General features: G+C 32.9%; 39 protein-coding genes, 4 tRNA genes and 1 pseudogene (1 of these 44 running past the window's edge). 8 read left to right on the forward strand and 36 right to left on the reverse strand.

Annotated elements, in window-relative coordinates; genetic code table 11:
- Window positions 1-3,105 (reverse strand): annotated as a pseudogene (locus tag AABJ49_RS03770) (hypothetical protein); the annotation flags it as partial.
- 387 nt (window positions 3,106-3,492) lie between these two features.
- On the opposite strand from AABJ49_RS03770, the gene AABJ49_RS03775 reads away from it, so the two are divergent.
- Window positions 3,493-5,082: a peptide chain release factor 3 gene (locus tag AABJ49_RS03775; protein WP_338376188.1), complete on the forward strand. Its 1,590-nt coding sequence runs from the start codon at window positions 3,493-3,495 to the stop codon at window positions 5,080-5,082.
- A 68-nt stretch (window positions 5,083-5,150) separates the two neighbouring features.
- Window positions 5,151-5,360 carry a hypothetical protein gene (locus AABJ49_RS03780; protein ID WP_338376189.1) on the forward strand — a complete coding sequence of 70 codons (210 nt, stop codon included), beginning with the start codon at window positions 5,151-5,153 and terminating at the stop codon, window positions 5,358-5,360.
- Between the two features lie 136 nt (window positions 5,361-5,496).
- Here the strand turns inward: AABJ49_RS03780 and AABJ49_RS03785 are convergent, their stop codons facing one another.
- The 30 genes from AABJ49_RS03785 to AABJ49_RS03930 form a co-directional block, all read right to left on the reverse strand.
- A complete protein-coding gene (locus AABJ49_RS03785) occupies window positions 5,497-9,642 on the reverse strand; it encodes a hypothetical protein (protein ID WP_338376190.1) in 4,146 nt (1,381 codons plus the stop codon).
- A 251-nt stretch (window positions 9,643-9,893) separates the two neighbouring features.
- Window positions 9,894-10,205, reverse strand: coding sequence for a DUF3467 domain-containing protein (locus AABJ49_RS03790; RefSeq protein ID WP_338376191.1), 312 nt, complete (start codon window positions 10,203-10,205; stop codon window positions 9,894-9,896).
- 97 nt (window positions 10,206-10,302) lie between these two features.
- Window positions 10,303-14,613 (reverse strand): DNA-directed RNA polymerase subunit beta', encoded by a 4,311-nt coding sequence (gene rpoC / locus AABJ49_RS03795; RefSeq protein ID WP_338376192.1) that lies wholly within the window; start codon window positions 14,611-14,613, stop codon window positions 10,303-10,305.
- Window positions 14,614-14,694: 81 nt separating this feature from the next.
- On the reverse strand, window positions 14,695-18,507 hold the full coding sequence (rpoB, locus tag AABJ49_RS03800; RefSeq protein WP_338376193.1) for a DNA-directed RNA polymerase subunit beta: 3,813 nt from the start codon (window positions 18,505-18,507) through the stop codon (window positions 14,695-14,697).
- Between the two features lie 248 nt (window positions 18,508-18,755).
- A complete protein-coding gene (gene rplL, locus AABJ49_RS03805) occupies window positions 18,756-19,127 on the reverse strand; it encodes a 50S ribosomal protein L7/L12 (RefSeq protein ID WP_338376194.1) in 372 nt (123 codons plus the stop codon).
- 55 nt (window positions 19,128-19,182) lie between these two features.
- Window positions 19,183-19,677, reverse strand: a complete 495-nt coding sequence (gene rplJ, locus AABJ49_RS03810; protein WP_338376195.1) for a 50S ribosomal protein L10 — start codon at window positions 19,675-19,677, stop codon at window positions 19,183-19,185.
- A gap of 22 nt (window positions 19,678-19,699) precedes the next feature.
- On the reverse strand, window positions 19,700-20,389 hold the full coding sequence (rplA, locus tag AABJ49_RS03815; RefSeq protein WP_338376197.1) for a 50S ribosomal protein L1: 690 nt from the start codon (window positions 20,387-20,389) through the stop codon (window positions 19,700-19,702).
- Window positions 20,390-20,408: 19 nt separating this feature from the next.
- A complete protein-coding gene (rplK, locus tag AABJ49_RS03820; protein WP_026718438.1) occupies window positions 20,409-20,846 on the reverse strand; it encodes a 50S ribosomal protein L11 in 438 nt (145 codons plus the stop codon).
- Between the two features lie 65 nt (window positions 20,847-20,911).
- Window positions 20,912-21,463, reverse strand: a complete 552-nt coding sequence (nusG, locus tag AABJ49_RS03825) for a transcription termination/antitermination protein NusG (RefSeq protein ID WP_338376199.1) — start codon at window positions 21,461-21,463, stop codon at window positions 20,912-20,914.
- A gap of 9 nt (window positions 21,464-21,472) precedes the next feature.
- Window positions 21,473-21,670, reverse strand: a complete 198-nt coding sequence (secE, locus tag AABJ49_RS03830) for a preprotein translocase subunit SecE (protein ID WP_338376200.1) — start codon at window positions 21,668-21,670, stop codon at window positions 21,473-21,475.
- A gap of 15 nt (window positions 21,671-21,685) precedes the next feature.
- Window positions 21,686-21,759: transfer RNA gene (locus AABJ49_RS03835), tRNA-Trp, on the reverse strand.
- Between the two features lie 59 nt (window positions 21,760-21,818).
- Complete coding sequence (tuf, locus tag AABJ49_RS03840; protein WP_338376202.1) at window positions 21,819-23,006, reverse strand: elongation factor Tu; 1,188 nt, start codon at window positions 23,004-23,006, stop codon at window positions 21,819-21,821.
- A 59-nt stretch (window positions 23,007-23,065) separates the two neighbouring features.
- Window positions 23,066-23,137, reverse strand: a tRNA-Thr gene (locus AABJ49_RS03845).
- Between the two features lie 71 nt (window positions 23,138-23,208).
- A tRNA-Tyr gene (locus tag AABJ49_RS03850) sits at window positions 23,209-23,289 on the reverse strand.
- A 68-nt stretch (window positions 23,290-23,357) separates the two neighbouring features.
- Window positions 23,358-23,431: transfer RNA gene (locus AABJ49_RS03855), tRNA-Thr, on the reverse strand.
- Window positions 23,432-23,523: 92 nt separating this feature from the next.
- Window positions 23,524-23,826: a ribosome-associated translation inhibitor RaiA gene (gene raiA / locus AABJ49_RS03860; protein WP_338376204.1), complete on the reverse strand. Its 303-nt coding sequence runs from the start codon at window positions 23,824-23,826 to the stop codon at window positions 23,524-23,526.
- Between the two features lie 28 nt (window positions 23,827-23,854).
- The gene (locus AABJ49_RS03865) at window positions 23,855-24,748 is read right to left on the reverse strand and encodes a tyrosine-type recombinase/integrase (RefSeq protein ID WP_338376205.1); all 894 of its coding nucleotides are present in this window, start codon (window positions 24,746-24,748) and stop codon (window positions 23,855-23,857) included.
- A gap of 67 nt (window positions 24,749-24,815) precedes the next feature.
- Entirely contained in the window at window positions 24,816-25,010 is a 195-nt protein-coding gene (gene rpsU / locus AABJ49_RS03870; protein ID WP_338376448.1) for a 30S ribosomal protein S21, read from the reverse strand.
- Window positions 25,011-25,167: 157 nt separating this feature from the next.
- Entirely contained in the window at window positions 25,168-26,337 is a 1,170-nt protein-coding gene (locus AABJ49_RS03875) for an acyl-CoA dehydrogenase family protein (RefSeq protein WP_338376207.1), read from the reverse strand.
- 24 nt (window positions 26,338-26,361) lie between these two features.
- Window positions 26,362-27,249, reverse strand: coding sequence for a helix-hairpin-helix domain-containing protein (locus AABJ49_RS03880; protein WP_338376208.1), 888 nt, complete (start codon window positions 27,247-27,249; stop codon window positions 26,362-26,364).
- Window positions 27,250-27,260: 11 nt separating this feature from the next.
- The gene (locus AABJ49_RS03885) at window positions 27,261-27,419 is read right to left on the reverse strand and encodes a hypothetical protein (protein ID WP_338376209.1); all 159 of its coding nucleotides are present in this window, start codon (window positions 27,417-27,419) and stop codon (window positions 27,261-27,263) included.
- A 2-nt stretch (window positions 27,420-27,421) separates the two neighbouring features.
- Window positions 27,422-29,236: a sodium-dependent transporter gene (locus AABJ49_RS03890; RefSeq protein WP_338376210.1), complete on the reverse strand. Its 1,815-nt coding sequence runs from the start codon at window positions 29,234-29,236 to the stop codon at window positions 27,422-27,424.
- Window positions 29,237-29,309: 73 nt separating this feature from the next.
- Window positions 29,310-29,531, reverse strand: coding sequence for a PspC domain-containing protein (locus AABJ49_RS03895; protein WP_338376211.1), 222 nt, complete (start codon window positions 29,529-29,531; stop codon window positions 29,310-29,312).
- A 28-nt stretch (window positions 29,532-29,559) separates the two neighbouring features.
- The gene (locus AABJ49_RS03900; protein ID WP_338376212.1) at window positions 29,560-30,834 is read right to left on the reverse strand and encodes a DUF2851 family protein; all 1,275 of its coding nucleotides are present in this window, start codon (window positions 30,832-30,834) and stop codon (window positions 29,560-29,562) included.
- 106 nt (window positions 30,835-30,940) lie between these two features.
- The gene (locus tag AABJ49_RS03905; protein ID WP_338376213.1) at window positions 30,941-32,302 is read right to left on the reverse strand and encodes a pyridoxal-phosphate dependent enzyme; all 1,362 of its coding nucleotides are present in this window, start codon (window positions 32,300-32,302) and stop codon (window positions 30,941-30,943) included.
- A gap of 206 nt (window positions 32,303-32,508) precedes the next feature.
- A complete protein-coding gene (locus tag AABJ49_RS03910) occupies window positions 32,509-34,398 on the reverse strand; it encodes a putative porin (protein ID WP_338376215.1) in 1,890 nt (629 codons plus the stop codon).
- A 94-nt stretch (window positions 34,399-34,492) separates the two neighbouring features.
- Window positions 34,493-36,415, reverse strand: a complete 1,923-nt coding sequence (locus tag AABJ49_RS03915; RefSeq protein WP_338376216.1) for a S8 family serine peptidase — start codon at window positions 36,413-36,415, stop codon at window positions 34,493-34,495.
- A gap of 124 nt (window positions 36,416-36,539) precedes the next feature.
- Window positions 36,540-37,328 carry a hypothetical protein gene (locus AABJ49_RS03920; RefSeq protein ID WP_338376217.1) on the reverse strand — a complete coding sequence of 263 codons (789 nt, stop codon included), beginning with the start codon at window positions 37,326-37,328 and terminating at the stop codon, window positions 36,540-36,542.
- 11 nt (window positions 37,329-37,339) lie between these two features.
- A complete protein-coding gene (locus AABJ49_RS03925; protein WP_338376218.1) occupies window positions 37,340-38,812 on the reverse strand; it encodes a RagB/SusD family nutrient uptake outer membrane protein in 1,473 nt (490 codons plus the stop codon).
- A gap of 10 nt (window positions 38,813-38,822) precedes the next feature.
- Window positions 38,823-42,023 (reverse strand): TonB-dependent receptor, encoded by a 3,201-nt coding sequence (locus AABJ49_RS03930; protein ID WP_338376219.1) that lies wholly within the window; start codon window positions 42,021-42,023, stop codon window positions 38,823-38,825.
- Between the two features lie 200 nt (window positions 42,024-42,223).
- Here AABJ49_RS03930 and AABJ49_RS03935 point away from each other — a divergent pair, with 200 nt between their 5' ends.
- Window positions 42,224-42,823: a ribonuclease HII gene (locus tag AABJ49_RS03935; RefSeq protein WP_338376221.1), complete on the forward strand. Its 600-nt coding sequence runs from the start codon at window positions 42,224-42,226 to the stop codon at window positions 42,821-42,823.
- A gap of 2 nt (window positions 42,824-42,825) precedes the next feature.
- Here the strand turns inward: AABJ49_RS03935 and lipB are convergent, their stop codons facing one another.
- Complete coding sequence (gene lipB, locus AABJ49_RS03940; RefSeq protein WP_338376222.1) at window positions 42,826-43,530, reverse strand: lipoyl(octanoyl) transferase LipB; 705 nt, start codon at window positions 43,528-43,530, stop codon at window positions 42,826-42,828.
- Window positions 43,531-43,793: 263 nt separating this feature from the next.
- On the opposite strand from lipB, the gene lysS reads away from it, so the two are divergent.
- The 3 genes from lysS to AABJ49_RS03955 all read left to right on the forward strand — a co-directional run bounded on the left by lysS (window position 43,794) and on the right by AABJ49_RS03955 (window position 46,515).
- The gene (lysS, locus tag AABJ49_RS03945) at window positions 43,794-45,488 is read left to right on the forward strand and encodes a lysine--tRNA ligase (protein ID WP_338376224.1); all 1,695 of its coding nucleotides are present in this window, start codon (window positions 43,794-43,796) and stop codon (window positions 45,486-45,488) included.
- A 184-nt stretch (window positions 45,489-45,672) separates the two neighbouring features.
- Window positions 45,673-46,104, forward strand: a complete 432-nt coding sequence (locus tag AABJ49_RS03950; protein WP_338376225.1) for a DUF4890 domain-containing protein — start codon at window positions 45,673-45,675, stop codon at window positions 46,102-46,104.
- 84 nt (window positions 46,105-46,188) lie between these two features.
- A complete protein-coding gene (locus AABJ49_RS03955) occupies window positions 46,189-46,515 on the forward strand; it encodes a hypothetical protein (protein WP_338376226.1) in 327 nt (108 codons plus the stop codon).
- 35 nt (window positions 46,516-46,550) lie between these two features.
- On the opposite strand, the gene hemL is transcribed toward AABJ49_RS03955, so the two are convergent.
- The 4 genes from hemL to AABJ49_RS03975 all read right to left on the reverse strand — a co-directional run bounded on the left by hemL (window position 46,551) and on the right by AABJ49_RS03975 (window position 51,439).
- Window positions 46,551-47,837, reverse strand: coding sequence for a glutamate-1-semialdehyde 2,1-aminomutase (hemL, locus tag AABJ49_RS03960; RefSeq protein ID WP_338376228.1), 1,287 nt, complete (start codon window positions 47,835-47,837; stop codon window positions 46,551-46,553).
- A complete protein-coding gene (locus AABJ49_RS03965) occupies window positions 47,837-48,670 on the reverse strand; it encodes a glucosaminidase domain-containing protein (RefSeq protein WP_338376229.1) in 834 nt (277 codons plus the stop codon). Before AABJ49_RS03965 ends, hemL begins: the two co-directional genes overlap by 1 nt.
- On the reverse strand, window positions 48,660-49,565 hold the full coding sequence (locus AABJ49_RS03970) for a pyridoxal-phosphate dependent enzyme (RefSeq protein WP_338376230.1): 906 nt from the start codon (window positions 49,563-49,565) through the stop codon (window positions 48,660-48,662). The genes AABJ49_RS03965 and AABJ49_RS03970 overlap by 11 nt, the downstream gene beginning before the upstream one ends.
- Before the next feature lie 86 nt (window positions 49,566-49,651).
- Window positions 49,652-51,439, reverse strand: coding sequence for a T9SS type A sorting domain-containing protein (locus tag AABJ49_RS03975; protein WP_338376231.1), 1,788 nt, complete (start codon window positions 51,437-51,439; stop codon window positions 49,652-49,654).
- A gap of 295 nt (window positions 51,440-51,734) precedes the next feature.
- On the opposite strand from AABJ49_RS03975, the gene AABJ49_RS03980 reads away from it, so the two are divergent.
- A complete protein-coding gene (locus tag AABJ49_RS03980; RefSeq protein ID WP_338376232.1) occupies window positions 51,735-56,615 on the forward strand; it encodes a GEVED domain-containing protein in 4,881 nt (1,626 codons plus the stop codon).
- A gap of 333 nt (window positions 56,616-56,948) precedes the next feature.
- Window positions 56,949-57,671, forward strand: partial view of a glycine-rich domain-containing protein gene (locus AABJ49_RS03985; RefSeq protein ID WP_338376233.1) — the 5' portion only. It continues 2,046 nt past the right edge of the window; only the first 723 of its 2,769 coding nucleotides appear in the window; its start codon is at window positions 56,949-56,951; its stop codon lies off the right edge, out of view.

Below are 57,671 nucleotides of genomic sequence, written 5' to 3' on the forward strand. Positions count from 1 at the left end.
TGTTCCAACAACCGTATAAGTCATCGTAGCTGTTCCTGCTGAAACCCCTGTGATTACTCCTGTTGTGGCATTTATTGTAGCAATAGCTGTGTCTGATGATGACCATGTTCCTCCCGTTTGAGTCGAAGAGAATGTCGTGGTTAATCCAACACATACATTTTGTGTGCCTGATAAAGTTCCTGCTACTGGTGCTGCTGTAACTGTAATAGTACCTGTGGCACTTACTGTTCCACAACCTCCTGTTAAAGGAATACTATAATTAAATGTTCCACTGACTGTTGGTGTACCACTAATTGTAATTGTATTAGAACTGAAAGTTGCTGTAACTCCAGTTGGTAATCCTACTGCAGCTCCTATACCAGTAGCTCCTGTTGTTGTGTGTGTAATATTTGTTAACGTCGAACCAATACATAATGTTGGTGTTGAAGAACCAGCTGACACGGTATTATTTGGAGTGACGGTTACAGTAGATGAAAGTGACAAAGGAACACTACAGGTACCATTACTAACACTTGTTAGGTTTAAAGTAGTATTCGAGGTTACTGCAGACACAGTAACATTTACTGTCCCACCTGCTCCTATGGTCGCTGTTCCTGATGCAGCCCCCGTATAATTAACTGTGTTTCCAGGAGTTCCATTAATAGTAAAAATTGCATTTGATCCTGAACAAATCGGACTATTTGACGTCAGTGTTGGAGCATTGGGTGAAGCTGGCTGTGCATTAACTGTTCTTTCTGCTGAAGCAGTAGAAATACACGCTCCTAATACAGCTATAACAGTATAATTTCCAGCAGGTGCTGTAATGGTAGCTCCTGAAATAGTAACTCCCGTTGAAGGACTAACTGAATAGGTATAAGATGCATTGTAATTAGTAATAGTAAAGCTTCCCGTTGCCGTTGAGCAAGTAGGTTGTGTTACAGTACTTAATGTTGGTTGTGCAGGTGTAACTGGTTGCGCATTAACTGTTCTTGTAACTGATGCTGCAGACGTACATGAACCAAAAGTAGCTCTTACAGTATACGTGCCCGGAGGAGCAGTAATAGTATTGCCAGAAATAGTAACACCAGTAGATGGTGAGACTGTATATGTGAAAGCAGCATTATAATTTGTTATTGTAAAACTACCTGTCGAAGTCGTACATGTAGGCTGTGTTACTGTACTTAAAGTTGGAACAGAACCACAAGGAGTTGGAGTTACACTCGAAGTGTTATTATTAGCTTGAGGATCCGTTTGTCCACCATCAATTACTGCTGTATTTGTATAGTTTCCTGATGAGTTTACAGTAGCTGTAATAAATAAAGAAGTAGAAGCTCCATTATTCAAATTACCAACTGTCCAAACACCCGTACCACTATTATATTGACCAGAAGGAGTTGCAGACACAAAAGTATAACCAGAAGGCAACACATCCGTTACAGTAACTCCAGTAGCATTTGTAGGACCTCCATTTGAAGCAGTAATTGTAAATACTACATTACTTCCAACAGCTGGAGTAGAATTATTGACTGTTTTGACTACACTTAAATCAGTACAATTGGAAGAAACTGAAACAGTAGTTGTTGAAGTTGTAACTCCCCAACCATAAGTATTAATTGTTCTTACATTCCCATAATCATTACACTGTAAATTATCTGTATCATTACCTCCAACATTTGGTGCTGGAATAGTTTGTCCAAAGTTTCCATTACCACTCCATGCATGAGCAGGTGAAATTGTACCAACAGTAGTATTTGAAATTCCACCACCTGTAGTATTATTTGCTGCATTTGAAGTGTTACAAAACAATCCAACATTAAGCATTAAGAAATCATCCCAAAACATGGTTGCATTTGCAATGGCAACAGGAGCAACTATCTCAATTTTTAAACCGTTCTTATTTAATTCAGCATCATGAAGAGGTACATTAAACCTACCCTTCAAATAAGTAAGAGTTAAGTTAAAATTAATATTTGTGCCAATTGGATTTCCGTTTCCATCATTTCCATCCCAATTAACAGAATTATTACCAGCTGGTAGATCAAAAAATTCTAAAATTCTATCCGTTGTATTTGCTTGAAAACCTGGTGTACCGTTTAAATCAACTAAAATTTTAACATCCCCAGGTTCGGAAATATTAAAATGAATTTGATACGGATTACAACCTGTAATCGCTGGAGTTAAAAAAGTTGGGAGTCCAGGTATACTTCCTATTGGAAAAACAGCAGGATCAGGTACTTCAAGAAAAACTTTATACCCATCTATTAAACTTGGTGCTACTGCATCGTTTCGGGAACGTCTATCAATTAAATAAACTCCGGTATTAGAGACACCATAACTATTGACAGCTACATTAAAAGCAATTGGCTGAAAACCTGGTTGAAATGACAATTTAATTAAAACTTGATCATTTGTATAAGCAAGCAATGTTGGTTCAGCAGTTGCATTAGTAGCAATTGCAAAATTTGAAGCCGCTGCTGCAAAACTCCATTTTGTTGAATAAACCCTACCTGGCTTTTTAGTTTGAGTACCTGTTCTGTTAGCCACTGTTAAATCAAATAGCGCCCCAAACGCTCTTGAATTTGTTCCAGTATTATCTGGAGTAGCTCCACCATCATTACTTCTATAAAATTCTATCCAATGTTCTCCAACCGCATCTGGGTTAAAAACTAAAGGATTATATCCATTAGTAACACCTCCTATATTTGGTCCATTTATTGCTCTTGTGTAATTATCAATCGAACCTGCTGTGCCTAAAGTAGAGTTCCATATTCCAGAAGCAGCAATTGTTCCGTTGGGTCTAAAAATTCTATAATATAAATTATTTACTCTGGCTGGAGCATTATTGTTATCATACTCTCTAAAATCAAAACCAAAATATAGATTTTCTTGACCATGATTATTGATATGAAACTTAAGACGATTATCAACTGGTGCGTTATGATAGGGTCCAGAAGAAATATCTGGAGCAACTAATAATCCTGTAATATTTGTTGAGTTAGGAGAAACTGTAGGAGTTCCTTCCGCTAGTACTGTAGTAGAAATTAATAAAGTTATTATTACAAGTAATAACTTCACATAATTAATTCCATAAGTAAAAAACAAGTTTTGGGGCTCGTTGTTTTTCATAGATTTGGGATTTATGATGTTTCGCAAAACAGTATACGTAATTTTTATACTATTTAGATGTCTATTTTTATCAATTTTTATCAAAAAAAAGCAGTGTAGGCTACTACCTTAATTATTGTATATTTTAAATTTTACTAAAATACAGATTTACTGCATATTAATTATCGTACTTGCAAATATATAAAAATTGTTAACAAACTAACAGTGAATTGTTAAAAAACGATTTTTTACCGTTCAACGAGCCTTTTGTATCGACAAAATGCAATATAACTTAGTTAAAGTCAATATAATTAAGTTACTTTTATTACTACAAAGATTGATATAACTCTTACTTTTATGCATAAATGAACATAAAAATTAGTAAATTTGCTGCTTTTTAAACAATATATGATTTTGGAGAAAGAGATATTAAAAAGACGAACATTTGGCATCATTTCCCATCCTGATGCCGGAAAAACAACATTGACCGAAAAATTATTATTATTTGGAGGTGCTATTCAGGAAGCAGGTGCCGTAAAAAACAATAAAATAAAAAAAGGAGCTACTTCTGATTTTATGGAAATTGAGCGTCAAAGAGGAATATCTGTAGCAACTTCGGTTTTAGCTTTTATTTATAAAGATAAAAAAATTAATATATTAGACACACCAGGTCACAAAGACTTTGCAGAAGATACATTTAGAACTTTAACTGCGGTCGATAGTGTTATAGTTGTTATTGATGTTGCGAAAGGTGTTGAGGAGCAAACTGAAAAATTAGTTGAAGTTTGCAGAATGCGAAAAATCCCTATTATTGTTTTTATCAACAAACTTGATAGAGAAGGAAAAGACGCATTTGATTTATTAGACGAAGTAGAACAAAAATTAAAACTAACAGTAACGCCTTTAAGCTTTCCAATTGGAATGGGATATGACTTTAAAGGAATTTATAATATCTGGGAGAAAAACATCAATCTATTCTCAGGTGACAGCAGAAGAAATATTGAAGATACAATTGCTATTTCTGATTTAAGCAGTCCCGAATTAGACACCTTAATTGGTTCTAAACCTGCCGAAAAACTACGAGAAGAAATTGAACTTACCAGTGAAGTTTACCCTGAATTCAATAGAGAAGATTACCTAAAAGGAGATTTACAACCTGTATTTTTTGGATCAGCTTTAAACAATTTCGGAGTAAGAGAATTATTAGATTGCTTTATCGAAATTGCACCTTCTCCCCGACCAAAAGAATCAGATACCAGAATAGTTAACCCAAATGAAAAAAGCTTAAGCGGATTTGTGTTTAAAATTCATGCCAACATGGATCCAAAACATAGAGATAGATTAGCTTTTATTAAGATTGTTTCTGGAACTTTTGAAAGAAATAAGGCTTATCATCATATGAGACTAAAAAAGAACTTGAAATTCTCTAGTCCCAACGCTTTCTTTGCCGAAAAGAAAGAGATTGTTGATATCTCTTATGCCGGTGATATTGTTGGATTGCATGACACTGGAAACTTTAAAATTGGAGATACTTTAACTGAAGGTGAATTGATGAATTTTAAAGGAATTCCTAGCTTCTCTCCTGAACATTTTAGATACATAAACAATGCTGACCCATTAAAATCAAAACAACTGGAAAAAGGAATTGATCAATTAATGGATGAAGGTGTTGCCCAGTTATTTACCTTAGACATGAATGGTAGAAAAATAATTGGAACTGTTGGTGCCTTACAATATGAGGTTATTCAATACAGACTAGAACATGAATATGGTGCAAAATGTACCTATGAAAACTTCCCTGCTTATAAAGCTTGTTGGGTTAAACCAACAGACCCTAAAAACGAAGAATTTGCCGAATTCAAAAGAATAAAACAAAAATTCTTAGCCACTGATAAATATGGAAAAATGGTTTTCTTAGCTGATTCTGAGTTCTCTATACAAATGACAAAGCAGAAGTACCCAACGGTGCAACTATATTATACGTCAGAAATCGATTAACAATTATTTAAAATACTATTTTTTTTATTCTTAGTAATTTTTGCTTATATTAGCTTAAAATTACGATCATGAAACAAAAAATTACGAAAGGTTTTCTGTCAATATTTGCATTGATGGTAAGCATAGCAAGTACTGCTCAAATTACGGATCCTGCTGACCCACCTGGTGGTGATGATCCAGCAGCTGCTCCAATTAATAATTATTTAATTTTGTTAGCAATTGTAGGTATTTACTTTGCCTACAAAAGTTTAAGTAAAAACACAGTTAAAGCGAAATAAAGCAAACTACTAAATAGCAAAAGCATCCTTTTACAAAAGGATGCTTTTTTGTACCTAGTATAATTTTAAAAAAAAAGAAAACCCAATTAATTTGTCTATGAATTAATTGGGTTTTTCTTATATAATTACAATTCTATTATTTGATAACCTTTTTTGAAATTACTTCTTTAGTAATAGAAACAATCTTAAGGATTAACATTTCATTAGTTGCATTTATAGTATCCAATATTACAGCGTTAGCATTAATATTCGATTGAGTAAACAATAGTCTTCCTCTTACGTCAAATACTTTTACATTATCAATAATAGTATGACCTGCATTAATAGTAATTCCTGCCTCATCAGTATAAACTATTACTGAATCTTCAGTAAAAACAGCTAACTCACTCGATAAAGGTGTTGCATAAACAACTTCAAAACGTGCATCAAATTGACCAGCATCAGAAACAAATGTATAAGGTGAACCTTTAATATCATGCGTAATATTCAGTAAATTATCTTTTAAATAAATATCTTGAGAGGCAAACAGTCCGTCAAAGTTAGTCATTGAAATGGTATATGAACCAGCTGTTTGAGCAATTAACCCTAATGGTACAACATCTAATGCATTAAAAGGCAAACCTCTACCCTGAATGACGTATTTCTCGTTATTGATATTTGAGTATAAAACACTATTAGTTGGTCCAAATAATTTTGCATCAAAAGAATTATCTATAGCATTTGTAGCTCCTTGAACGTATCCAACTAAAGCAACATTATGATTACCTGTTGGGCTAGTTAAACCAAACCACATTCTATGCTTTTCAATGGTAGTAGACTGCTGAACAGTTCCACTTGTTTTAAAGAACTGCCCATTACTTGCTGACAAACGCATAGCATTATTCATTTCAGCTGAACCAGAAGCTGTTGCATTTACTAAGAACCCTTGACCAACTTGAATAATTCCATCTGGCACAACTTCCCCAACATTTGCGGGAGTACCTCCCACACTATTATAAGAAGCATAATTATTGGTGCCATACGTTGAACCAGTTGCTGGGTGTTTATGAGTCCAGAAATACAAAGTAGTAACTCCCAATCCATTATTGTTTGTATTACTAAGTAAATCAGCAGCACTAATAGGAGAAGAATAAGGATTTCCTAACAAATTAAACCCTGCAAGCACCGGAGCTGTAACAGTTCCGTTATTTGGTACCCCTACAAATTCTCCTGGATAAGCCGCTGGAGTTGTAGATGACCAAGTATTAGGTGTACGAATTAAAATCCCTTTTCCAGCAGAAAAATCAGTTGTACTTGGCACAATTGATACATAAGCATTTGAGGCAGCATCATAATCATAGAAACGATTTGGCAAAGTGGCAGGTGAAAACGCTAATGCATTTTGACCACTAACTGGAGAAGACCAAGCCGTATAATCTAAACGAAGAGCATCTGCACTGTTTCGTCTAACAGTAATTTGTCCAACATTTGTGGCATTGTTGATTTGTCTCAAAATACCATCGCTTTCAACAATTACATTTGCAGCTGCCATATTGTTTACCAACTCCTCTTGAATTTCAATAGTTGTATTAGAATTCACAGTCAAAGAACCTGAATTAACAGTAACCGATTTAGCATTAAAAGCTCCATTGGCTGAAGTGGAATAAACGCCTTCAATGATTGCATCCATACTAGAATCAGGACCAACTGTATTTGTCCAAGAGGTACCGTTCCAAGTTACTGAACTATAACCAGTAGTTACATCAATTACATTACTATTTCCTGATGTAGTTTGACCAACAGCTCTAACTCTATAATAGTAAGTAGTTCCTTGAGTTAAACCTGTTACATTAAATGAAGTAACATTACCAACATTTAAGTCTTCATATCCAAGAACAAAATTCGGAACAACAGTATTTGAATTTATTTGAAGATCATCAATATAAATTGTTGCTCCTGTTCGTTTAATTTGAACTAAAGTTGGAGAGTTTGTATTTATGTTAACAGATATTTGAACTTTTGATGTATTCAAACCTGTATAAGGAGAATTTGATGTTGGAATCCAATTCATTCCTCCGTCAATTGAATAATTAACTTGAATAGCTCCATTAGAAGTACTAGAAGTAACCCAAAAATTTATTGAAGAAATACCTTTATTAAATGATGGAGAAATTAATTGAGAACCCGTAGCACTTTGCAACTGAGCTGATTTACTCCCAGAATTAACACCTGTAGTTCCAGCTAAAACATTTTCCACCTGCCAATCTCCTGTAGATAATGATACGGTTGCAGTTTGATAACCACCCGATAATCCTGTTTCGAAACTTTCAACAACCGAAGTTATATTTGTATTTTCAAAATTAGGTGAATTACTAACATCTAAACGATAACTAGTAGCATCTGTAATAGCATCCCAATTTGCTGTAAATGAATTAGGAGTAATATCAGTAGCAGCAGTTGCATTTGGATTTCCTAAAACATTAACAGTTAATACACCACTGTTTCCAGTGCTCCATATACCTGTAGTTCCACCATAAACATAAGTTGAACTTCCTGTTTTTAGAAAACGCGAAGCATAATAATATGTTCCTGGAGCTAAATTAGATCCTATTGTAGCTTGATACTCATCATTATTGTTTGATTGAAGATTAAATGTGGCAGAAGTCCAAGTCCAAGTTGCATCTGGAGTTGAGTCTGTGCTTGAATATCCTATTTCTGCAGTAATTCCTGCTCCTTGACCAGCAGCTTCTGTAACTCCTGGTTCATACACTTGCGCATAAACAGTTACTATATTTCCTTCTGTAATTGTAGCTGTAGTTGGAAATTGAACATTGGCAAAATCAACAACATCTGCATTTATATTCAAAGTTACATTATCATTATTCCAAATTCCATTTGAACCTGCATAAACATAAGGACCAGTTCCTATTTGAAAACGAGCTGCGTAATAATAGGTACCAATTGGCAACCCAGTTAAAGTTGCTTGATATTCATCATCATTTCCATATTCAACATTAAATGTTGCAGGAACCCAAGTGAAAACCAGATTTGCAGGATCAACATCTGTTGAACTATAACCAATCCACGCAAACAAATTAGGTTGTTCTCCACTCAAGTCAGTCAAACCTGGTTCATATGCTCTTGCATAAACAGTTAGATTTGCACCTTCAAGAATAGATTGTGTTGTGTTTGGACTTTGAACAATTGCATAATCCACTAATTGTGCAGCTAAAGTCGTTCCATTAGCTGATGTTCCAAAACCAGTTTCAACATTTGAACCATTTCTAGCTTTTGCTTGAAAAGTATATGTTGTTGAAGTAGACAAACCTGCTACTGTTGTTGTTGCCCATGTAGCTGCTGTTTGCCAAACCGCAGATGCTCCTAAAGTCCCATTAGCTTGAACATATTGGCCTCCTATTTCTTGAATAGCATATTCTGTAATTGCTGGATTACTATTTTCTGTAGTAGCATTTAAAGTAACATCAAGAGTAGTTTGTAGAGGGTTACTCAACGTTAAAACACCTGGAGTGGCAGCCAAAGTATAAAATGTTATGTCTAAACCATTGGTTGGTGTACCACTAACTGTACCTACTGCTCTGTAATGGTATTGAGTATTTAAACTTAATGAATTAATTGATGCAGAAATATCAGTTGCAGTTATTCCTGTTACTGATGAAGGTGTAGCTGAAACTGTACTTCCGTATGAAGTGGTTGTACCGTATTCAAATGTTGCATCAGTATTTAATCCATTTGCATTGATTGAACCATTTAGAGTAGCGGATTCTGTACCAATTAAAGTAGATGCTGTAGAAATAACTGTAGGACCTGGTAGAGTATAAGTTACTTTTATGCCTGATAATCTTGCTTGGGTGTTTGTAGTATTTGCATTTCTAATTTTCAAACTAGTTGATACATTAAGACCACTTAATGAATATGTAGTCCCAGACAAAGACATAGCTGGATTACTTGCTGTTATACTAGCACTACCGATTGTATATCTTAAAGTTGGAGTATATGTTGAACTTATAGCATATATTTCAACAGAATTAATTATCACACCATTACTAGGTAATAAGGTAATTGAACATCCATTATATGGAGATGCACCACTATAATACAACCTTAATTCTGTACTAAAGAAAGGTGCATTTGATGATGTATTCTTTTCTGTTGTATAAGAAACATTTGAGTCAATTGTCCCTGAAGTACCAGCAAAAGTGTGCGTTATTTGTCCATTAGAGACACCAAAACAACCAAAAATTAACAGCAATATTAAAACTGTTTTAGGTAAAAGTAATTTCATATAAAAATATTTTATGTTTTCAACAAAAGGATAATTCACTGAAAATGAATACACTTTTGAGGATGCAATATTACAATTTAAAATGAGAAAACAAAATGTAAAAATGGTAAATTATAACTTTATTTGCTATAAATACTAAAAAAATAACATTGGTAATATTCTATTAACATTAAAATTATTGAATTTAAAATATACTTAACAAAAAACTCCTCATGCAAATTGAGGAGTTTTTTATAAAGTATTTTCGAGAATTATGCTTGTCCTGTTGGCCCAAAGTTCAATGGTATTTGTGGTGCATCACCTTCCTTAATTTCTCCGTGAACAGCTTCAAATCGATGAATGTTTTCGCCTAATGCTTTTAATAATCTTTTGGCATGTTGTGGTGTTAAGACAATTCTTGATTTTACCTTTGCTTTTGGAACTCCAGGCATCATTGTTACGAAATCTACTACAAATTCTGTATTCGAATGATTGATTATTGCCAAGTTTGAATAAATTCCTTCTGCGATTTTTTCATCTAATTCTATATTGATTTGATTTTGTTGTGGGTTATTGTCATTCATAATAGTATATATTTTAAATTATTTTAGTAAACAAAAAACCATGAGTTAATCAAATGATTCATACTCATGGTTTTTATAAATTATTTATAGCTATTTATTAATAGTTATACGCTTCTTTAGAAGCTACCATTTCATTGTATTCTTCATTAGAACCTACAATCATATCATCATAATCTCTCATACCTGTTCCTGCTGGAATTCTGTGTCCAACAATAACATTTTCTTTAAGACCTTCTAATGTATCAACTTTACCTGCAACTGCAGCTTCATTTAATACTTTAGTAGTCTCTTGGAAAGAGGCTGCAGAGATAAACGATTTAGTTTGTAACGAGGCTCTTGTAATACCTTGAAGTACTGGTGTAGCCGTTGCCGGAATTACATCTCTAGCTTCAACTAAGTTTTTATCATTACGTTTTAACATCGAATTTTCATCTCTTAATTGTCTAGCCGTAATAATTTGACCTGCTTTCAAGTTTTCAGAATCACCTGCATCTTCCACAAACTTCATTCCGTATAATTTATCATTTTCATAGATAAAATCACTGGTATGAACTAATTGATCTTCTAACATTAAGGTATCTCCTGGATCTTGAATTCTAACTTTACGCATCATTTGACGAATAACTACCTCAAAGTGCTTATCGTTAATTTTCACCCCTTGAAGACGGTATACTTCTTGAATTTCATTAACCAAATACTGTTGAACAGCTGCTGGTCCTTGAATTCTTAAAATATCTTCTGGAGTTATAGCTCCTTCAGAAAGAGAAGTTCCTGCCTTAACAAAGTCATTCTCTTGAACTAAGATTTGGTTAGAAAGTTTAACTAAATATTTCTTCACTTCACCAAATTTAGATTCAATAGCGATTTCTCTATTTCCTCTTTTGATTTTACCGAATGTAACTACACCGTCAATCTCAGAAACTACTGCCGGGTTTGAAGGATTACGAGCTTCTAACAACTCTGTAATTCTTGGTAAACCTCCTGTAATATCACTTGATTTAGAAGAACGACGAGGAATTTTTACAAGAATTTTTCCTGCTTTAATTTTCTCTCCGTTATCTACCATAAGGTGAGCTCCAACGGGTAAGTTATAAGAACGAACTAACTCTCCATCTTTACCATAAATTAATAAAGTTGGGATTAATTTTTTACTTCTTGAATCAGCAATTACTTTTTCTTGGAAACCAGTTTGCTCATCAACTTCAACCATGAACGAGTGTCCTTGCTCGATGTCTTCGTATTCAACTTTTCCAGTAAATTCTGAAATAATAACTCCATTATAGGGATCCCATTTACAAATCACAGCTCCTTTATCCACAACTTCTCCATCTTTAACATAGATAGTTGATCCGTAAGGAATGTTGTGTGTATTTAATAAGATTCCTGTTTTTGGTTCAATTAATTTAAGTTCTGTAGAACGAGAAATTACAATATCAATTGCATTTCCTTCTGCATCTTCCCCTTTAACAGTTTTTAAGTCATCAATTTCTAAACGACCTGCAAACTTAGTTGTGATACTTGATTCTTCAGAAAGACCTCCAGCAACTCCACCAACGTGGAACGTACGAAGTGTTAACTGTGTACCAGGCTCTCCAATTGATTGAGCAGCTACAACACCAACAGCCTCACCTTTTTGAGTCATGTTACCAGTTGCTAAGTTTCTTCCGTAACATTTAGCACAGATTCCTTTTTTAGCTTCACATGTTAATGGTGAACGAACTTCAACTTTTTCAATCGGTGATTCTTCAATTTTCTTCACATGAGAAGCAACAATTTCTTCACCTGCATGAACAATAACGTCAGTAGTTAAAGGATCAATCACATCTTGTAAGGCAACACGACCTAAAATTCTATCCCCTAAAGTTTCAACTATTTCTTCATTTTTCTTTAAGGCAGAAACTTCAATTCCTCTTAATGTTCCACAATCTACAGAATTCACAATAACATCCTGAGATACGTCATGTAATCTACGAGTCAAGTAACCTGCATCGGCAGTTTTAAGAGCGGTATCCGCAAGACCTTTACGAGCACCGTGAGTAGAAATAAAGTACTCAAGGATAGAAAGTCCTTCCTTAAAGTTAGAAAGAATCGGGTTTTCAATAATTTCACCACCACCAGCTGTAGATTTTTTAGGCTTAGCCATCAAACCACGCATACCAGTTAACTGACGAATTTGTTCTTTAGAACCCCTTGCTCCAGAATCAAGCATCATGTACACCGAGTTGAAACCTTGTTGGTCTTCTCTAATGTTTTTCATTGCCAATTCTGTTAATTGAGCATTTGCTGAAGTCCAGATATCAATAACTTGGTTGTAACGTTCGTTATTGGTAATAAGACCCATGTTATAGTTAGCAGAAATTCCATCAACTTGAACACGAGCATCTGCAATTAATTTTTCTTTTTGTTCTGGAATTCTAATATCTCCAAGTGAGAAAGATAAACCTCCTCTAAATGCAAACTTATATCCCATATTTTTGATATTATCCAAGAAGGCAGCAGTTGTAGGAACATCTGTAGCATTAAGAATTTTACCAATAATATCTCTCAACGATTTTTTTGTTAAAACCTCATTGATATAACCAGCTGCTTCTGGTACTACTTCATTAAATAATACTCTACCAGCAGTAGTTTGAATAATTTTATAAACTAATTCTCCTTCTTCATTGAAGTCTTTTGCTCTAATTTTAACTCTTGCATTCAACTCTAATTTTTCTTCGTTTAATGCAATGTTTACTTCTTCTGCAGAATAGAAAGTCAATCCTTCTCCTTTGATTTTTACCTCTGGAGTTGATAAACGCTCTTTTGTCATGTAATACAAACCAAGTACCATGTCTTGAGAAGGTACCGTAATAGGTGCACCATTCGCAGGATTCAAGATATTGTGAGAAGCCAACATTAATAATTGACATTCTAAAATAGCTTCTGGTCCAAGTGGTAAGTGAACAGCCATCTGGTCACCATCAAAATCGGCATTGAAAGCAGTACACACTAATGGGTGTAATTGAATTGCTTTTCCTTCAATTAATTTTGGTTGGAAGGCTTGAATACCTAGTCTGTGTAATGTAGGAGCACGATTCAGCATAACTGGGTGTCCTTTAATCACATTTTCTAAGATATCCCAAACAACTGGTTCTTTTTTATCTATAATTTTCTTTGCAGATTTTACTGTTTTTACAATTCCTCTTTCTATCAATTTACGGATAACAAATGGTTTGTATAATTCAGCTGCCATATCTTTTGGCAATCCACATTCGAATAATTTTAATTCTGGTCCAACAACAATTACCGAACGAGCAGAATAATCCACACGTTTTCCAAGTAAGTTTTGACGGAAACGACCTTGTTTACCTTTTAATGAATCAGATAAAGATTTTAAGGGTCTGTTTGATTCTGTTTTAACTGCAGAAGCTTTACGCGTGTTATCAAATAATGAATCTACTGATTCTTGTAACATACGCTTTTCGTTTCTTAAGATAACTTCTGGAGCTTTAATTTCCATAAGTCTTTTTAAACGATTGTTACGGATGATTACTCTTCTGTATAAATCATTTAAATCTGAAGTAGCAAAACGACCACCATCAAGAGGCACAAGAGGACGTAATTCTGGTGGAATAACCGGAATGGCTTTTAAAATCATCCATTCTGGGTGATTTTCTCTATTGTTATTTGATTCTCTAAATGCTTCAACGATTACAAGACGCTTTAATGCTTCTGTTTTACGTTGCTTAGACGTTTCAGTATTAGCAGCATGTCTTAATTCATAAGACAAAGTTTCTAAGTCAATACGTGCTAATAAGTCCATAATACATTCAGCACCCATTTTAGCGATGAATTTATTAGGATCACTATCATCAAGATATTGATTTTCCATTGGAAGTGTATCTAAAATATTTAAGTACTCTTCTTCTGTTAAGAAATCTAATCTTTTTAATTCATCACCATCAGGACCTTTAGCAATACCTGCTTGAATAACTACATATCTTTCGTAGTAGATAATCATATCTAATTTCTTAGATGGTAAACCTAAAATATATCCTATTTTATTTGGTAACGAACGGAAATACCAGATATGAGCAATTGGCACAACAAGATTGATGTGTCCTACTCTATCTCTACGTACTTTCTTTTCGGTAACTTCTACACCACAACGGTCACATACGATACCTTTGTAGCGAATTCTTTTATACTTTCCACAAGCACACTCATAATCTTTAACTGGACCGAAAATACGCTCACAGAAAAGACCATCTCTTTCTGGTTTGTGTGTACGATAGTTGATGGTTTCTGGTTTTAAAACCTCACCTCTTGATTCTGCCAAAATTGATTCTGGAGAAGCAAGTCCTATCGAGATTTTATTAAATCTCTTGATTGGATTATTTTTGTTGTCTCTATTTCTATTGTTCATCATAGTCGTAACATTTAAAAAGTGTTCAGTGTACAGTATACAGTGTTCAGATAATTCTAAACACTGTTACTGCCAACTATTTTTTTATTCTTCTAATCTAATGTCTAATCCAAGTCCTTTTAATTCATGCATTAATACATTGAATGACTCAGGTAATCCTGGTTCTGGCATAACTTCTCCTTTTACGATAGATTCGTAAGTTTTAGCTCTACCTATAACATCATCAGATTTAACCGTCAAGATTTCTCTTAGTGTACTTGAGGCACCATATGCTTCAAGTGCCCAAACCTCCATCTCTCCAAAACGCTGACCTCCAAATTGTGCTTTACCACCAAGAGGTTGTTGCGTAATAAGCGAGTATGGTCCAATAGAACGAGCGTGCATTTTATCGTCAACCATATGTCCAAGTTTCAACATGTAGATAACTCCAACTGTTGCTGCTTGATGGAAACGCTCTCCAGTACCACCATCATAAAGATAAGTGTGACCGAATTGAGGAATTCCTGCTTCGTCTGTTAATTCATTGATTTGGTCTAAAGTTGCTCCATCAAAAATTGGTGTAGCAAATTTTCTGTTTAATTTTTGACCAGCCCATCCAAGAACTGTTTCATAAATTTGACCAATATTCATACGAGAAGGTACTCCAAGAGGATTCAATACAATATCAACTGGTGTTCCGTCTTCAAGGAATGGCATATCTTCATGACGAACGATACGAGCCACAATACCTTTGTTTCCGTGACGACCTGCCATCTTATCACCTACTTTAAGTTTACGTTTCTTAGCAATGTAAACTTTAGCTAATTTTAAGATACCTGCTGGTAATTCATCTCCAACAGTGATTGTAAATTTCTCTCTTCTTAACCAACCTTGTAAATCATTTAATTTGATTTTATAGTTGTGAATTAAGTCATTTACTAACGAATTGGTAGTATCGTCTGTAGTCCATTGACCTTTTGTTAAGTGAGCAAAATCATCAACAGCGTAAAGCATTTTTTGAGTGAATTTTTTACCTTTTGGCAATACTTCTTCACCTAAATCGTTCATTACACCTTGAGAGGTTTTACCATTAACAATATTAAATAATTTATCGATAAGTTTTTCTTTTAACTCGTTTGATTTTACATCAAATTCTGTTTCAAGTTTATCAATATCTTCTTTATCTTTTGTACGTTTACGTTTATCTTTAACTGCTTTTGCAAACAATTTTTTATCTAAAACTACACCATGCAATGAAGGTGAAGCTTTTAATGAAGCATCTTTAACATCACCCGCTTTATCACCAAAGATTGCTCTAAGTAATTTTTCTTCAGGTGTTGGATCTGATTCTCCTTTTGGTGTGATTTTACCAATAAGAATGTCACCAGGTTTAACCTCGGCTCCAATTCTAATCATACCATTTTCATCCAAATCTCTTGTAGCTTCTTCAGAAACGTTAGGGATATCATTAGTCAACTCTTCGTTCCCTAATTTAGTATCTCTAACTTCTAAAGTATAGTCATCAATGTGAATAGATGTAAATATATCATCACGAACTACTTTTTCAGAAATTACAATTGCATCCTCAAAGTTATATCCTTTCCATGGCATAAATGCTACTTTAAGGTTTCTTCCAAGTGCTAATTCTCCGTTTTGAGTAGCATATCCTTCACAAAGTACTTGACCTTTTACAACTCTGTCTCCTTTTCTTACGATAGGCTTTAAGTTAATTGACGTACTTTGATTGGTTTTTCTAAATTTAATTAGATTGTATGTTTTCTCATCCGAATCAAAACTTACAAGTCTTTCTTCTTCAGTTCTATCATATTTAATAGTAATAGAGTTTGCATCAACATATTCAACAACTCCATTACCTTCAGCATTAATAAGTACACGTGAATCCGAAGCTACTTGTCTTTCTAATCCAGTTCCAACAATTGGAGCTTCTGGACGTAATAAAGGCACTGCTTGACGCATCATGTTTGAACCCATCAACGCACGGTTAGCATCATCATGCTCCAAGAAAGGAATTAAAGAAGCTGAAATAGATGCAATTTGATTAGGTGCAACGTCTGCATAATGAATAGCAGTTGGCTCCACAACTGGAAAATCTCCTTCTTCACGAGCAATTACTCTATCGGCTAATATCTTCCCTTTATCATCTACATCAATATTCGCTTGAGAAATCATCATTCCTTCTTCTTCCTCAGCACTTAAATAAATAGGTTCATCAGTTAAATTAACAACTCCATTTTCTACCTTACGATAAGGCGTTTCAATGAATCCCATTCCGTTTACTTTAGCATAAACACCAAGCGACGAAATAAGTCCAATATTTGGCCCCTCAGGAGTTTCAATTGGACATAAACGACCGTAATGTGTATAGTGAACGTCACGAACCTCAAATCCTGCTCTTTCTCTAGATAAACCTCCAGGTCCAAGGGCAGATAATCTACGCTTGTGCGTAATCTCAGCTAATGGATTCGTTTGATCCATAAATTGAGATAACTGGTTAGTTCCAAAGAATGAATTAATTACAGATGATAATGTTTTAGCATTAATCAAATCTATAGGTGTAAATACTTCATTATCTCTAACATTCATTCGCTCACGAATTGTTCTTGCCATACGAGCAAGTCCAACACCAAACTGTGAAGATAATTGTTCACCAACTGTTCTTACACGTCTGTTTGATAAGTGATCGATATCATCAATCTCCGCTTTAGAGTTGATTAATTCGATTAAGTATTTTACAATCGTAATGATATCTTCTTTAGTTAAAACTTGTTTATCTGTAGCGATATCCAAACCTAACTTTTTGTTCATTCTATAACGACCAACTTCACCTAAGTTATATCTTTGATCAGAGAAGAACAATTTATCGATAATTCCACGTGCAGTTTCCTCATCAGGTGGTTCAGCATTACGTAATTGTCTATATATATGTTCTACAGCTTCTTTTTCAGAGTTTGTAGGATCTTTTTGTAACGTATTATGAATAATTGCATAATCCGCTTGATTGCTATCTTCTTTATGTAATAAAATTGTTTTTACATCAGCAGTGATAATTTCTTCAACATTATCTTTGTCCAAGATGGTATCACGATCTAATATAATTTCATTACGCTCGATAGAAACTACTTCACCAGTATCTTCATCTACGAAATCTTCATGCCATGTATTTAATACACGAGCAGCTAATCTTCTACCGATATATTTTTTGACACCCGTTTTAGACACTTTAATTTCTTCAGCTAGATCAAAAATCTCAAGGATATCTTTATCTCTTTCAAATCCGATTGCTCTGAATAAAGTGGTTACAGGTAATTTTTTCTTTCTATCAATGTATGCATACATTACGTTGTTAATATCTGTAGCAAATTCAATCCAAGAACCCTTGAAAGGAATAACTCTAGCAGAATACAACTTCGTTCCATTTGCATGAAAAGACTGTCCAAAGAAAACACCAGGAGATCTATGTAATTGAGAAACTACAACTCTTTCCGCTCCATTGATAACAAATGTACCGCTTGGCGTCATATAAGGTATTGTTCCTAAATAAACATCTTGAACAATAGTTTCAAAATCTTCGTGTTCAGGGTCAGTACAATATAATTTAAGTCTAGCTTTTAAAGGCACACTATAAGTTAAACCTCTATCAATACACTCTTCAATTGTATAACGTGGTGGATCTACAAAATAATCAAGAAATTCTAAAACAAAGTTGTTTCTCGTATCTGTAATTGGAAAGTTTTCCATGAAGGTGTTATATAACCCTTCGTTGCCTCTCTCATCTGATTTAGTTTCTAATTGAAAAAAATCTTGGAATGACTTCACTTGAATATCCAGAAAATCTGGATAGTCAGGAATATTCTTGGTAGAAGCAAAATTTAATCTTTCAGTCTGATTAGCAATCATCAATGAATAAATTTATGATTTAAAAAAAGTAATTTTTTTGTGTTAAAAACACGGTATATTGTATACTTCCTTATTGAAAATAATCAAAACATCTTTAAAAATAAACCAGGAAAGGTAGTTTCTTTTCTTTCTTCGTTTTTGATTATTTTTTTACATATAAAAAACAACAATTTCTTTATATGCAAAATGGTTTAGACCTTTGGGAGTGTTCCCAAGGTCTAAACCTAGCTTAATTGTCTATGTTTTAATTAAACAAGCTCAACAACAGCTCCAGCTTCTTCTAAAGATTTTTTAAGACCTTCAGCCTCATCTTTAGCTACACCTTCTTTGATGTTTGAAGGAGCTCCATCCACTAAATCCTTAGCTTCTTTAAGTCCTAAACCTGTTAATTCTTTTACTGCTTTTACTACAGCTAATTTAGAAGCACCAGCTTCTTTAAGTACTACAGTGAATTCTGATTTTTCTTCAGCACCACCATCAGCACCAGCACCACCTGAAACAACAACTGCAGCTGCAGCTGGTTCGATACCATACTCATCTTTTAATATTGTAGCTAATTCATTAACTTCTTTAACTGTTAAGTTAACTAATTGCTCTGCGAATTGTTTTAAATCTGCCATTTTTTCTATCGTTTAAAATGTTTTGTAAAAATATAATTTATTAATGTGCGCTTGTTTATTCAGCAGCTTCTTCTTTATCTTGATTTTGAAGAGCAGCAATAACTCTTTGAGCAGGAGATTGAAGTAATCCAATGATTTCACCAATAACTTCTGTTCTAGATTTAATAGCAGCTAATCCGTCAAGATTTTCATCACCGATATAAATATCTTCAGTGATATAAGCTCCTTTTAATAATGGTTTGTTACCTTTTTTACGGAAATCTTTAATGATCTTTGCTGGAGCATTAGCCACATCAGCAATCATAATAGATGTATTCCCTTTTAAAACTGTTGGTAAGTCACCAAAATTTATCTCAGAAGATTCCATTGCTTTTGCAAGTAATGTATTCTTCACAACTTCTAATTTAATTCCAGCTTTAAAACAAGCTCTTCTTAAATTAGACGTACTGTCTGCATCAAGTCCCGAAATATCTGCTAAGTAAATAACATTAACTCCCGCTAACTGTGCAGTTAAATTTTCAATCTCGATTGATTTTTCTTCTCTAGTCATACTAAAAGTTTTTAACTACCAATTATACTGCCTTAGGATCTAAAGCAATAGCAGGACTCATTGTACTTGTTAAGTAAATAGACTTAATATAAGTACCTTTTGCCGCAGTTGGTTTCATTTTGATTAATGTTTGTACTATTTCGTGTGCATTGTCATAGATCTTGTCAGCATCAAAAGATACTTTACCTATTCCAGCATGAACGATACCTGTTTTATCAACTTTAAAGTCGATTTTACCAGCTTTAACTTCTTCTACAGCTTTAGCTACATCCATAGTAACCGTACCTGTTTTTGGGTTAGGCATCAAACCTCTTGGTCCTAAAACACGACCTAATGGACCTAATTTACCCATTACAGCTGGCATAGTGATGATTACATCAATATCAGTCCAACCATTTTTTATCTTTTCTAAATAATCATCTAAACCTACGTGGTCAGCACCAGCTGCTTTAGCTTCTGCTTCTTTATCCGGAGTTACAAGAGCTAATACTCTTACATCTTTTCCAGTACCATGAGGTAAAGTAACTACTCCTCTTACCATTTGATTCGCTTTTCTAGGATCTACTCCTAAACGAACAGCGATATCTACAGACTCATCAAATTTTGCCGAAGAAACTTCTTTAATTAATGCTGCTGCATCTCTTAATGTATATAGTTTGTTCTTGTCAATTTTTGAAGCTGCCTCTTTTTGTTTTTTTGTCAATTTTGCCATTGTCTAATTCTTTATCGGATTAAAAAGGAGCTGTTCCTGAAACTGTTATACCCATAGATCTAGCTGTACCTGCAATCATACTCATAGCAGATTCGATTGTAAACGCATTTAAATCTTGCATTTTATCCTCAGCGATAGATTTAATTTGATCCCAAGTAACACTTGCTACTTTTTTACGGTTAGGTTCTCCTGAACCAGACTTTAATTTTGCTGCTTCTAATAATTGAACTGCAGCTGGTGGCGTTTTAATAACGAAGTCGAAAGACTTGTCTTTGTACACGGTAATTTGTACCGGACATATTTTGCCAGCTTTATCTTGTGTTCTAGCATTAAATTGCTTACAGAACTCCATGATATTAACACCAGCAGCTCCCAGAGCAGGTCCAACCGGTGGCGATGGGTTCGCTGCACCTCCCTTAACTTGTAGTTTAACTACTTTACTAATCTCTTTAGCCATTGTTTTAAAATTTTAACATCTTTCTTGGAAGCGATTGATGTTGTTTATTATGAATGTAACAAATATTATACTTTTTCAACTTGCATAAAACTCAATTCTAATGGTGTCTTTCTTCCGAAAATCTTAACCATAACCTCAAGTTTACGCTTTTCTTCATTTACTTTTTCAATAGTTCCATTAAAACCATTGAAAGGTCCGTCAATTACTTTTACTGTTTCTCCAGTTGTAAACGGTATTGAAACATTGTCTGTATTAACAGCCAATTCATCAACCTTACCTAACATTCTGTTAACTTCCGACTGACGCAACGGAACAGCATCGCCTCCTTTTGTTTCACCTAAAAAACCAATTACACTTGTAACTGATTTAATAATGTGAGGAATCTCTCCTGTAAGATTTGCTTCTATCATTATATAACCCGGAAAATAAACTTTCTCTTTACTGATTTTTTTTCCATCTTTTACTTGAACTACTTTTTCTGTAGGAACAAGAACTTGAGAAACATAGTCAGATAATCCAAGTCTACTAATTTCAGTCTCAATATAGTTTTTAACTTTATTTTCCTGACCACTTACAGCTCTTACTACATACCATTTCTTTATGTTATTATCTGACATAGGGATATATTATGATTTTAAAAAACTGTAAATATTTTTAACAACTACCTCAAACATACTGTCAATTCCAAATGTCAAAAGAGCAAATAGAATAGAAAATAAAGCAACTATAATAGTAAGCTTTTGCAATTCCGCCCAACTTGTCCAAGTTACATTGTTTTTTAACTCAGCGAATGCTTCAGTAATATAATTAACAACTTTTGTCATTTTGTTTTATTTTATTGGCACGGGCGGAGGGATTCGAACCCCCATCAACGGTTTTGGAGACCGCTATTCTACCCTTGAACTACGCCCGTTTGTTTATAAAGCCAGTCAACATAAAATCAACTGGCTTATAAAATTTATTTGTTTATACTTAGTCTAAGATTTCAGTAACCTGACCAGCACCTACAGTTCTACCACCTTCACGAACCGCAAAACGTAAACCAACAGACAATGCAATTGGGTTTAATAACTGAACTTCAATTGTTAAGTTATCCCCAGGCATAACCATTTCTACACCAGCTGGTAAAGTAATAGTTCCTGTTACGTCAGTTGTACGAACGTAGAATTGTGGACGGTAGTTATTGTGGAATGGAGTATGACGTCCACCTTCTTCTTTTTTCAAGATATAAACCTCTGCTTTGAAATGAGCGTGTGGCTTAACAGATCCTGGCTTAACAATTACCATTCCTCTTTTGATATCTTCTTTCGCAATACCTCTTAATAAGATACCTGCATTATCTCCAGCCTCACCTCTATCAAGGATTTGACGGAACATTTCAATACCAGTAATAGTAGAAGTTAACTTATCAGCACCCATACCAATGATCTCAACAGCATCACCTGTATTAGCAATACCAGTTTCGATACGACCTGTAGCAACAGTTCCACGACCTGTAATTGTAAATACATCTTCAACCGGCATTAAGAATGGCTTTTCAACATCACGTGGTGGCATTTCAATCCAGTTATCAACAGCTTCCATCAACTCTAAGATAGTAGCTACCCATTTAGGATCTCCATTTAATCCACCTAATGCAGAACCTTGAATTACAGGCCCATTATCACCATCATACTGATAGAATGATAATAAATCTCTAATTTCCATTTCTACTAATTCTAATAATTCAGCATCGTCAACCATATCAACTTTGTTCATGAAAACAACGATACGAGGAATACCTACCTGACGTCCTAAAAGGATGTGCTCTCTAGTTTGTGGCATTGGACCATCCGTAGCAGCAACTACTAAGATAGCTCCGTCCATTTGAGCCGCTCCAGTAACCATGTTCTTTACGTAATCCGCGTGACCTGGACAGTCAACGTGAGCGTAGTGACGATTAGCTGTAGCATATTCAACGTGAGATGTATTAATAGTAATACCTCTTTCTTTTTCTTCTGGTGCGTTATCAATTTGATCAAACGATTTTGCTTCAGAGAATCCAGCATCAGACAATACTTTTGTAATTGCAGCTGTTAATGTAGTTTTACCGTGATCTACGTGTCCAATTGTACCAATGTTTAAGTGTGGTTTGGAACGATCAAAATTTCCTTTTGCCATGATTTAATAATTTAATCTTAGTTATTTATTTATAGTGTTCAAATTTATTCAACTGTTTGAGCCAATGTCGGGAATTGAACCCGAGACCTCTTCCTTACCAAGGAAGCACTCTACCCCTGAGCTACACCGGCTTTTGTGAGTTCAGAAGTTAAAATTAAAACGTAGAAAATTCTAGATTCTAAATTCTAAATTCTTAATGTTGTGGGGAGAGCAGGATTCGAACCTGCGAAGGTTTCCCAACGGATTTACAGTCCGTCCTCGTTGGCCGCTTGAGTATCTCCCCGACTTTTAAATATTTCAATAAACCTTAAAATGATTTTAAAAAAACCAAATTATTACCCTAAAACATAGAGCCAGTGGAGGGACTCGAACCCACGACCTGCTGATTACAAATCAGCTGCTCTAGCCAGCTGAGCTACACCGGCTTATTCAATAAAAAAAGTCCGCTATTTCTAACGGACTGCAAATGTATGGAATTATTTGTTTAATCAAAATAATTTTTGCAAATATTTTTAATTTATGCGTGAGCTCTTAATTTTTCCTTCCTTTTCACTAATACTCTTTCTAATGAACTTGTGCAAGAATCAACTGCTTCTTCAAAAGTTTTAGCCACTTTCTTAACCATTAAATCATCACCTGGCACGTTAATTTTTATCTCTACAATTTTATTTTCCTTATCACTTGTATTTTCTACTTTTAAAAAAACGTCAGAAGAAACAATTTTATCATAAAATTTTTCTAATTTATCTAATCTTTCCTGTGTGAAGTCGACAAGTTTTCTGTCAACATTAAAATTTACCGCTTGAACATTTACTTTCATAATTCAAAATTTTTAAGGTTTTACAATATTATTTGTTCCTAGGATGCGCATCTTTATAAACTTTTTGTAATTCAGACAAACTACTATGTGTGTAGATTTGTGTTGAAGACAAACTAGCATGACCCAATAATTCTTTAACCGAATTAAGATCAGCACCATTGTTTAATAAATGAGTTGCGAATGTGTGTCTAAGAACGTGGGGGCTTTTTTTTACCTTTTCAGATATAGTACTAAAGTAGTTATTAATCAATCGATACACAAATGTTTCAGAAAGTATTTTGCCTTTTTTAGACAAAATTAACACATCAGGATTTTGAATATTTCCCAACGCTGCTCTTTCCATATTATATCTATTTATTAAATCAATAGTACAATCTAATAAAGGTATAATTCTCTCTTTATTTCTTTTCCCTAAAACCTTCAACGTTTTATTATATTTATCTAGGTGATTAACTTTTAAATTAATTAGTTCTGCACGACGAATTCCTGTAGCATAGAATAATTCGATTATTAATTTATTTCTAATCGATTCAAAATCATTTTCGATAAATCCCATCTCTAAAACACTGTTTAATTCTTTTTCTGAAAAAGGTATTTGAACTTTTTTAGGAACTTTTAATGACTTATGTTTTGAAAGTGGATTAAATTCTATTTGCTTAATCTTTAGCAAAAATTTATAGAAAGATTTTAAGGAGGAAATTTTTCTGTTTATAGATTTGTTTGCAATTCCGTTTTCAACTAAAATTACAATCCAACTTCTTACTTGTGAATAACTAATTTCTTCTAAAGTATGCTTGTCATGATTGTCTAATAAGTAAGTTTGAAATGATTTTATATCATCTAAATAAGCACGCAAAGTTAAAGAAGAATAGTTTTTCTCTTTTTGAAGATAATCGTAATATGCTTGTAAATTAGTTGACATAAAAAAACCGTTAGTTACAAAGTTACACTTTATAAACTAACGGTTATTATCTAGACATTAAAAAATATTAATTTTCTAACGCGTCTTTCATGTGTTGGATGTAAGCAGCTTTTTGGATTTTAGCTCTGTTTACAACAGATGGCTTATTAAATTGCTGACGAGCTCTTAATTGACGAACTGTTCCAGTTTTATCAAATTTTCTCTTGTAGCGCTTTAAAGCTCTATCTATATTCTCTCCGTCTTTAATTGGTATAATTAACATAATATTGACACCTCCTCTCATTAAGGGTGCAAATATAATTATTAATTTTGGATTATGAATTATGAATTATGGATTATTTTTAATTTATATTTTTTACCACAGATTTCACGGATTATCACTGATCTTTAAATTTAATTTTATGGTTGAATTGAAAAACTTACTTTACTGCAGGTTTGTAATCTTTGTTGTCGATTATCATTTTTGACAGGATTTCTTTTAGGATTTCTGATGTTCCTCCACCGATTGGTCCTAAACGGCTATCTCTTGACATTCTTGCCAATGGATATTCTTCCATATAACCGTAACCACCTAGCATTTGTAGACAACTGTAGATTGTTTCGTCGGCAACTTTGGTTGATTTTAGTTTTGCCATTGTTGCTTCTTTTACAACATATTCTTTTTTATCTAATCGCGCGACAGCTGCGTAATTGAATAGTTTACAATGTTCAACATCTGTTGCGTGTTCTACGATTCTATGACGTAATGCTTGGAATTGATTGATTGTTTTTCCGAAAGCTTCACGTTGTGACATGTAGTCAATGGTGTACTCTAATGCGAATTCTGATCTTGCGTGTGCATTTACAGCCATGATTAATCTTTCGAAAGCAAAATGCTGCATTATGTAGGGAAATCCTTTTCCTTCATCACCCATTAGGTTTTCTAAAGGAATTTCTACATTATCAAAAGCAATTTCTGCAGTGTCTGAAGCTCTCCAGCCTAATTTATCTAATTTTGTTGCCGAAACTCCGGTTGTCTTAGTGTCTACTAAAAACATACTTATTCCTTTGTTTCCTAATTCTGGATTTGTTTTGGCAGCTACTACATAATAATCTGCGTAAACTCCGTTTGTTATAAAGGTTTTCGATCCGTTTAACATGTATTTATCTCCTTTTTTGACAGCAGTTGTTCGCATTCCAGCCACATCACTTCCTCCAAAAGGTTCGGTTACACATAATGCTCCGATTTTATCACCAGCTATACTTGCTGCTAAATAATCTTGTTTGATTCTTTCGTCACCTTCTGCATTTAAATGCGTCATTGCTAAATATGCGTGAGCCCACATTGCTGCAGCAAAACCTCCAGAATTAATTCTTTGAAGTTCTTCTAAAAAGATAACAGTGTAAAATAAATCCAAATTCATGCCACCATAAGCTTCAGGGTAATTTATTCCGAAAAAGCCCATTTCACCAAATTTCTTCCAAATAAAACGTTCTATCGTTCCTGTTTTTTCCCATTTTTCAATGTGCGGAACGACTTCTTTTTGTAAAAAATCGCGGAAACTTTGCCTAAATAATTGATGTTCTTCTGTAAAGTATATTGAATCCATATCTGTATATTTCTAAGATAATTTTTAGAATTCCAAATATAAGGCTATTATTTTTATTTTTTCGTTAGGCATTCCCTTAATTTTTGTTAAATCCTCAATATTCTTAATTTCATCATGAGCACTTCTATAGATAACGATTTGTCTCGCAAGATTATAATCAAAATAAGGAAATTTGGATAGTTCTTTTATAGAAAGGTTATTTATGTCAATTTTATTTATAGAAGGATTTTGTCCGACGAAGAATCTTTTTTTAATATCTTCATAAGCTTCTGGTGAAACTCCCCAAACATATTGTAATTGTTCAATGGATGCAAAAGCTCCGAATTTTTGTTTTTCTTGAAGAATGATTTCAGAAATTTTTTCACCAATTCCGTAAACTTCCATAATTTCTTCTTTTGAGGCTAGATTAATATCTTTTACAACAATAGCTTTTTTTTCTGGAAACTTTTTGAAGTTGGAATTGGAATAGTCTTTATACTTTGAATTACTTTTATTTGTGACCCAATCTGGAAACTTGAAATAAGGTGAAATTTTGTTTAGTAATTCATTTGACACTTTAGTGACTTCTTGAAACTCTTTCGCAGAATTCACATATTTATCTTGTTCTCTAAATTTATGCAATCTGTCAATTTCTTCAACAGACATTCCCAAGACTGAACCTTTATAATCAGTTATAAAATTTGGGTTAAAAGGTTTTATTTCATATTTCTTGTTGTTACTGATTTGTTTTAGACTATCAATTTCGTTTTGCATAGCTAACCATTGAATTTCTTTTTCAGATGGCTTTGATGCTTTTGGAGAAAAATCATAAAAATACCAAGCAACTTGAAATGCAATTATGATTAATAACAACAAAAAAATCCCACTCCTGTGTTCTCTTGAAAACATGAAGTAGGATTTTATATTTTTCATTTGACCTAAATTTAGTCTTTAGGTTGTCTAACTAATTCGTCGTCATTTTCAGAAAACGAATCTGGTTCTTGTTTAGGTGGAATAGTTAAAACTTTATAGAAAAAGTAAGCAGCGAATGATACTACTATTCCTTGTGCACAAACCATTGTTATTATTGCTGTTGTGTTCATAATTATTCTCTCCCTTCTTTAATACGTTTTTTATAAGCTAAATATACTACAAATGAAATAAACAAGAACAATGACAATAAAAGCATTCTTCCTAAAAATTTATGAAATGTATCATTTGTAAAATCTCCTGTTGCAATTTTATCATTAGGCGAAATTTGATCGCCAACTTTCACAGTTGTTATTTGGTTTTTAGAGGCATTAAATTTGTATTCTTTAAAATCTTGAAAATTAACAACTTTTACCTTCTCAGTTCCTTTGTCAAAAACTTTCTTTTCGTTTTCAAAAGAAAGCTTAATGTAATTTGGACTAACCTCTACAACTTCACCTTTTTTAGTTCCAGTAGCATCAAAATTCTCTGCATAGTAGGTATCCGTAAACCACTCTTTATTATTTGTATCAGCGTCTCTAACTTTATCAACCCAATCCGGAACACTCGTTACCAAAACGGTACCTAATAACATTGGTGTTACTATTAAAATAATGTATTTATAAATTCCCGGTATTTTTATATCTGCTCCATTATTAATTTCTGTCCAACCTTTTTTGATTCCAAAAATATAAGAAAATAAGACTGTCTCAAGAAAAGCAAAAACTACTAAACTTACTGTTCCTGCCCAATAATCATATTGATCAAATAAACCTTGTTTGTAAAATATTACAGTTGGCAATCCCATTAATAAAGCTAAAGCTCCAAATGACCAAGCCCCTTTATTTTTACTCCAATTAAATTCGTCTTGCATGAATCCCATCCATGGGGTTCCCATTGCTAAAGAAGAAGTAATTCCAGCAAAGAATAATAATCCAAACCAGAAAACTCCAGCAAAAATTGAAAGAACATCACCCCATTGTTGGAACAAATAAGGCATTGTTTGGAAAGCCATTCCGAAACCAGCATTTTGAAGTACCCAATCCAATCCTAAATAACCTGCCGCGATTGGAATTACAATTAAACTTCCTAATACTACTTCTACAAATTCATTCATAAAACCAGCTGAAACTGCATTAAGAGCGATATCATCTCTTTCTTTCAAGTAAGAAGCGTAACATTGAATTGTCCCCATTCCTACTGATAAGGTAAAGAATATTTGTCCTGCTGCTGCTAACCATACTTTTGGATTTGACAAGGAATCAAATTGTGGTGTCCATAAGAAATTTAAACCATCCCATGCATTGGCATCTGGAAAGATATCTGAAGCTCCTGTAGTTCCTAAAGTTAAGCCACGAACTGCTAAAACAACTCCAAACATGATTAATAATGGCATTCCTATTTTTGCTACTTTCTCAATTCCACCTAAACCTTTAGAAAGTATATAAGTGTTCAATAATAAACATACTATATAAAATATAACAGCTTCATAAGGAATTCCAGTTGTTGACTGAGCTACATCTACATAAGAGTTAAAGAAACCAGCTACATCTGCCTGACTCATTCCATTAAAAGTACCAATCAATGTATGATACACATAAGACATGGTCCAAGACTCAATGTAACAATAATAAGCGGCTACGGCTATGTTTGTAAATATCCCAAAAACACCTATGTATTTCCAAATTCTACCTTTTGCCATCGTATTAAGAATGTATGGTGTACTATGGTTTCCTCTAATTCCACCATATCTTCCTGTTGACCATTCTATAAAAAGTAACGGAATTCCCATTACTAGGAAACAAACTAAATAAGGAATTATAAAGGCTCCACCTCCATTTTGAACTGCTTGAACAGGAAATCTTAAGAAATTTCCAAGTCCAACTGCATTTCCAGCCATCGCTAATATAAGGCCGACACGCGAGCCCCAAGAATCTGCTTTTGTAGACATAAAATATTTTTGGTTAGTTATTAGTTGTTCAAAGATAATAAAACCAATGAAAAAACAAAGAGTTTATTGTTTTTTACAAGTCAAACACGGAAGATCGTTTGGTGTAAATCATATCTTTCAATTTTAACCAAAAAGCTAAAGTAAGGTACACACCAAACCATAAACCAGCTGTTATAAAAGATATATATATAAAAAACAAACGTACATTTGTTGCTTTCATCCCTAACCTATCGGCTAATCTTGAGGCAACGAAAAAACCGTTTTTTTCGAAAAAGTGTAATATATTTCTAATCATTTTGTATTTTCTCATATCAAAGATAAAATTATTTCTTTAATAATGTTAATCCGATGGCACATTGAAGGCATTTTTTTTGATAACAATATCCATTTTTTAATTGCAACAAAGATTGTGTTTCAAATGCGTTTTTAGATTTTATTTTAAATGAAGCAAACTTATCTATTATAACATTTTTTTCTGGTTGTAAGGTTTGAATTAATGCTATTAAATCTTCAATATTTTCTTTTCCGTTTGCTTTAGCGTAGAGAAATTTTAATGGAATTATTGTGTTTATGATGATTAAATCTATAAATGGCTTGCTTATTTTTTTTGATTTCTTTTTACTTTGTGAATCGAAATTATAATGACTTTCCCAATAAGTTGAAGTTGCGTTATTGAAAATTGCATAGATTTCCTCTTTTGTATCAGCTAAAATCAATTCAATAAACAAAGTTTGCTTTGTGTGATATAACATTGCCAGTTGTGCTAAACGAATAGTTGGAAAATTATCTGGTCGTAATTTAAAAAATTGAATTGGAGTTATATGAGAATCTTCTAATTGATATTTATGGGATAAAAATTTCCAACGTTTTTGTAAATCGATTAAATATGTATCTTGTTTGTCGTTATCTAGCATTTCTCCTTTTCCAAAAAATAAGGCTTCAAGATTTTCCACTTCAAACGATTCTTTTTTTATAATTGAAAACGGAATTGACTTCGCTAAATCAAAAAAGGATTGACCATTTACATTTAATCCAAAATTTTTGGCCAACATGCAAAACAGCGTTGCTTCCCAATCTGAATGATTTTCTTTTACTAATTTTTTAAAAGGAACTGCTTTATTTTCTAATCGTTCGAAAAACAACCTTTCTTGCCAATTGGCTAAAACTATTTCATTGACATTAGCGATTTCATTTTCGCAAAATATCCAAGATTTTAAAGTTGTTAAATCGTAATATTTTTCGATTTCGAATTTTGAAATATAATTTTTGAGCTCTAAAACAGGAATTTCAGAATTATCTTTTCGATAAATTTCTGTGTCGTGTTCCCAAACAACGTGAAGAATTACAGAGTCATAATTTGCATCATTTTCGTGACTGTGCAAATACCAGTCGGAAGATTTTACGTGAATTTCTACATTTCCAGCCCATTTTTGATTGTCAATTATTAGTTGAGCGTTAAAAAAGTCTGGCCCAGTTTGTTGTAAATAGTTTCCGAAATGGATTATTTCTATTTTTTCTCCTTTTGTAGTTTGGAGATGGGTTACATCTATTCTTTTATGCAACCAAATGTAGTGCAAGAAGTCTTCTTTTATTTTCATGGCTTGTAATAATGTATTGGCTTGTAACTAAATACAAATATATACAAAAAACAAAAACCTACAAGTCAATGACTTATAGGTTTTAAAAAAATATTTTTTTATAAAACTATTTTATGGAGCTAATAATATCGTGTTTAGTAATAATGTGATGTTTTCCATCTCCTAAATTTACGATTACAGCTTGATTATCTTTGTTGATTAATTTAGAAATTTCTTCAATTGGTGTGTTTCTTTCAACAATCGGATAAGGTTTCCCCATTACATCTTTGATAGGTTTGTCTGCGATGTCTTTATTTTCAATATAACTTCTGAATAAATCAGATTCGTCTACACTTCCTACAAAACCTGTTGTATCAATAACTGGAATTTGAGAAATGTTGTATTTTTTTAACCTTTCAATGGCGTGAGAAACTAATTCTTCTGTTCTAACAACAACTAAAGGTTTATTGATATGTTCTTTGATTACATCTTCAGCTTTTGTGATTTCTTCATCTAAGAAACCTCTTTCTCTCATCCAATCGTCGTTGAACATTTTACCAACATATCTACTTCCAGAATCGTGAAATAAAACGACAACTACATCTTCTGGTTTGAATTCTGATTTTAATTGAATTAAACCTTTGATTGCTGCACCAGCTGAATTTCCAACAAAGATTCCTTCTTCTAAAGCAATTTTTCTAGTATATACTGCTGCGTCTTTATCGGTTACTTTTGTAAAACCATCAATTAAAGAAAAATCTACGTTTTTTGGAAGAATATCTTCTCCAATTCCTTCTGTTATATAGGAATAGATTTCGTTTTCATCAAAAATTCCGGTTTCATGGTATTTTTTGAATACAGAACCGTAGGTATCAATTCCCCAAATTTTGATGTTTGGATTTTTTTCTTTTAAGTATTTTGCTACACCTGAAATAGTTCCACCAGTACCTACTCCAACAACAAAGTGTGTTATTTTACCTTCTGTTTGCTCCCAAATTTCCGGACCAGTTTGCTCGTAATGAGCAATAGCGTTACTTGGATTATCGTACTGATTTACATACCAAGAGTTTGGTGTTTCAGTTGCTAATCTTTTACTAACAGAATAATAAGATCTTGGATCAGTTGGATCAACATCTGTAGGACAAACTACAACCTTTGCTCCAACAGCACGAAGAATATCCATTTTTTCTTTAGACTGTTTGTCTGAAATTACACAAATCAACTTATAACCATGAACAATAGCTGCAAGTGCCAAACCCATTCCTGTGTTTCCTGAAGTTCCTTCTATGATTGTTCCTCCTGGCTTTAACCTGCCATCAGCTACTGCATCTTCAATCATTTTTACGGCCATTCTATCTTTTACAGAATTTCCTGGATTGAATGTTTCCACCTTTGCCAAAACTAAAGCATCTACTTCATCGGTGACTTTGTTTAATTTAACTAAAGGTGTATTTCCAATAGTTTCAAGTATGTTTTTTGCGTAATTCATATTGAATTTGACTTATTTTTTAATTATCGACTGCAAAGATATAGGTTTGACATAGGATTGCAAAATAAGTTGTTGTTTAGTTTTAAGACGTACAAAGAACCATTATAGAATAGTAATAGTCAATGGTGCTCTAACCCTGATTGCAGTGCTAACGGAAAGCAGGAATTACATATAATGACAAGCCTAGAGTGCTGTTTCAAATAAATCTATTGAAAGAAGTTCCAAACTAGTCCAAATCTTACAATAAAATCGCGATAAGGGTAATTGGGTGCTGAATAGAAATTATAGCCCGTAAAAGACGAATTAAAGTGTTCTGCTTTCAAGAAAATACGTGTTTGACGAACTTTTGCATTTATAAAGAAATCAATCATTGGAAAACCTCCTATTTTTGTTTGATTTTGCACATAAAATTCGCCTAACAATGGATTGTAATCGTTAGCATAATAGTCCGTAAAATAATTAAATATGATACCCGTTTGAATTTGCATGGCTTTTTTAAAAACTTTGTCTGTAAAATAAAGCGTATTTCTTGTTACAATTTGAGGAACATTTACAATATCACTGGATTGACCTACACTTTGGAATAAAACGGTATTATCTAAGGCAAACTTCCAAAATTTAATTTCTTTTTTTGCTTGAAATGATAAATAATTTATAGTATTTTCAAACTGTTTAGGTTTAACTTTTAAAGAAGTTATGTCGTTATTTTCATTTTCAAAATACAAATGATCGTTTAAGATTTTATAATTAAACGATAGGTCTAACCATTTTGTATTCGCTTCAATTTTAAATTGGTTTAATTTTTCATTTTTAAAATTATTAGACCAATTGTAATCCACATAATTACTTTGATATAAAGTATAATTTAAAGCAGGAAGGCTATTTAGTTTTTGATACTCAAAAGTAAAATTATAATCATCATTTAATTTATAAGTAGCTTTCGCTTCAATATTTGAAATTGACTGATCTGTAATTGCATTTGAAATCAAAAGTTTTGCTACTAAATTTTTAGCAAAATAAGTATAAGTTCCTCCTACATTATTGATTCTATCATTAATTGCATTTGGCACAGCTATATTACCAAGATTGTCATAAACTACACTATTGTAATAATAATTGTATTTATTATCATCTACAAAAAACTCTACATTTCCAAAATCTTGTGTTTTGTAGGCAACTCCAATTTTATTATACAAATGATTGTATCTTGTTTTATTGTAAATAGAATTAGAAAAAGAATTTCCAAATCTAGCATTTTCTGTAGTTTGAGTATATTCAAAAAACTTATATTCATGATTAAATTGGTGTGTAAAAACCAAACTATTAGGATTGTCTTTAGAAAGCTTAAACGAATGGTCAATAAAAAATCTATTCCCTTTTAAAAGTGTTTCTGCGTCATTAAAATATACTTCTAATTGTGCTCTTTCATCATAAGGTTCTTCACTGTTTTCAAAATCAGTAGTAGTAGTTATTCCACCGTTTTCTTGATTTAAAAGATCTTGACCTGTGAAATGTGCATTTAAAATATATCTTTTATCTGGTGTAAAATAACTTGATGTAAACCTAAAATTACCAGAACTTGATAATGAATTTATGTATTTACCTAATGATCTAATCCCTTTATAGGCAATTGAAAAGTTTAAATTTGGTTTTGTATTGACCGTCAAAAAAGCATCTAAAGATTGTCCTTGTTCCATTACGGTTTTAAAATACAAATCTGATAAAGGTGTAGGAACAGAATAATATTTTATATCATCGACTTCTAAATAATTAAAATGCTTTGCCCTAAATCCAAAATTCGGGAAAGTTGAATTAGTGTTTAAACCAAAATCTAAAGTGTTGTAAGTTTGTCCTTCGTTAGCAAAAGATAATAATCCAAAATTATCTTTACGAAGCATATTAAATTTATACTCTTTTTGAATGGTTAAAGTTGTATCTAAAAAAACTGTGTCTTTTTCTAGGGTATATATTTTGTATAAATCTATAGAGGGTTTCTCATTTTTTAATTTTTTTAATGACAAACCATCACCTTTTTTAATCTGTGAAAAAAGATTAAATGAAGAAACAAACAAAAACAAAAGCACTATTTTTTTCATCAAACAAATTAAATATCAAAATCCATATAATACATTACATAAATAAGAAGGACTACATAACTGCAGTCCTTCCATTATCTTTTTAAAATAAAAATTAATTTTTAATAAACTTCTTAGTTATTGATTTATTATCACCTTCAACTTTTAAATAATAGATTCCTGCTGATAAATCAGAAACATCTATACTTAAATATTTATCAAAATCAACTTTTGATTGTTTAACTATCCTTCCTTGAGCATCAATAATTGAATAGTTTTCCACAATTTCATTATCTGTACTTACATTCAAAACATTAGAAGCTGGTATCGGATAAATTGTCATTGACTTTTCATCAAATAATTGATTAGACAATGATACAATGTCAAAACCTGAAATAATTAAACTATACGCTTGTGGACCATTAGACAATGTCCCTTTATGCGTAACCTGAATGGTGTAGGTACCAGAAGCATTATCTACTTCAACTCTTTCAACATTATCAACTATATTATCTCCTTTTAATGATGGAAAACCAAAATTTGAAAAATTTATTTTCCAAGGCATATTAACCTCTGTACCTTTTATAATTCTTAAATCTAAATCGTTTACTAATGCCGGTGTTGTTGAATTTGATTGATTATCCATAGCAACACCAGCTGGATCAGTCCAACAAATAGTCGCTTGAAGTTTCTGAACATTATTTACGGTAACATCAACAGTATAAGTCTGATTTTGTGATAGTGTTAATTCTGAAACCACAGCAGTTGGTGTTAATCCTTCAGCATTCTGTAATAATAAAACGGCAGCTCTACTATCTAACAAGCCCCAACCAAACCTTGCATCTGGACCAGTTGTTCCACCATCAACAGCTGTGTGTGTAGCTAAAGCTTTAAGAGTTGCAGACCTCATAAAAACACTTTTTAATTGACTGTAATATTGTTGCAACAACAATAAAGAACCTGCAACATTAGGAGATGCCATTGACGTACCCGAATAGGTATCGTAAGCAGTTGTATTTGTATTTATTGGTGAATATAAATTTGTACCATCACCTGAAATATCTGGTTTAATTCTACCATCATCAGAGGGACCTTGACTACTTGAAGGATTTATAGCTAAAGTTAAAGCGTCTGTAGAACTATTCACAGAAGGGTTAGCATTAGCAACTACTAAATTATTTTTAGCATTCTTATCTGCTGTTAATTTATCAAAAGCACCTTGAGTTCCTCCAGTATAGGAATCTTGACCAGAATTTCCTGCAGAAGTTACTTGTAAATAGTAGGGTGCATTATATAAAATTTGATCCCATGCTCTAGCATCACTATTATAACAACCCATCAACCATGTGGGTGCATTTTGCGCTCCATTATCATCCAAAACAGGTATACCGTAAGAATGATTTGACAATAATAAACCATTAGTAGTAATTTCATTGACAACTTCTGCTTCATCATTAGTCCAATTATAAGAAACACCATTAGCTTTAGGAGCCATTCCTTTGGCAGCTGCCTGAACACCTTTTGCCAAAATAGTCCCTGTTACGTGTGTAGCATGAGCGTTACTAGTTGCTGCAGGAAAAGGAGTATCAGGAGTAGCAACTCTTGAAACAGAAGGAGTAGCATCATCCTGAAATTCTTGATGTTGAAAATGTGCCTTAGCACCATCCCATACACCTATAAGCATTCCAGCACCTTCCAAACTCAAACCTAAACTTCCACCTGGATGAAGGTTAACTGTTCGAGTAGATATCGCAGCTAAAGAATTATCATTTGTAGTATAGACAGGATTATTATCAACAATATCAACTATTTCATAAATTGAACCTTCTACTTCTTTCCTTCTCTCAATTTGAGGGTTGTCAAGCAAAAACTTTTCAATTCTTGCATCTGTTAAAGAGTCCTTTACTTTAAAATCCTTATATAAAGCCTTTAAAGCATCTACATTTGTATTAGCTAATATTTGTTTTTTCTGTTCACTATTTTGTGCAAAAACTACAGCACCTAAAAGCAAACTATAAATGGATAATAATCTTTTCATAACTTTTTCATTTTTTTTTAAACATAATGGCATCAAATATATTAATAAAAATCAACAACCAATAGATATTTAACAAAAAAAAAGGCTATCATTTGATAGCCTTTTATATAAAATATTTGTAAAATTAATTTATGGTAAAGTTACTAGTAACCGAACTTCCAGGGAAAGGAACATTAGATACTAAAACACTACCTCCAACTATTTCTACTACAAAAGGATTTGCACCAACAATACCATCTCCATAACTGTCAGTTACTGTTAAAGTGTAAGCACCTGATTCCAAACATAAAATTTGAGAAACAGCAACATTAACTGAACCCGCATATGAGTTAGCAGCTTTTGAAGCAATTACAACTCCACCTTTAGTCAAAGACCATCCTGTCTCTTCAGGATAGTCATCTAAATTAAAAGTCAATTTAACTTTAGTATCTAAACACTCAGGTGTATAATTAATAGTTGTTCTATCTTGACTAATATTAACAACGCCATCACCAGGTGCTGTAAAATTGAAACTTACTTTTTTAGTTGTTCCAATTGGCAACACAGCATTGTCAGTTGTTAAAACCACATTACCTTTACCAGATTTTGATCCAGCTGGAATAGTAATTGCAGTATCATAACTAATAACATCTGTTGGAGCTGATAAAGAAGTAAAAGGTTGTAAAGCTTCTGCAACACCAGCTGTCGGCTGAATCATAGTTACATTCACAACTCTATCTACATTTGAAGGTTCAGTAGCAAAAACAACTATTTCATATACTGGATTTGAAGCCGGTATATCGAAATTATCTGTAGCCATTTTAAATCCATAATTTAAAACAGTACTAGAGTTGTCTTCACCTTGACTAGCCTCATCACAACTTACAAAGAAAGCAAGCATGATAAAACTAAGTATTTTTAATGTATTTTTCATAATAATAATTTTTAAAATGGATTATTCTCTGTAATGTCAATATTATTGTTCATTTCAAGTTGAGGTATCTGGAAAGTAAATTTAACTGAACCAGCTGGGTAACTTACTTGTCCAAATGAAGCATGATTTGTCCCTAAATAAGTTCTGTCTAAAGATGTATTCCATCTTTTCATATCATAAAAAGCAAAACCTTCACCCCATAATTCAATACTTCTGTGCTTACGTATCTCAGATAACAAAGCTGCACCAGAATTAGTTGACAAAGTGTAAGCAGCATCTCTTGTTGACACTAAGTTAAATAAAGCCGTACGAGCACCTGCATCATCTCCAGCTAAAGCTTTAGCTTCTGCCTCAATTAAATACATTTCAGCAGCTCTCATAAATACATAATCTCCTTCAAATGTAGTGAAATCATAAAATTTAAGATTAGCATATTGAGGCACTCCATAAGGGTTACCTGCAGCTGCAAACCACTCTTTTCTTTTATCAGTAGCAGAAATTGACTCAACTAATCTCTTATCCCCACTTTTCCAAACATTTAAAAGACCTGCATATCCAGGATTCAAACTTCCAACTTGTGAAAAGAAAGATGCATAAATTGTTGAAGTTGCTGCTGTAATATCAGCACCCCAAATCCATTCAGTATTTGAAATTTGACTAAATCCATCAAAATTAGCATCTGTGATAACAAGAGTATTAGAACTCAAAGCAAAACCACTTCTTGCTTCAGCAGCATAAGTTGCAGCTAATTGGTATTCTGCTGGTGTAGTTGCATACTCTAAATAATATCTAGCTAAAAGACCTGCAGCTACATTTTTGTTAACTTCAACTTTCGATGGTCTTGCATAACCAGTTAAGTTATTATAAGCATAAGTCAAATCTTGTAAAACCTGTGCTTTAATTAAGGTAGTAGCAACTCTACCTGGTTGAGGAGTATCTTCATTATATAATGGAACTCCAACTTCTCCATTAGCATATAATCGTACTAAATTGAAGTATGAAAAACCTCTCAACATTGTTGCTCTTGCTCTAAGATATAATAAATCTGGATTTACCGAATCTTCAGGAATCAAGTCAATAGTTGAATTCATGTTGAAAATAACTTTGTAATAGAATTTCCAAACCATATCTGTTATTCTATTCTCAGTTTGTCTTCCAGTATATCTGTAATAATTTCCATGCCAGTGATTAATCACCTGAACAGCATCATTAGACATCAAATCTAAACCAAATTCAATTGATTTTTGCCCATAATCATCATGGATATTACCATTTCCAGCTGTATTAAAATCATTAAAAAAGAAATAATTTCCAGCCTCTAATCCTTCCGCAATAACCAATAAAGATTCTGGTGAAGAAGTAGCCAATTCTTGTATTTGTTGCTGTGAAACATTACTTCTCAAATCCTTGTCTGTGAAACTCTCAGAACATGATGAAAGTAAGCCCAAAGCAGCAATACCCGTTAAAATTTTAAAATTTTTCATAGTTTTTTTTTTATAGTTGTACATTAATACCAAATGAAACATTTCTTAATAAAGAATATTTACTATCTGTTCCACCTGTTAAACTTAAACGAGGATCATACCCTTGTCTTTTTGACCATAATGCTACATTATCAACTAATCCGTAAAAACGAAGACCTTCAACACCTAATTTACTAACTATTTTGTTATCAAAAGTATATCCGAATGAAATATTTTGAATACTTAAATAGTCAGATTTAATTAAACCTAAAGTAGAGGTTGCGTAATTTAAAGTTGGATCATCAACATCAACTCTTGGAAGTGTAGCACTTGTATTTGTAGGAGTCCAAGTATTTGCAAAATCTTTGTGGAAGTTCTCACCAATACCACCACTTAAAGATGTCATGTAAGCAGAGTCATAACCATAACCTCCAATTTGATAAGCTAAATTAACAGCAACATCAAACCCTTTGTAGTCAGCATTAATACCAAAACCACCGTAAAAATCAACTAAAGCAGATTTACCAATTTCTCTCTGATTTGCTTCAGCATAATTTTCAGTAATATAAGTTGAACCTTCTTCCACTAAACCAGTCACTGGGTTAATATTAGTTTTATATTGTGAGTTACCATTAACAGGATTAACACCCACAAATTCTCTCATATAATAATCATAAACTGAACCACCTTCTTGTCTAACATAAACACCAGCTACCTGACGGTTATTTTCTAAACCATTCTCTGGCAACTTAGTAATTTCATTATCGTAATGTGTAGCATTGAAATTTAAATTTAAATTAAAACCTCCTTGTTGCTTAGATCTAAACACATCACCACTTAATGTTATTTCATAACCTGTATTTTGCATATCTCCATTATTCTCAGGAATATTAACAAAACCTGATGAAGGAGGTAAAGGTCTTAAATATAACATATCTGTAATTTTTCTTTGAAAGTACTCAGCCTCAACATTCAATCTACTATCAAAGAAAGAAGCATCAAAACCAGCATTAAAGTTAGCATTTTTCTCCCACTCGATATCTCTGTTAGCATCAGTTGTACTACCAGTAAATGATATTGGTAAGCTTGAATCTGTATTAACATTTACAGTGTAAGAATATAAATATGGTAATTCAAAACCAATATTATCATTTCCTTGCTCACCGTAACTTGCTTTCAATCTTAAGTTATTCATCCAAGATGAAGTACCAGACATAAAGTCTTCTTTAGTAACAACCCATGCAGCACCTAAACCATAGAAGGTACCCCATCTATTTTCTGGAGCAAATCTTGATGAAGCATCTCTTCTTGCACTTGCATTAAGGAAATATTTCTCTTTATAGTCGTAATTAACTCTACCAAAGAAACCTTCTAAAGCATAAGTACTTCCTCCACCGAAATTTCCTTGTGGATAAATCGTACCCGCTTGATCAACATATGGACTTCCTGGCAATAATAATTTAGTTCTTTCAGCAGCAACATTATCATTTCTTCTATCTAATGTTTCGTGTCCTAACAATACATTAAATGAATGCTTATTAAAAGACTTATCATATTTCAATAATTGTTGTTGTGTAAAAGCCATTCTTCTATTGTTAAGAAAAGAAACTCTACCCCCAATATCACCAGCAGCATCACCATACAATGGCGTATCTAAACTTCTGTCTGATTGAGTAAATAAATCTGCAGTAGCTGAATAGGTAAAAGTCAAACCTTTTGCAATCTCAACATCCATAAATGCATTAGTAAACAAGTTATCAGTTTGATATGTCTTCACATCATAAATAGCAGTAGCATAAGGATGCTGTAAAGATCCATAAGGTCTAACTGGGAATCCAGCTGTACCACCTAAACCTGTACCATCATCATACATTTGATTACCATTAGCATCGTAAGCAGGATTACCGTTTACATCATACGCATAAACAGGATAAATTGGAGCAACAGCTCTTGTCCATGCAAATGGATTACTATAAGCCGAACCACCTGTATAACCATCATTATAATTTTGCGTTAAGTGCGTATAACTTGCACTACCTCCAACATTAAATCTATCAGAAACCTTAGTCTCTAAATTCATTCTTGAAGTTATTTTTTCAAAATCAGAATTAACAACATAACCCTCGTTTTTCTCATAACCTAAAGATAAAAAGTGCTTAGTCTTATCAGTAGCTCCAGAAACACTTAAGTTAGATTGAGTAAATAATCCGTCTCCGAATAAGAAATCAGCCCAATCTTCATCATATTTTTTGGTAGCATTTGGAAATCTTAACTTTCCAGTCGAAGGATCAATGATTTGATCATTAGCAACACCGTTGTAAATATTATACTGTAATGGATTTGAACCTCCAGTGATCAATGTATTTGCAGCTGTTACACTTGCATTAGCATCAGTCATGAAAGGTGCATTAAACATTAAAGTATTTTTACTTGCTTGGTAATAAGCTTCATAATAATCTCCCGCATCCGTTATTAAGTCATACTCTTTAACAGCTCTTGAAGCAAAACCTACTTTTGAATCAAAAACAATTTTTGATTTACCTTCTTTACCTTTTTTAGTAGTAACGATGATTACACCATTAGCACCTCTATTTCCATAAAGAGCAGCCGCAGATGCATCTTTTAAGAACGTCATAGACTCAATATCTTGAGAACTAATAGAAGCAATATCACCATTAAAAGGAACACCATCAACCACATAAAGTGGTGCAGCAGAACCATTTAAAGACCCAATACCTCTAAATCTAATTACAGGAGGATCTCCAGGCATACCATTATTATTAATAACCTGAACACCGGCAACCTTACCTGTTAAACCTTGTAAAACGTTACCTGAAGTAATTTTAGCAATTTCTTTAGCCTTTACTTCACCTACAGAACCTGTAATAGATTCTTTCTTTTGTGCACCGTATGCTGTCACAATGATTTCATCTCCAACAAAACCTTCTTGTAAAACAACATCATAAACATTTGATGCACCAACAGTAACTGTAGATTTTTTCTTCCCTGTAAAAGAGAATTCCAAAACCTCACCTACTTTTGCCGCAATAGAATAATCACCGTCAAAACCGGTTGTTACTCCACGCGTTGTTCCTTTTACAACAACAGTTGCTCCGGCTAACGTTCCTAATTCATCAGAAACTACACCAGTTACAGTTTTCTCTTGTGCAAACGAAAACTGCATTGTAAACGCTACTAAAAGCGTAAAAATCCATTTGAACTTCGATCTCATATTAAATTTATTTGAGTTAGTTATTCAGCAAACTTCTTAATAATTTCTTAAATAAACAAATTTTATTAACTAATAATTAGTTTTTAATAATGTTAAACTTTTTTACTTTAAAACTAACTTTGTGGTTGCAACACATTTAAAAGATACAGAATAATGCAAAAGGTTGCGTGAAAAATTATATTTTTATCAAAAAAAATAATATGTTAAATTTTAACTATTCAGGAATTGAACTTGAATGTGGAACCGATGAAGCCGGAAGAGGCTGTTTAGCTGGACCTGTGACTGCAGCAGCAATTCTTTTACCAAATGATTTTAAAAATGAATTACTAAATGATTCAAAGCAATTGTCAGAAAAAAATAGAGAAAATCTAAAACCAATACTAGAAAAAGAAGCTCTGTCTTTTGCAGTAACACATTTAGAGCCTAAAGTTATTGATGAAATAAATATCCTGAACGCTTCGATATTAGCAATGCAAAAAAGTATTTTAAAATTAAATCCTACTCCTTTATATATTATAGTAGATGGCAATAGATTTAAACCTTTAGACAACATTCCTTTTTCGACAATTATAAAAGGTGACAGCAAATTTACGAGTATTGCAGCCGCTTCCATTTTAGCTAAAACCTACAGAGATGAATATATGAATAAAATCCACGAAGAATTTCCAATGTACAACTGGAAGAAAAACAAGGGATACCCAACAAAAGAACACAGAGAGGCAATAAGAAAATATGGCCCATCAAAATACCACAGAATGTCTTTTAGATTATTACCAGAACAATTGAGTTTAGAATTCTAAATTTAATGAATCAAAAACTCTGCCTCAAAAAGATTTGAAAAGTGGTTTAGGATTTTTTTCTTCACTTCCTGCTCATCTACTTGATCAACTCCAAGCTCTACATTAAGTGAAGTTACTGCTTTACCCTTTATACCACAAGGAATAATATTGTCAAAATAACCTAAGTTAGCATTTACATTTAAAGCAAAACCATGCATGGTTACCCAACGGCTTGCCCGAACACCCATAGCACAAATTTTTCTAGCAAATGGTGTTCCAACACCAAGCCATACACCAGTTTCCCCTTCGCTTCTTGATGAAGAAATATTATATTCTTGTAAAGTTAAGATGATAGCTTCCTCAAGAAAACGTAAATATTTATGAATGTCTGTAAAAAAGTTTTCTAAGTCTAAAATAGGATAACCAACAATTTGACCTGGCCCATGGTAGGTTATATCTCCTCCTCTATTTATTTTATAAAAAGTCGCTCCTTTTTCAGCCAATTGTTTTTCTGATAAAAGTAAATTAGATAAATCACCACTCTTTCCTAAAGTGTAAACATGTGGATGCTCTACATAAAGAAAATAATTAGGGGTTTCATCATTTCGCGCTTCTCTTCTATTTTTGATTTTTAAATCAACAATTCCTTTGAAAAGCTCTTCTTGATAATCCCAAGTATCTTTATAGTCTTGGTGTCCCAAATCTTGTAATTGGATTTTTTTATTCATTATTAAAATTTACCACTACAAATATACAAATGATTTCTCAAATAGCCCTGACAGAAATGGCATCCTTTTTTTGTAAAAAAAAGATAGAATGGATGGCAGGAATTACATAGTTTAACAAGCCCAAGCCATTTGCTACAGAAAGATTAAAGAATGAAGATTAACGATTTTTGATTGCAGAAGTTGAAGCTCTGAAACTTTTTAAACGTGAAACTTGAAACAAAATAAACAAAAACTTATCTTTGCAGGCTTAAAATAAAAATATTATGCAACTTTCGGAACAAGAAATCATTAGAAGAGAGAAATTAAATTCGCTTCGAGCACTAGGCATCAACCCTTATCCTGCAGATTTATATCCTGTAGATTCGACTTCTAAGCAAGTTAAGGAAAACTTTGAAGAAGGTAAAAAGGTGGTTTTAGCTGGTCGTGTGATGAGTACTCGTATTCAAGGAAAAGCTTCGTTTGCGGAATTGCAAGATAGTGAGGGTAGAATTCAAATTTATGTAAATAGAGATGAAATTTGTCCGGATGAAGACAAAACTTTATACAATGAAGTTTTTAAAAAATTAATTGATTTAGGTGATTTTATTGGAATTGAAGGAACTTTGTTTACGACTCAAGTAGGAGAAAAATCAATTAGAGTTTCAAATTTGACTTTGTTGAGTAAAACACTTCGTCCATTACCATTACCAAAAACAGATACAGAAGGAAATACTTTTGATGCATTTGTGGATCCAGAATTGCGTTATAGAATGCGTTATGTGGATTTAGTAGTAAACCCAAAAGTAAAAGAGGTTTTTGTAAAAAGAACTAAACTTTTTACGGCAATGAGAAATTTCTTTAACCAAGCAGGTTATATGGAAGTTGAAACTCCAGTTTTACAAGCTATTCCTGGTGGTGCTGCTGCTCGTCCGTTTATCACACATCACAACAGTTTAGACATTCCTTTATACATGAGAATTGCTAATGAATTATATCTGAAAAGATTAATTGTTGGTGGTTTTGATGGTGTTTATGAGTTTTCGAAAAACTTTAGAAACGAAGGAATGGACAGAACGCATAATCCAGAATTTACGGCAATGGAAATTTATGTAGCTTATAAAGACTACAACTGGATGATGGAATTTACTGAAAACCTATTAGAATATTGTGCAACGCAAGTAAATGGAACAACTGATGCTACTTTTGGAGAACACAAAGTAAGTTTTAAAGCTCCTTATGCCAGAGTTACAATGACGGATGCCATCAAGCAATTCACAGGTTTTGACATTACCGGTAAATCTGAAAAAGAATTATTTGAGGCAGCTCAATCCATGGGAATTACAGTAGATGAAACTATGGGTAAAGGAAAATTAATTGATGAAATTTTTGGTGAAAAATGTGAAGGAAATTTTATTCAGCCAACATTTATTACGGATTATCCGAAAGAAATGTCTCCTTTATGTAAAGAACACAGAGACAATCCAGATTTAACAGAGCGTTTTGAATTGATGGTTTGCGGAAAAGAAATTGCAAATGCTTATTCAGAATTAAACGACCCAATTGACCAAAGAGGTCGTTTTGAAAACCAAATGGCTTTGGCAGCAAAAGGAGATGACGAAGCAAACGGAATTATAGATGAAGATTTCTTAAGAGCTTTAGAATATGGTATGCCTCCAACATCTGGATTAGGAATTGGAATGGACAGATTAATCATGTTTTTAACGAATAACCAATCGATTCAAGAAGTATTGTTTTTCCCTCAAATGCGACCAGAGAAAAAACAAGTTGAATTAACGGAAGAAGAAAAAATGATAATTGATCTTTTAACTAAAAATGAAAACGCAATGGATTTAGCTGAATTAAAAACTAAATCAGAATTAAGCGGAAAAAAATGGGATGCAGCCATGAAAGGCTTAGCTAAACATAATATGACTTCAGTTAGAGTTGATGGTGAAAGTAAAATTGTAGAGTTGAAATAAAATCTAATTAAACCAAATACACAGTTATTTATTAGCCACAGATTCACAGATTTATATAGAATAATCTGTGAATCTGTGGCTAACTTTTTTATGTAAAAACAAATGGTATAATATAAAATTTTATTAAAGATTAAACCTTTTTATTTTTTGATTGTCTTATCATCAAACTTTAAAAAATTATAAAATGAAAAAATTAGTTGTAGCAGCATTATTAGTTGTAGGATTAACAACATTTGCTCAAGAAAAAGGTAAAAAAGGAGATTTTAAAGAAATGACTCCAGAACAAAGAACAGAAGTACAAGTTAAGAAAATGACAAAAGATCTTGACTTAAATGAAACGCAGCAAAAACAAGTCAAAGAACTTTTAAATTCCCAAAAAGAAGACAGAGCTGAAATGCTCGATAAAAGAAAGGAAATGAAAGAAACTGCTGAGAAAGCCACCAAAGAGCAAAGAGCCGAAATGAAAGCTAAAATGGAGGAGAAAAAAGCAGCGATTGATGCAAAAATGAAGTCTATTCTTACGGATGAGCAATATAAAAAATGGGAAACTCAGAAAGAAGAAGGAAAAGAAAAAATGGGCGAAAGAAAAGCTCGCAAACAAAAGAAAAGCAAATAAGCATAGTAAAAAAGTGAGTGTATTTTTTTGAAATTAAAAAAAAATAGTTAGATTTGACTTTCAAAATCAAAACAACCAAACACTATGAAAAAAATAATCGCACTTTTTGTTTTACTATTTGCCTTTACTTTTAATGCAAATGCACAAGACAGAAGCAATGCAGCTGACCTTGCCAAACAAGACACTCAAGAAATTGCTCAATACCTTGGTTTACAAGGAGAAGTTTTAGTAGATTTACAAACTGTATTTAAAGAAAAACACGAAGTTCTTTTAACAGAAGGACTCTCTGAAGACAGAAAAGTAATTCTATCTAATTTTGTAGAAACAAAATTATCATCTTTATTAAGTCAAGGTGATCTTGACAAGTTAAAAGCTGATACAGCGCTCTATAAAAAGTTAACTAGAAATTAAAAAAAAATCCCGAAATTTAATTTCGGGATTTTTTTTTATAAATCAGAAGCTACTTTATTTACTGCGTTTATGGTAAAATCTAAATCCTGATAAGATAAAGCATCCGTTATGAACCAAGTTTCATACGCTGATGGAGCAATATAAACTCCTTCTTTAACTAAACCATGAAAGAATTTTCTAAACCTTTCATTATCTCCATTTTTAGCAGTTTCAAAATCATAAACTTCATTTTTATCGAAATGAATTGAAATCATTGAACCTACTCTATTGATTGTAAAATCAATCTTTTTATCAAATAATACTTTTTGAATTCCTTTGTGCAAGTAAGCTGTTTTTTCTTCTAATCTTTTATATATAGCTTCGTCAGAATTTAATTCTTTGAGCATTTCATATCCAGCAGCCATGGCCAAAGGATTTCCAGACAACGTTCCAGCTTGATAAACAGGTCCGATTGGTGCTAAATAATCCATAATTTCAGATTTCGCTGCAAAAGCTCCAACTGGCAATCCTCCTCCAATTACTTTCCCAAAACATACAATATCTGCTTTAATGCCAAATAATTCTTGAGCACCACCTTTGGCTAACCTGAATCCTGTCATAACTTCATCAAAGATCAACATAGTTCCATCTGCATCACATAAATTTCTTAAAGATTGTAAAAAACCTTCTTTTGGAGGAATACAACCCATATTTCCAGCAACTGGCTCGATGATTATGGCTGCAATTTCATTTTTATTGGCTTCAAATAAAGCTTTTACGTTTTCAATATCATTATAATTCGCTAAAAGAGTATCTTTAGCCGTTCCTTTAGTTACACCTGGACTATTGGGCAAACCAAAAGTTATCGCACCACTACCTGCTTGAATCAAAAATGAGTCCGAATGACCATGATAACAACCAGCAAATTTTATAATTTTATCTCTTTTCGTATAACCTCTTGCCAAACGAACAGCACTCATACAAGCTTCTGTACCCGAATTCACAAAACGAATTTTATCTATATTTGGCACCATCGAAACAGCTAATGCGGCAATTTTTGTTTCTAATTCTGTGGGCATTCCAAAAGACGTTCCTAATTTAGCTCTTTCCGTAATTGCATTTATCACCGGCTCATGAGCATGACCTAAAATCATTGGTCCCCAAGAATTGATATAATCTATTAATTTGTTACCATCTTCATCAAATAAATAAGGCCCTTTGGCACTTTTTACAAAAATTGGAGTTCCTCCAACCGATTTAAATGCTCTTACTGGTGAATTAACACCTCCTGGAATTACTTTATTTGCTTCAACGAATAATTCGCTGCTTCTTTTATATACCATTATTTAATCTTTAAAATCTGACCGATTGAAAGTGCATTGCCAGATATATTGTTTTTGTTTTTTAAATCTTCAACAGAAATATTATATTTTCTTGATATAGAATACAAGGTATCTCCTTTCACCACTTCATATTCTGAACTACTAACTGTTTTTTTAGGTGTTTCATAAGTTACCACTTCTTCTACAATTGTTGAATTACCTAAAGCTTCATTATCATATTGATACAACTTATAGCGTTCAATGATTTGAATAAGTTTTGCAGGGTATTTCGGATCTGTAGCATAACCAGCTTGTTTCAATCCGTTTGCCCAAGCTTTGTAATCATCTTGTTTTAAATCAAAAAGAAAATTATACCTACTCCTTGAAGTTAAAAACAACGAATGATCTCTATAAGATTCCGCTGGGTGATTGTATTTTCTAAAACATTCTTGTGATTCATCATCATCATGGTGTACACTTTCTCCTTCCCAACCCACATGGCATTTGATACCAAAGTGATTATTCGCTTTTTTACACAATTCACCTTTACCAGCACCCGATTCTAAAATCCCTTGAGCCAAAGTTATACTGGCCGGAATTTTATAATTAATCATATTACTGATAGCTGTATTTTTGAACCATGAAATATATTCTTCAACATTTTCAAAGGTGACAACAACAAAAGAAGTAGCTTCCAATTTTTCTTCTTCTTTTTTAATTATTTGTTTTTTACTAGTAACAACCGTTTTCTTTACCGGTTGTTTTTTAGAACTAGTTGTTCTTACTTTTTTCTGTGAACCACAACTTATTATTAATAGGGTACAAAAACAGATTAGAGCAATTTTAAATTTCATTGATATGTATTATTTCTTTGTTTTGTTTTTTCAACATTTCATTCATCCCTTGAATCCCTTGTAAACCTCCAGTATGAATGGCTAATATTTTACTTCCTTTAGGGAAATAATCTTTTTTAAGTAAATCATCAATACCAAACATCATTTTTCCTGTATAAATTGGGTCTAATGGAATGTCATGTTGAACATTAAAATCATTTATAAAACGAATTAATGAATCAGTTATTTTACCATATCCTCCAAAATGATATTCGGAAATGACGTTCCAATTTGATTTCACTACAAAGTTAGTAATCTCGTTTGAAATAAAATCTCCTTTTAAGGAAGGAAAACCAACAATTTGTTGACTATTTAAACTTGAATTGATAATTCCCGAAATCGTGCCACCAGTACCTATTGAGCAGCAAATGTGTGTAAAAACTTCATCCTCTTTTGTTAATATCTCTTCACAACCTTTGATTGCCAATTCATTTGTTCCTCCTTCTGGTAAAAGGTAAAAATCTCCAAATTCAGTTTTTAAATTATGAAGAAACGCTTTAGTTGTTTTATTTCTAAATTCTTCTCTAGACACAAATTTGAATTGCATACCCAATTCTTGTGCTTTCTTTAAAGTTGGATTTTGGTCAATTTTATCAAACAATTCCTCTCCTCTAACTATTCCTATGGTTTTAAAATTATTTTCAAAACCTGCTGAAGCAACGGCTAAAATATGATTTGAAAAAGCACCTCCAAAAGTCAATAATGTAGTCTTATTTTCAGTTTTAGCTTGAAGCAAATTGTATTTAAGTTTTCTATATTTGTTTCCAGAAATTAACGGATGAATTAAATCTTCTCGTTTGATATATAATTCAACGTTTGGATTATCAATTTCAATTTTATGAAGTTTGGTTTGCATGATTACAAAATTACAATTCAATAGTTACATTTCATAAAAAAAGCAGCCTTAAGACTGCTAATTTTAATATATTTTCTAGAATTTTGTTATTTTCTAGCGTTCTTTACAATAATCTTATGACTTAAACTTTGACTATCATTGGTCACTAATTTTAAGATATAAACACCATCACTAATTCCTGAAGTTGGAAATTCATATTTGTTTTCTGCCCCTAGTTTTTCTTTTCCAAAAATTACTTTTCCAGTAATATCAAAAAGCGAAACAGAACGCATATCTAATAGTGTAGGATTTTCTATTAATAAAGTTTGGGTTTCGTTATTTTGATAAATAGCAAAACTTTCTTCCATATTAACAACTGTATTTAAAACACTTGCCGTAAATGTTATTTCAAACCTATCATTGATTGTTCCTCCAGGTAAAATTACATCATAATTTCCGTTTTTAATATCATGATAGGTTTGTGTCAAACCATCATAAACATACACATTTTGGTTTGGATCAAAATTAATGACATGAGATACTTTGAAATTAAAAGACGTATTTGGAGCAGATTTCACACCTACTTTAATTCTTTTATTCACATCAAAAGGAACTCCTTCAATAACATACTTGTCATTATCTAAAAAGAAATAAACATCATTAGGCAAAGCATCGTCTGCAGGACTTTTTGCATCAATTCCCCTATCTACACCATCAGTAGCTTGTGGAATTAAAACAAGTCCAAGTTGACGTGTATTTAAATTATTCAATGAAATATCAAAACGAATATGTGGTACTTGAGCCGAATTTGTCGTAGTATTCTGAACGGCAGCATTTTTTTCAAATTGAGACAATCCAGAGCCTTCTTTTACATATTCTCTATATTCATTTTTTAAAACAACACTACCGATAGCCTGACCTTCAATCATGAAACCTTGACCGATAGGAGCATATTTTCTTTCAATTACTAAACCAGAAGAGGAACCTGTTGTGTTTAAACTTCCGTTACCATTATAGGTATCAAAAGTAGCTGGAACATAAATTCCCGTATAAGGAGATGAAATGGGTGCATATGTACCATAACCTCCATGATAATCTACTAAATTATGTGAATTATCAGTTTTATTTTGTTCCCAATAATAAGCCACTCCAGTACAGTCACTACTTGAATTATCTAATAAAAATGCACTCACATTCATTGCTGAAGGATAAGGATTCCCTGTTAAAGTGTACTTTGCAACATCTACATTTACTGTTATTTCACCGTCATTCGGTCTTCCTCTAAAATCATAACGTTGATTATTTCCTGGGTTATTTGGAGTAGCTTCACCTATTGTAGTAACATCTGTACCCGTTACTCCTTTCATAGTAAATCCTTGACCTGGTTGTAACGTCTGAGTATCTTGAACATGAATCCAACCAGTTCCACCTGGATCATAAGTATTTGAAGTTAGATATTTCCAAATCCAATATTTAGCCACAACTAATGAACTAGTAGAAGTTGAACCATTATAAGAAGTTGTTGCGATAACATCAGAAGCTGTAACAGTCGTAGGTCTATTTAATAATAATATTCCAAAATTAGTATTTCCTGGCAATCCTGTTGCAGCACCTACTGGTGAACACCAATAATTGTAAACAAAAGCATTCGATGTTCCTTCTTGAAAGACAGAAAGCTTCCCTTCACCTGTATTGGTAGAAACACCAAACTTACCTTGAACTAATTGTGCTTGATTTCTTAAATAAAAATTAGAGTTTGTCTCTAAATTGACATCTTGCTTTACAAAAACAACATTGTCATTATTGTAAATATAACTACCGTCTTTCACAAATAACTGTGAGTAAGAGGAAAAACCAAAAATAAATAGAACGAATAAACAAGTAAAATTTTTCATTTGAAACAGATTTAGGGGTAAATGAATCAAACAAATATAGAGAAAATAACCTAAATAAAATCCATTCATCGAAACATAATTACATTTAATCGATAAAAAAAGGCTGTTTAAAGATGTTATTTTGTGATTGCAAATTAAAAATCTACATTTGCTCAGATTAAAAGAAATAATAGACTTTAAATCAGACACATAAAATATTATACCGAACAACGCAGTTGTTGGGACTTTTTTATAATTGTTAGTAGAAAGTCTATATTTCAAACTTTTAATAGACACACCTACTAATTACTTTATTATGGAAAATAGTTCCCCAAAGCTAGCCAAAACTAAAGTTCCAAATACCCATTTGGGCTTTATCAAAAAATGCTTTTACTTTTTTATAGCATTTTTTACATTAACTAATCAGTCTTTTGGGCAAATAACTCAAAGAGGAACAGCCACAACAGCTACTAGTACAAATACATCAATAACTATAAATAAACCAACTGGTGTAGTAGCCGGTGACATCATGCTAGTTAATATTGGTTCTCAAGCTAATAACGGTAATCTATCTAACCCATCACTAGCTGGATGGAATATTGTACAAGGAGAAGCATTGCAAAATAACAATCGAAGATGGGCAGCTGTTTTATATAAAATAGCAACTAATTCAGAACCAAATAGTTATGTTTTTTCATTAGATAACGACACAGATCAAACTGCAGGAGCTATTATAGCTTTTTCGGGTGTAGACAATACAAGCCCTTTTGACACTCCTTCACCATCATATAATATTAGTAACAACACTAACTTAGTAACAGCAACAGGTTTAAGTACTACAACTGCAAATGCTGCAATAATAATGCTTGGAGTAGCTAACAACAACCCTGCTTGGTCTGCATGGAGTACAACAAATATGGGATCATTAACAGAACTTTATGAAGTTGCTCAAGGCAATAATTTTTCAGCAGCAGCAGCATGGGCAATAAAATCGACTATTGGAGCAACAGGTAATGGGACAGCTAGCTTAGGCAATCAACAAAGAAATGGTGCTATTTTAGTAGCTTTAAAACCTTCTTGCCATCCGTTAACTTATTGTAACACTTCTTATCCTAGTGGAATAAGACCAATCACAAATGTAACATTTGCTGGCATTAACAATAATTCATCTAATAGCCAATCTAGCTCTTCTAACGTAGAACATGAAATATTTTGTAACACAGGAAATGTTGATCTAGGTGGAATTTATAATATATCTGTAAATGGGGTTTCTAATGGTAACACCGATTACTCTGTTATTGCTTATTTTGACTGGAACCATGATGGTGATTTTACAGACTCCAATGAGTTTTACAATATTGGAATTATTAATAACAATAATGGATTTGGCACTCCTGCAACTTCAACAATATTAGTCCCAAATACAGCATCTCTAGGTTTAACTACTATGAGAATAGTAAAAAGATACAATACTTACCCAGTTTCTTCTTGTAATAATGGTGGTTATGGACAGACAGAAGATTATTTAATCAATGTAACCGAAGCCACACCTTGTACAACACCTACTGCACAAGCAACAGCATTAAATTTAACACCTACTCTTACAACAATTACAGGAAGTTTTACTGCTGCATCACCTGCACCTAATAACTACTTAGTTGTATTGAGCACAAATGCTACACCTCCTTCACCAACAAATGGCACAACCTATACAATTGGAGGTAATGTTGGTGCTGGATATACTGTTATTGATACAGATTCCAACACAACATTTACAGCAACTGGGCTGTTATCAAGTACTTTATATTATGTATATGTTTTCTCATATAATGATGTATGTACAGGTGGTCCAGCTTATTTAACTACAAGCCCAAGAAGCGGAAGCACAACAACACTATCTGCTAGTTATTGCGCTCCTACTTCAGCAGCTCCTCAATACGTATATATTGATGACATTCGTTTTATGGGAACATTAAATGATGTACAAAATTTAAATAGTGGGTATAGTACTGGTTATCAAAACTGGACATCACAACCAAAAGCTATTCAAGCTCAAGGAGAAGGAATCAATGTTTATTATAACAATGAAAGTTACACAGGTACTGCTCACGTTAAAGCATGGGTAGATTGGAATAAAAACGGAAGTTTTGAAGTGGGTGAATTAGTATATGACACAGGAAGTATTACCACAAGTTCTGCTACATTTGGATTTGTTATTCCACCAGCAACAACACCTGGTGATTATAGAATTAGAATTAGAAATAATGTATATTATAACAATTTTAATGGAAACAATTATATCTATGATTTTAATGCTTGCGAAAATTTTAATTATACTTTTTGGGGATATTATGATGGTGAAGCAGAAGACTATTTATTTACAGTAATTAATTCTTGTAGTGCTAATATTGTTAGTGTAACTGATGGTCAAAATTGTGGCTCAGGAACGGTTAACTTAGCAGCCACTGCTACAGCTGGAACAACAGGCTTTAATTGGTATTCTTCGGAAACTGGAGCTACTTTAGTTGCTTCAACTGCTTCCGGAAGTTGGACTACTCCAAGTTTAACAACAACAACAATATATTGGGTAACTGCATTAAATGGAAGTTGTGAATCGTTAAAAAGAACAAAAGTAACTGCCGAAATTAGTCCACTACCAACAGTTTTATTTACACCAAGTGCTCCGGTTATTTGTGGAGATAATGAGATTTTGAAGTTAACTGCTGGAGGAGATGTACAACCAGCAATTTTGGTAGATGAAAAATTTGAAGGTGGTGGATTAGGTGTTTTTAAAAATGTTAATAACACCCCTAATGGAGCACCTTATGACGCTATAACTGTTTGGCAAAATAAAACAAGTCCTTACATTCCAACAAACACTCAAGTATGGTCACCAGCAATCTCATCTGGACTAAGTGGCAATAGATTTGTTATGTCAACCTCTGACGTAAATCCACCTGGAGATGTTGAACAATTTCTTGAGTTGACTACTGCTGTTGATGCTACTGATGTCACAAATCTTACTTTAACTTTTGATATGTATTATTCAAATTATGGAGATCAAATTACTGTACAAGCAAACAATGGAACTGGATGGACAGATGTTCAAACTTATACATCAAGTATAGGAATTGGTACTCGATTTGAACCTCAAACGATAGACTTTACAGCATATAACAATACTGCTTCCTTAAAAATAAGAATTAATTTTTTAAGCAATTGGGGAGATGGAATTGCAGTGGATAACATAAAACTTTTTGGTATAAAAACTTTAAACACAGCATTTAATTATAATACAGCTGTTGTTGATGCATTTCAAGACATGGCATGTACAATTCCATACATTACTGGAACACCCATTACTCAAATTTTTATAAAACCAACAGTCACACAATTAGAAAACGCAAGTTTCAACATCCCTGTAACAACAACTCTTTCTAACGGATGTGTAGCTTATGGTTCAGTAACAGTAACCAACAATACTAAACTATTTACACCAAGTGCTGCCAATTCAGATTGGAATACTGCTTCAAATTGGAAACCAGCTGGTGTTCCAACAGCCTCAAACTGTATAGTTGTATATGAGGATCTAAACATTACAGGTCCAAATAATGTAGAAAGAGGATTAAACTTAACCATTAAACCGGGTAAAACTTTAAATATTGCTCCTAACAACTCATTAGTAATTACAGACTTTATAAATGTAGAACCTACTGGAACATTCCAATTGGAAAACAGTTCAAGTTTAATCCAAATCAACAACGTAGCTAATACAGGTAATATCATTTATAAAAGAAATGCAACTGTAAAAAAATACGATTACGTGTATTGGTCATCACCTGTCATAGATTTCAACATGAACGGCATACCTGCATCAGCAAGATATGCATGGAATCCTACAGCTCCAAATGCCAACGGTGGCCAAGGAAACTGGTATGCAGCTTCAGGAAACATGGCTACTGGAACTGGATACATTTTTAGAGTACCAAATAGCACCTCAACAACTTCTACACCAGATAACCTAACAACTACGTTTAATGGAGTACCCTTCAACGGTACAAAAAATATAACTGTTTCGAGAGGTGATGATTTTACTGGAAACGGAACCTTAGGCACTCCAAGAACAATTAGTGATGACAATTGGAATTTAATTGGAAATCCATACCCTTCTGCAATTGGTGTAAATGAATTCTTAGAAGCAAATTCTGCTATTGAAGGGTTTGTATATGTATGGACACACGGGAACTCACCATTATCAGGTAATTACCAAAATCCATTCTATCAAAACTATGCCTATAATTACAATCCAAATGATTATATTCAAATTAACAAAACAGGATCTACATCAGGGTCAGGTGAGTACAAAATTGCATCAGGACAAGGATTCTTCGTCTTAATGAACGCAGGTTCTGTTCCCGGACCAGCATCTGCAACGGTTACTTTCAACAATTCAATGAGAAGTGAAAACTTTTCAAATAATATGTTCTATAAAAATGCTAATACAAGCAATAATTTAACCCAAGATAATAGTAGAATTTGGTTAGACTTAAACTCAAGCGCTGGTTCTTCACGAATTTTAGTAGGATATATCCAAGGGGCAACTAATCAAAAAGATCGTATGTTTGACGCGTTTACTGAAAACAAAGACGATCAAAACTTTTATTCTATCATAGATAATGCAAATAATGAAATATTCAAAATTCAAGGAAAAGCACTTCCTTTCAATGATGATGATATAGTTCCACTAGGAGTAAAAATTGTTGCTAATGGAAACCACAGCATTGCTATTTCTGAAGTAGACGGACTATTTCTACAAAATCAAGACATCTATTTAAAAGATGAATTATTAAACATTTATCATGATTTAAAATCAGCTCCATATACATTCACGGCTACTGCTGGAGTTCACAACGATAGATTTAAATTAGTCTACAAATCAGCAACCGTTTTAAGCAACCAAACTTTCAATGAAAACGAAATCCAAATTGCAAAAAACAACAACATTATCAATATCGAATCAGGAAATGAAACGATGGATAATGTAAAAGTATTTGACACTAGAGGACGATTAATTGTAGATAGAACAAAAATCAATAACAATACAATCTCAATTGATGTAAATACTGTTCAAGATCAAGTTTTAATCCTAAACATTACAACTACTGAAGGAATCAAAATAACCAGAAAAATACTTTAGATTTTAATAAATCAATACCCTTACGAAAAGCCTTTACTTTCAGCAGTAAAGGCTTTTTTATGAAGTAGTCGCATCTTTTTAAAACGAATGCTAAATGATTAAAAAACACTCCAAAACCATCAAACTATGCTCCTGAAAAAATCAGTAGAAAACGTTAATTTTTTTCTTACTAAAAATCATAACACTATCTTTGCGTCGAATTTAGAAATAATAGACTAAACTCAGACACATATAATATTAATAAAGGAGTAAATCCATATTTACATTTTTTACGTAAGTAATAAGTGACTGCATCTATTATATCTACAAACGAATAGACACTTTTACTTTGTTATGGAAAAAAATTACCCAAATCTAACCATTAATAACGTTTCAAATACTTCTTTGGGATTTATTACTAATTTATTCATCACTTTTGCAATTTTTGCAATAAGCAAACAATCATTTTCGCAAAATTCAGTAACATTTACAGCATCAACTACCTGGACATGTCCTGCCGGTATTTCATCAATCCAAGTTGAAGCCTGGGGAGGTGGTGGTGGTGCAAAAAATTCAGCTAATGGTGCAGGAAATGTAACCGGAGGTGGAGGTGGTGGTGCCTATGCTCGAAGAAATACAATTACTGTAGTTCCAGGTACTACATACACAATTACAGTAGGTATCGGTGGTGATGCGTCAGATGGTGGCGCTACTACAGCAACTTTCAATGGAGTAACTATTACTGCAGCAGGTGGTAAAACAGGTGCCAATTCAGCTAAAAACAATCCAGCAGTTGCAGGTGGTGCTGGAGGAAGTATTGGCAACAGTGTAGGAGATATTATACACAGTGGAGGTAACGGAGGCTCTGGTTTCGGTGGTAGTAATTCTGGTTCTGGAGGAGGAGGAGGATCAGCTGCTGGTTCAAATTCAAATGGTAACAATGGTGGCAACGCAACTTCAGAAAATTCACCAGGAGCTGGAGGAAATGCAGTAATTAATTTAGGTGGAGCAGGCGGAAAAGGTGGAATAAACGATTTTGGATCAAACGCAACCGGAAATTACGGTGGTGGTGGTGGT

The organism is uncultured Flavobacterium sp. (assembly GCF_963922255.1).
Lineage (GTDB): Bacteria > Bacteroidota > Bacteroidia > Flavobacteriales > Flavobacteriaceae > Flavobacterium.

Coding starts and splice junctions, on each gene's coding strand:
- AABJ49_RS03775 (WP_338376188.1), top strand. CDS start 3,493: ATGATTTTGGAGAAAGAGATATTAAAAAGACGAACATTTGGCATCATT.
- AABJ49_RS03780 (WP_338376189.1), top strand. CDS start 5,151: ATGAAACAAAAAATTACGAAAGGTTTTCTGTCAATATTTGCATTGATG.
- AABJ49_RS03785 (WP_338376190.1), bottom strand. CDS start 9,642: ATGAAATTACTTTTACCTAAAACAGTTTTAATATTGCTGTTAATTTTT.
- AABJ49_RS03790 (WP_338376191.1), bottom strand. CDS start 10,205: ATGAATGACAATAACCCACAACAAAATCAAATCAATATAGAATTAGAT.
- rpoC (WP_338376192.1), bottom strand. CDS start 14,613: ATGATGAACAATAGAAATAGAGACAACAAAAATAATCCAATCAAGAGA.
- rpoB (WP_338376193.1), bottom strand. CDS start 18,507: ATGATTGCTAATCAGACTGAAAGATTAAATTTTGCTTCTACCAAGAAT.
- rplL (WP_338376194.1), bottom strand. CDS start 19,127: ATGGCAGATTTAAAACAATTCGCAGAGCAATTAGTTAACTTAACAGTT.
- rplJ (WP_338376195.1), bottom strand. CDS start 19,677: ATGACTAGAGAAGAAAAATCAATCGAGATTGAAAATTTAACTGCACAG.
- rplA (WP_338376197.1), bottom strand. CDS start 20,389: ATGGCAAAATTGACAAAAAAACAAAAAGAGGCAGCTTCAAAAATTGAC.
- rplK (WP_026718438.1), bottom strand. CDS start 20,846: ATGGCTAAAGAGATTAGTAAAGTAGTTAAACTACAAGTTAAGGGAGGT.
- nusG (WP_338376199.1), bottom strand. CDS start 21,463: ATGTCAGATAATAACATAAAGAAATGGTATGTAGTAAGAGCTGTAAGT.
- secE (WP_338376200.1), bottom strand. CDS start 21,670: ATGACAAAAGTTGTTAATTATATTACTGAAGCATTCGCTGAGTTAAAA.
- tuf (WP_338376202.1), bottom strand. CDS start 23,006: ATGGCAAAAGGAAATTTTGATCGTTCCAAACCACACTTAAACATTGGT.
- raiA (WP_338376204.1), bottom strand. CDS start 23,826: ATGAAAGTAAATGTTCAAGCGGTAAATTTTAATGTTGACAGAAAACTT.
- AABJ49_RS03865 (WP_338376205.1), bottom strand. CDS start 24,748: ATGTCAACTAATTTACAAGCATATTACGATTATCTTCAAAAAGAGAAA.
- rpsU (WP_338376448.1), bottom strand. CDS start 25,010: ATGTTAATTATACCAATTAAAGACGGAGAGAATATAGATAGAGCTTTA.
- AABJ49_RS03875 (WP_338376207.1), bottom strand. CDS start 26,337: ATGGATTCAATATACTTTACAGAAGAACATCAATTATTTAGGCAAAGT.
- AABJ49_RS03880 (WP_338376208.1), bottom strand. CDS start 27,249: ATGAAAAATATAAAATCCTACTTCATGTTTTCAAGAGAACACAGGAGT.
- AABJ49_RS03885 (WP_338376209.1), bottom strand. CDS start 27,419: ATGAACACAACAGCAATAATAACAATGGTTTGTGCACAAGGAATAGTA.
- AABJ49_RS03890 (WP_338376210.1), bottom strand. CDS start 29,236: ATGTCTACAAAAGCAGATTCTTGGGGCTCGCGTGTCGGCCTTATATTA.
- AABJ49_RS03895 (WP_338376211.1), bottom strand. CDS start 29,531: ATGATTAGAAATATATTACACTTTTTCGAAAAAAACGGTTTTTTCGTT.
- AABJ49_RS03900 (WP_338376212.1), bottom strand. CDS start 30,834: ATGAAAATAAAAGAAGACTTCTTGCACTACATTTGGTTGCATAAAAGA.
- AABJ49_RS03905 (WP_338376213.1), bottom strand. CDS start 32,302: ATGAATTACGCAAAAAACATACTTGAAACTATTGGAAATACACCTTTA.
- AABJ49_RS03910 (WP_338376215.1), bottom strand. CDS start 34,398: ATGAAAAAAATAGTGCTTTTGTTTTTGTTTGTTTCTTCATTTAATCTT.
- AABJ49_RS03915 (WP_338376216.1), bottom strand. CDS start 36,415: ATGAAAAGATTATTATCCATTTATAGTTTGCTTTTAGGTGCTGTAGTT.
- AABJ49_RS03920 (WP_338376217.1), bottom strand. CDS start 37,328: ATGAAAAATACATTAAAAATACTTAGTTTTATCATGCTTGCTTTCTTT.
- AABJ49_RS03925 (WP_338376218.1), bottom strand. CDS start 38,812: ATGAAAAATTTTAAAATTTTAACGGGTATTGCTGCTTTGGGCTTACTT.
- AABJ49_RS03930 (WP_338376219.1), bottom strand. CDS start 42,023: ATGAGATCGAAGTTCAAATGGATTTTTACGCTTTTAGTAGCGTTTACA.
- AABJ49_RS03935 (WP_338376221.1), top strand. CDS start 42,224: ATGTTAAATTTTAACTATTCAGGAATTGAACTTGAATGTGGAACCGAT.
- lipB (WP_338376222.1), bottom strand. CDS start 43,530: ATGAATAAAAAAATCCAATTACAAGATTTGGGACACCAAGACTATAAA.
- lysS (WP_338376224.1), top strand. CDS start 43,794: ATGCAACTTTCGGAACAAGAAATCATTAGAAGAGAGAAATTAAATTCG.
- AABJ49_RS03950 (WP_338376225.1), top strand. CDS start 45,673: ATGAAAAAATTAGTTGTAGCAGCATTATTAGTTGTAGGATTAACAACA.
- AABJ49_RS03955 (WP_338376226.1), top strand. CDS start 46,189: ATGAAAAAAATAATCGCACTTTTTGTTTTACTATTTGCCTTTACTTTT.
- hemL (WP_338376228.1), bottom strand. CDS start 47,837: ATGGTATATAAAAGAAGCAGCGAATTATTCGTTGAAGCAAATAAAGTA.
- AABJ49_RS03965 (WP_338376229.1), bottom strand. CDS start 48,670: ATGAAATTTAAAATTGCTCTAATCTGTTTTTGTACCCTATTAATAATA.
- AABJ49_RS03970 (WP_338376230.1), bottom strand. CDS start 49,565: ATGCAAACCAAACTTCATAAAATTGAAATTGATAATCCAAACGTTGAA.
- AABJ49_RS03975 (WP_338376231.1), bottom strand. CDS start 51,439: ATGAAAAATTTTACTTGTTTATTCGTTCTATTTATTTTTGGTTTTTCC.
- AABJ49_RS03980 (WP_338376232.1), top strand. CDS start 51,735: ATGGAAAATAGTTCCCCAAAGCTAGCCAAAACTAAAGTTCCAAATACC.